The organism is Tenacibaculum sp. AWR4_210, assembly GCF_056160945.1.
Map to the genome: position 1 here is coordinate 1 of NZ_JBSWYF010000005.1, position 56,558 is coordinate 56,558.

Below are 56,558 nucleotides of genomic sequence, written 5' to 3' on the forward strand. Positions count from 1 at the left end.
TAAAACTCGAATCCAAGTACTCCTAAAACGCAATTGCATAGATCAGGAACAGCTACATCAAATTAAACAGCGCCACCAAAAAAGGAGAGAAGTCTCTTTCCTTAACTATGGATATCTCGTGAGACCATTCCTCAATTGAAAACACCTATCACAGTAATCCAATACAAAAGCGTTCCACGAGAAACATCCAAATTAGTCTGCTAAAAAGTATAGCTGAATATAACGTATACAAAACCTCAAAAGAGGGCTTCTTGGCATTCCTAAAATTCAAATCCAAGTACTCCTAAAAATACAATGGCGTTCATCAGGAACAGCTACATTAAATTAAACTATACACTCGGAAAAGGAGAGAAGCCTCTTTCCTTAACTATCGATATCTCGTGAAAACAATCCTCAATTGAAAACACCTGTCATGGTATTCCAGTACGACAGCGCTCCACGAGAAACATCCAAACAAGACTGCTAAAAAGTACGATCCATCAGAAGGGCTACGAATTCTAAAAGAAGTTTATCAGACATTTCAAAACTTCCAAACGAGCCTTTCAGAAATTGAGTCATTTTTAAAACGATAAATCAATTTGACTAGTAGTATCACAAAAGGGAAGTGTTCCTCTTTTCATTTGGCTATTTCATAGCTACTCATCCAACCATTAATAGCTACTCAGAACAGTAAGTACTAAAAAAACGAACCTACACGACCAAACCTGGGCAATAAAAAAACTAAAAAACATTGCTTCCGATCACCATCCTAAAACAGATATACAGACTCCGAATCGGAAATACAACTTCATTAGGAGAACCCGCGTATTATTCAAAAAACAGCATCACTAAAGAAATGCTAAAACAATTTGCGGATTATTGTTCCACGAGGAACATCATAACCTAGCTCAAAAAGAAATTTCCAAGAACAACTAGTCCGACAGTAGGAGGTATGCATAAAGAGATCAATACACCATTTTCAGGAACCGCATCCTATAATGCCTATTACTATATATTTAAATCCCAGCATTGCTTCCCTTCCTTTCCTAAACCATTAAATCATAAAAAGGAGGTCCAAGAAGAAACGTCGAATTTCGAACATTAGTTTAGCTAAAAATATTGGTAAGGTTCCTCGTGGAACCACCAAATTCAAAAAGAGTACTGATCAAACAAAGAATCACAAATAGAAATTCAACAGCTTAAAATAGTCAAGTAGAAAACCTACCCAAAAAAGTAGGGTAGTAGTGCCTCATAAAAACAAAAGCTTTTACTTGTAAAAATACATTTGCTAAACACATTTGCTAATTATGTTCCCCGTGGAACAAGTAATGGTTTCATAAAAATCTCTATAACTAAACCGAAAAAATAACTACTCGATACTTATGCGAAAAAAGCACCTAGAAATCAACCCGATAAAATAGGAGGGGAGTTTTACATCGAACATTAACTAACTCTCAAAACAACAGAGAAAAACTATTACCAAAGAAAAAATGCTCAAACCATTGGCATGGAATGTTCCTCGTGGAACACCTGTTCTTAAAATTCGAAATACCAATTCGAAAAAAACAACCTACTTGACATCCAATTTTTGTCGAAAATCTAGTTATGCTAAGATATTTAGCTCTTATGTTCCACGAGGAACATCAGTAATTCATAAAAATTAAGAAAAACAAAACCAACACAACACAGGGTAAAAAAAAGCAATGTTCCACGGGGAACATCAATACTACCCTAAACTATTGATATGATAGTAGTAACCAGAAAAATTAAAATTTCAGTGGACAACGCCCTTAGTTACTATTTAAAAGAGAAGCACAATATTTGAACAGCCACTTGCAAAATCAATTAGCAATGCAGCTATCAAAAGTCATCTGCAGAAAAAAAATAGAAATCTCTAGTAGGCATAAAATATATCTGCTGGCCGTTAATCTTACTAATCAAAATTTCGTAATATTGTACTAGTAAATTCCTCTTTCAATAGGAAATAAAACCATCATCCTTGGATACTACAAAAAAATATAGTACTGGTGCTGTGCCCTACATAACCTGCATAGATCATACCGTCTCAAACGAATCGTATCAACTAGTATATAACAGCGAATACGACATGCTCGTAACTACACCAGTACCTCAAAACTTGGCTTCATATTATGAAAGCGAAGCTTATATCTCACATACCGATCGTTCTAAAGGTCTGTTTGAAACCACCTATCAAGTGGTAAAAAAATACGCACTCAAAAAAAAACTCAGTCTTATAAATCAGCAAACAGCTGGTCCTAAAAAGATACTAGATATTGGTGCAGGTACCGGCGATTTCTTAAAGGTCTGTAAAGATAACGGTTGGGATGTTACCGGAGTTGAACCTTCAACTGTAGCTCAACAATACGCACAAGAAAAAGGACTGCAACTTCATACGGAACTAGCTGAAGTAGTACAACAAGAATTTGAAGTGATCACCATGTGGCATGTATTAGAACACGTACGTGATTTAGATAGCTATATAGAACAACTTAAAAAATTACTTAGCCCCACAGGCACCTTAGTTATTGCTGTTCCGAACTTTAAAAGTTACGATGCCCAGCATTACAAATCCTTTTGGGCAGCTTTCGATGTTCCCAGACATCTTTGGCATTTTTCTAAAGAAAGTATTAAAAGACTGTTTAAGCCTTATGGCTTCCAGCTACAAGAAACGAAGCCCATGAAATTTGATGCCTATTACGTGAGCTTATTAAGTGAGAAATATAAAACGGGAAGTATGCGACCTATTCGTGCCATGATGCAAGGATTTAAATCGAATTGGCAAGCAAAAAAGACACAGGAATACTCATCGTTGATTTATCTGCTAAAAAAAGTATAAAAACCAACATAAAGCCATTTTAAAGCACTTTTAGCAAGACAAGCTTATTGGTAGATTCAAAACAAAATAAAACCTCTTAAAATTGATTTTTTAAGAGGTTTTTTAATAAGTATATCTTATACTATTTTTAGTATTGATAAGTTTTAATGATTTAAAATATACATACCTAAAACGGTAATAATAAAATATACCGCCAAGGTCATTGCTCCTGCATAATCTTTAGCCAAGCGTTGTCCTATTAATAAAAATATCAACGTCAAAGCCGACAATTGAACTCCGAGCAAGGCCAATGATTTTGCTCCCGTGGTCATAATGTTAAATGCACCAACGAACATGAAGGCCCCTGCGAGTAATTCAATTACCAAAATGATCGCTAACAACAGCGGGACCATATTTCGCAACGGCGAGTTTTTGAAATGACCTTTGATAAACTCTAAATTACCTTTCCAGTCAGAAACCTTGTCGATACCAGATTGTAAAAACGTGACTATTAAAAACAACAATATTAAAAGTGCAGTTGCATTATTTTGAATAAGTTCCATATAATTGATTTTTAGCAAATATAAGAGTTCTTAAAAAAAATGTAACATTTATTAAATTCTGCGTCTAATAGCTGTAAGATTTATCGATCTTAGTAAAAAAAAATTCAATCACTTTAAATACTTTTTATTATGCCAATTCCATACATCGTAGTCACGGTACTCGGAGTGCTCGTCCTATTATCGTCATTTTTCATTATTAAACAGCAAACTGCAGGCGTTATCGAACGTTTTGGACGATTCAGAAGCATACGCCATTCTGGACTTCAATTCAAAATTCCATTAGTAGATAGAATCGCTGGAAAGCTGAGCTTAAAAATTCAACAATTAGATGTTATTGTAGAAACAAAAACCTTGGATGACGTATTTGTGAAGCTCAAAGTTTCTGTGCAGTATAAAGTAATCAAAGAAAAGGTATACGAGGCCTTTTATAAGCTAGATTATCCTCACGATCAAATTACTTCATACGTATTTGACGTAGTACGTGCAGAAGTACCTAAAATGCGCTTAGACGATGTATTTGTAAAGAAAGACGATATTGCCATTGCGGTAAAGTCAGAATTGAATGACGCTATGATGGAATACGGATACGATATCATCAAAACCTTAGTTACAGACATCGATCCAGATGCACAGGTGAAAGAAGCGATGAACCGTATCAACGCCTCTGAACGTGAAAAAGTAGCTGCTCAATACGAGGGAGACGCTCAGCGTATCCTTATCGTAGAGAAAGCGAAAGCAGAAGCAGAAAGCAAACGTTTACAAGGTCAAGGTATTGCTGATCAACGTAGAGAAATTGCACGTGGTTTAGAAGAATCAGTAGAAGTTCTTAATAAAGTAGGAATCAACAGCCAAGAGGCATCAGCACTTATTGTTGTTACCCAGCACTACGATACCTTACAAGCCATTGGAGCGGACACCAATAGTAACCTCATACTACTTCCGAATTCACCTCAGGCCGGAAGTGATATGTTAAACAATATGGTGGCGAGTTTTACCGCCAGTAACCAAATTGGAGAAGCCATGAAAGAAGCCAAAAACAAGAAAAAAGGAAACGATAACTAATCGAAAGCGCTGAGGTCATAGCCTCAGCGTTTTTATTTTAAAACTAGAAAAATGAAAGTAACCACTACCCCGACCTTCCAAGGTCAAGACATTCAAAGCTATCACGGTATTGTTACCGGAGAAACTATTATAGGTGCCAATATTTTTAAAGATTTCTTTGCGGGAATCAGAGATATCGTCGGTGGACGCTCTGGATCCTATGAAAAGGTCCTCAGAGAGGCGAAAGACATCGCCTTAAAGGAAATGCAGCAACGCGCACGAGAAATTGGCGCAAATGCCATTGTAGGCGTAGATTTAGACTATGAAACCGTCGGACCTAATGGCGGTATGCTCATGGTGACTGCTTCAGGAACAGCAGTTACTGTATAAACCAAAAAAAACGAATCCCTAAGGATTCGTTTCTTTATTTTTTCTCTTCTATCTTATCGTCTTCTTCAGATTTGGTAGCATCCTTGAATTCTCGGATACCCGTACCCAATCCTTTCATTAATTCTGGAATTTTTCGACCTCCAAAAAGTAACAATACTAAGGCTACAACTATGGCAATTTGCCAAGGTCCCATTATTCCTAAAAATATAGTAAGTGCCGTCATTTTTAATCTAATTTATTGACAAAGATACAAAATTAACTTCTGTGTTCAATTACTCCACCAATTACTTTTTTATCTTTTAAAACTTCAGGCTTTCCCTTGTAGAAGATTGAACCGCCAAAAGATACCTTAGCGTCTAAGGTTTCTCCAGACTGAACTTCTGCCTTGGCTCCTGACCCAGCACGAACGATATTCATGGCTGAGACATTCACGTTATAGCCGTGGTAATTTGCTCCTAAATCAACGTGTACCGTTTGATTTTTGGCCTCACCCGTAAGTTTCACTACTGCACCCGAGGTACTTTTCACCTTAAGGTGCTTTACTTTCACCACCATGTTGATAAAAGCGCCTTCTTGCGCTTTAATTTCAACCATATTCTGACGTAGGTCAGCTGAAGTAATTAGAGCGCCTTCATTGGCATCAATAACCGCTATATCATTTTTGTAATACAAGGTTATTTTGGCCTTACCCTCCGCACTTGTTTCCGGGAACGTCAATACGATCTTTAAGCGATCATTGTCCGCTTTAAAACGAACCTTTGCTGACTTCTCACCAGTAATCACGGCATAGGTTTTATCAGACTTGACTAATTTTACATCAATTCCGTTATATACTTTCAAGGTTTTAAAACTTCCTAAATCCTTGGTTATCTTGTTCTGAGCTAGTGTTAAAAAACTAACAAACAACAAACTAACTGCCAATACATTTTTCATTTTTCTGTTATTTAGTGTTTCATAATGACATGAAACTCCCTTTAAAAGGGCAAATATCATACCATTACTATAAAGACAAATATTGCAATTTATTGTTACACTTGCACAAATTAATGTGAAATCAATTCGAAATCCAGGTGTTTTCGTTCTAAATCAGTGTGCTTAACTTTTACCACTACTTCATCACCGAGTTGAATTCTCGCCTGGGTTGCCTGTCCAACCACCGCAAACTCCTTCTCTTCAAAAATGTAATAATCGTCTTTCAAATCTTTGATACGCACCATTCCCTCACATTTATTGCTTGAAATTTCAACGTAGATTCCCCATTCTGTAACTCCAGAAACCACTCCTTCAAACTCTTGATCCTTGTGATCTTCCATGTATTTTACTTGCATGTACTTAATAGAATCACGTTCCGCTTTTGAAGCGAGCTCTTCCATTTTCGAAGAATGTTTACAGCGTTCTTCGAAAACCTCCGATTTCGGGCTCTTTCCGCCATCCAAATAATGTTGCAGTAACCTGTGGGTCATAACATCCGGATAACGTCTTATAGGCGATGTAAAATGCGAATAGTAATCAAATGCTAAACCGTAATGACCGATGTTTTGCGTAGTATAGGCAGCCTTACTCATAGAGCGAATGGCTAAAGTTTCCACCATATTGGCCTCTCCCTTCCCATGAACGTCTTTCAACAACTTGTTTAAACTTTCAGAAGTTTTCTCTTTAGTTTCTGTGTTGATTTTATATCCAAATTTGTTCACAATATTCTGAAGCGCTGCCAATTTTTCAACATCAGGTTCGTCGTGTACCCTGTAAACGAATGTTTTATTGGTAGCTCTACCCTTTGCAAAACCGATAAATTCAGCCACTTTTCTATTGGCCAAGAGCATAAATTCTTCAATCAACTTATTGGCGTCTTTAGCCTCTTTGAAAAATACACCTGTCGGGTTTGCATCAGCGTCTAAATGAAATTTTACTTCCACTTTATCAAAAGATATCGCCCCGTCTTTCATACGTTTTTTACGCAAAATTTTCGCTAAGCGATCCATGGTTAAAACTGCATCCACTATAGGTTGCTCCACTTCGTAAGCAGCCCCCGTTAAAGACACCTCTTCCGGCACTGTATTTCCGCCTGACTCAATAATAGCCTGGGCTTCTTCATAGGCAAATCGCTTGTCCGAATAGGTCACCGTTCGTCCGAACCAAGTACCTACTATTTCAGCCTTAGTATTCATTTCAAACACGGCCGAAAAAGTCAGTTTTTCTTCATTTGGTCGCAGTGAACACACGCCATTTGAAAGCATTTCAGGTAACATCGGTACTACTCTATCTACCAAATACACAGAAGTCGCTCTATTGTATGCTTCCACATCCAAAGGCGTATCTTCTTGTACGTAATGAGAAACATCAGCGATGTGGATTCCTATCTCGTAATTCCCATTTTCTAACACGGTAAACGAGAGTGCATCATCAAAATCTTTGGCATCTCGAGGATCGATGGTAAACGTTAAATCACCACGCATATCTCGTCGTTTCCCTACTTCCTCTTCGGTAATTTCTATTGGAAGTTTACGAGCTTCGTTTTCGATGTCCGTCGGAAACTCGTGCGGTAAACCATATTCCAATAAGATCGAATGAATTTCCGTATCGTGTTCACCCGGCTTTCCGAGCACCGTATCAATTTTACCAAAAGGATTTTTCGAATTCTCAGGCCAATCTGTAATTTTGGCCAATACTTTATCGCCGTGTTCGGCTCCGTTAATCTTACTTTTTGGAATAAAAATATCGGCGTACATTTTAGGACTATCTGGCAACACAAAACCAAAAGTTTTATTCAGTTGTAATACACCAACAAACTCCTGTTTAGCACGTTCGATAATCTCTACAACATCTGCCTCTACCTTGTTACTTCTGCGTTTTTTGTATACATAGGCACGAACGAGATCGTCGTGTAACCCCTTACCTAGATTCACAGAAGGTACAAAAATATCCTCCTCAAAATCATCAGACATAAAATATGCGTTCCCATTAGAGGTAACGTCTAACTTACCTATATGATACTTGCGATCCTCATTTATTTTATACTTACCACGCTCTACTTCAATAATTTTTTTACTGGCTGTTAAAGACACCAATTTTTGCAAAATTTGTGTTTTACCGTCCGTATCATTGATCCGTAATTTAGCGGCAATTTGTTTATAGTTGTAGGTTTTATTACTATCCTCGTTAAGTATTTTGAATATTTTTCGGGTCAAATCTTTGATTACTTTTCCCTTTTTTTTGTAGATTTTTTTCTTTCTAGTCATTAATCTTTCGTCTTATAAAATTTTTAGCAAAGTACAAATAAAATTAGGTAAACAGCTATTAAATAAGTGTTATCAATACAATTTTGTACATTACCATACACTTTTGATCACAGTTCTTATGAATAATACTTGGTTTCTCATTATCAATCCGAATGCCGGAAATGGAAAATTTGTACAACATTTTGAAAAAATAAAACTTCTTCTTAAAGAGTTTAATATAAAATACTTATACCAATTTACAGAGGAACCTAAGCAGGAATATCAGTTAGTTCAAAGAGCTATTGCTGAAGGACATAGGAACTTTATGGTCGTTGGCGGCGACGGTACACTTCATCATATTGTCAATGGCATTATGGAACAGCACTACTGTCCTTCCACTCAAATAACCTTGAGTGTCTTACCTCAGGGAACCGGAAATGACTGGGTAAAAACACATAATATTCCACATGAATATCGCGAAGTTTTGGAACTGATGAATACCGGTAGTCGCATACAGCAAGACATTGGTCTTATTGAATTGGAAACTACCAAAGCATACTTTGCCAATGTTGCCGGAATTGGCTATGATGCCTATGTTGTCAAAAAGCTAAAGAAACTAAAACGTTTAGGTCCTATAGCCTATCTAATCAGCGGTTTATGGGGGCTCCTTTTTTACAAAAAAACCCGTATCACAGTCCAGTCAGAAAATCAACATCACGATTTCAAAACCCTGATGACTCTCTTTGGCATATGCCGATATTCTGCTGGCGGCATGCAGCTTACTGCGTACAGTTCATTCGACAATGGATTACTCGATATCAGTCATGTACAATCTTTTAGCGTTTTGGAACTTCTGCTTCATTTACCGCAACTCTACTCCGGACGCATCGTTAAACATCGTAAAGTTCGATCGTTTAAGACTACCAAAATTAAACTCACTCCTAGCGTTCCTGAACAAACCTATCTCCAGGCAGACGGTGAACTCATAGGTAAAGGTCCAGCAGTTGTATCCTTAATCCCAAAGGCTATCAACTTCATTAGCAAGGCCTAATTTGCCAAAAAAAGTTAAAAATATCTTAAAAAAACTGTAACATGTCTTAAAATATATCGTCTTTACTGTATAAAACTCGACGTTATGAAAGACTTACGCAAAATAATTGGGCTCTTTTTAGCTATATTTATCATTGGCATCATCGTTGCCATTGTTAGCATCAACAGTACGTTGAACACTACTAGCACTCCAAAAAATCAAAAAGCGCAAGATTCAATTACTCATATCAAAAAATCGATATAAATATCTCTATATCAACAACTTACACTTATAGTTATTTCTATTGGAATACCCCATCGATACATTCGCTTCTGCACAACGGCTCTTGTCGTAATTTACTTCAAAACTTTCGAAATACGCCACTCTCCGAAAGTACAAAATTACCAACTAACAAAATTCTATTAACCGATATTACTTGTCGAGCCTGCAAAGGTAGATAAGATTTATCAAAATCCAACTACGCATCGAATTTAATTCGAAAAAATTTCAGTATCACTTCGGTACAAACGACTATTCCCACAAGAACATTAAGAAAATCAAAAATACGCTACTCTCCAAAAGCGAGTCCCCCAAAAAAAACGCTTTTTAAGCAATTTTAACGGCATAAGTTCAATTTTAGGAGAAAATGAAATTTAGAAAAAAATATGAGCTGTAATCTTAAATTTTGAAAAAATAAAGTAAAAAAATATAAGAATCTATAAATCAGCAACTTAAAAAAAAGAAGCGACAAAAAATAAATTTTTAGACAAGTCTAAAACTCGAAAGGAGATTCCTACTTCTGGAGAAAGCGCTATTTGCAGGATATATCAGGAATTTATCAAATATAGCATTCTCCAGAAGCGGCTATAATGAATTTGCAAAGTTACGAAAAATAAAACTCCCCTACTCAAAAATCCAAAATTTCTAAAAATACAAGCACTACAACGATTTTGCAAATTTTAGCAGCATCGCGGAAAAATTTTTATGAAAATAAAATTTTAGAAAATCTTACTTCTGGAGAATAACGAATTTCAACAAAACCTATCAACATGGGTAAAATAGCGCATTGTACAAAAGCAACGAATTTAACAACTATTAAAATAGTTGCTATTTCGCGAATTTTCAAATTCTAACAACGATCAGCAGTTCTCCAGAATAATACATTCAAAAAAATTAGCTTATTAACAAATTTTACGCAATTCTCAAGAAACTGTGAATAAACGACCAACTTCTCGACTCTTGCACAGCACGAAATTTCAAAATTCTAACTTATCCACAAGAAATAGTCGATTATCCAGGAGTAGGTGCAGCAATTTGCTTAAAAAACACTTTTGGACAAGCGCATATCAAAAACAAGACGGAGTTATTAACAAAATAAGCGAGTATGCAGGAGTTCCCGCAAAAAAAATCGCAACGGAAAAAAATTTGTACAATATGACTTCTGCAGAATAGCGTATTTAAACAAAATAGCCTTGAAATCGATTTTAAAGAAGTGTCCAGAAGTAAAAACTGAAATTAACAGTTATCAACAGCTAATATCATTATTAAAAAAAATTTTAAAATTTAAAATCCCTTATATATATAATAATAGCGTGTGAATATGTAGTGTAACTTCTGCTCAAATTATTTGCAAATGTGACTTATTAAAAACAATAAACATTTTATTAGCTACCCAAATTGCATGATATCAACGAATAAAATAAGTTATTAACAAAACTCTTAAACTGCTATTCACTAATGAGCATGAATTTCTAATTCGTCCAATACTGTAAATAAATTGTAAATAATTTGTTGATAAATGTTCATTAAAAAATCAAAAAAAAAGTTGTGTAATTGATTTTCGTTCTTGTATTGTAAAATTTCCGTACATGGACAAAAATTTTTTTCAAAACATGCTAGTACTTCTTAACATTTTGATAATACTTGCTAATATACTTAGAACCATAGGCTTAGGGTAAATATCAAAAAAACGGGTGTTAATTACTGTTGATAACCGTTAATAACTGTATTTTTGTGTACTACAACACAATAAAAATCAATAAATTATGACAATTGCAATAGGCAATGACCACGCAGGTACATCGTATAAATTTGAGATCGTTAAGTTATTAGAAGAAATGGGACATACCGTTGTTAATTACGGTACTGATAATGAGGATAGTATGGATTATCCAGACGCTATTCATCCTACGGCAAAAATGGTTTCCGAGGGAAAAGCTTCCATGGGAATTATTTTATGTGGTAGTGGAAATGGTGCACAAATGACCGCCAATAAGCATCAAAATGTTAGAGCTGCTTTGTGCTGGAATAACGAATTAGTGGCCCTTACACGTCAACATAACGATGCTAATGTGCTAACAATTCCAGCAAGATTTGTTTCCTTACAACAAGCTCTTGGATTTGTTAAGATCTTTTTATCGACAGCATTTGAAGGAGGTCGCCATGCCAATAGAGTCGAAAAAATACCAGTTACGTGTTAATGAATTTAGAAGTAAAAAGTTTTAAAAATCTAACAACCAGTGAATTGTATGCGATACTACAGTTGCGTTCTGAAGTTTTCGTGGTAGAACAAAATTGTGTGTACCAGGACATGGATGGCAAAGATCAAGAAGCCCTACATATTATAGGTAGAAAAGCAGGAAAAATTATCGCTTATACGCGCTTATTTGACGCTGGGGCCTATTTTGAAAATCCGAGTATAGGAAGGGTTATTGTGGCCAAAAGTGAGCGTAAATACGGTTATGGTCACGAGTTAATGGCGTATTCGATTAAAGCCGCTCAGGAACACTATGACAAACAAGGTATTACGATTGCCGCACAAACCTATCTTATCAAGTTTTACGAACAACACGGTTTTGCTATCAGTGGTGATGAATTTTTAGAAGATGGGATACCACATATCCCAATGACAAGAAATTAAAAATGGCGCTACAAGCGCCATTTTTTAGGATATATTTTTGTGATAATCAATGAGGTTATCAATGGGTTTTCTAATTATTTCCGCGATGACAAGTCCCTTATCATCAGCTACTTCTTTGAGAATGTTACTGAAATAAAAGGCAATAGAACCAATAAAATAAATCGGAACTGACGGGGCTTTTTTGTAATTTAGAATGTGGAAGTTGAAAAACTTTTTAAAGCCATTTTTCACCAATTTTTTGATATAGGCGTTTTCTTGATGATCAAACATAAATTTGGCAAAACTAGCTAAGTATCTGTTGGGGTTGTCAGCTTTGTACAAATTGTGTTTAATAACATCCGGGGTCAAATCAAATTCTGCAGCAAAGGCACGTCGAATATCTTCGGGCATTTTTTTGTAAAAATAATCACGTACCAATCGTTTACCGTAATAATTTCCACTGGCTTCGTCCATAATGGTATAGCCCAAAGGAGGAGCGATACTGTAAATGTCCTTTCCATCTGAATAGCAACTATTTGCACCGGTTCCTAATATACATACGATGGCCTCTTTGTTTTTTGCAGAAGCGTACACTGCGGCCAACATATCTTCTTCAACCATAACTTCTTTAGCCTGATTGAAATAAGCACTCAAAATATTGTGAAGTGCCATTTTAGGTTTTTCTGTACCACAGCCAGCACCGTAAAAATAGACTTGGTCTATACTTTCTTTATGCGTTTGTAAGGCCTCTGTATTGGCGATTCGGTGATGTAACTCTTCATCGGATACTACATTGGGATTTAGACCCAGCGTTTGGGCTCTGAATACCTCATTTTTATTTTTATCAATGGCAACCCAATCTACCTTGGTTGAACCTCCATCTGCAATTAAAATCATCGTGTATTTTTTTTCAAATATATAAATATGTTTAAAACTAACCGAGTAATCTATAATTGTAGCTGAATTTGATTAGGGCTTTCTCATTATTTTTTGGCGCTATGTAGGTAATAGGTTTTCACTGGGTAATCGAAGGCATTAATTTTAATGGTATCGAGTGGTATAAGCTGTTGAAATTGGGCAGTGATATTCGTAGTAATCGGACTGCGGTCATCACTCAGTATGAGTACTTCTCCTTTTGGTAAAGGGCGTTCTTTAATCCAATAGTCAAATTGATCAAATCGTTCGGAAATTGAGTATACTGATGGTTCTTTCAGTGCAAAAGCTAGTAGTGAGGCATTTCTGTAGGAAGAACCTATTACAGGAATGGAAGAGTGCTTACGGTGTCGTTGAATTTGTTTGGCAATTTGAGGCCATCCGTAATGGTATACGCTATCACGGTCACTGCCTCCAAAAATGGAGGTTAGTGGAACTACACCAAAATGAAAAAGCATGCCAATAACTATTGCACAGGAATAAAGTATATGAATCCAGGTCATTTTTCGTTGGATGAGCTGTTCAATTCCGAGTGGAGCAATAAAAAACAGCCCGAGTATGTTCCAATAATACAGTACATTTGAAAAGAGTGCTAACACGAAAAAACTTGTGGTTGATGTTAAAAAGATGGCCCAAGCTAGTTGAGTATACACAGTTTTGAAGCTGTTTTTTGTTGGGGCTTTTTGAGGCTGTCGATAAAGAAAAACCAGTCCCATCCAAATTATCGGGGAGAGCATGAATAGGCTTCCGATGAGAAAACCAACGTAATTTCCGTTCATATAACTACCCTCTTTTAGAGGTTGTAAGGTTCTTTGTTGGATATTAAAGGCAAAAGAGCCGAATTTGTTTTGTGCATTCCACAAGAAAATAGGGAAGGTTAGGAGTAGCGGTATAAGGATCGCTATATAGCCGCGAAGTTCTTTGAAAAGAGATCTAAATTTAGGCCTACTGAGCAGGAGTATGAGGTAGGCAAGTCCTACAAATACCGCGTTGTATTTAGAAAGCATGGCCAGACCTAGAAAAAAACTACTCGCGTACAAATGTGCGGTATTTCCTTTTTTATCCAACTGGACATCATTCAGAAAAATGCTTAAAAAGTACAGGCTTATACTACTGTTGACAAGCAAGGCGTAGTCGTTCCAGGCAAATGTGGTAAACAAAAAGAACAGCGGACTCCATAAGAGGGACACTAGAATAAGCGCTGGTTGCTGCAGTTTCATTTTTCGAAAGAGTTTCCAAAAGAGTAAAATCAGAAAAACATTTGCCAAGAGCACCGGCAAACGAAGGATGAATAGAGAAGTACCGAAGTGTGAAAAAAGCGCTTGTATCCAGGCCTGGAAACCGGGGTGATCGTGGTAAGACCAATCGGGAAATTGCCCCCATAGCCAATAATATGCTTCATCAGGATTTGGGTATACCGCTACCCAATAATACGTTTTTGCTAAAAGTAATACGCAAGCTGTACCGAAGAGTATTTGTCGATTTTTAAGTGCAGATGACACGGGCTATTTTTAATTTCAAATGTAAGTTACTCAGAAATTTACTAGGTTATGAAAAGGTAATTTTTTAGTGTAAAAAACTTCAAATGAACCGCGTTTTCCTAAGGAGTTTTTTTATAACTTAGCAACTCTTATTTTTATAATCATATAGCAGATTTTATGGCAGCAGATAAAGAAAAAGAAGCGAAATTAAAAGCGCTTCAACTTACACTAGATAAACTAGATAAAACCTACGGTAAAGGAACGGTAATGAAGCTCGGAGACAGTCAGGTTGAAGATGTTGATGCTATTTCATCAGGTTCTCTAGGATTGGATTTGGCCTTGGGAGTAGGAGGGTATCCAAGAGGAAGGATTATTGAAATTTACGGACCAGAATCATCAGGTAAAACTACCTTGACTATACACGCAATTGCAGAGGCTCAAAAAGCCGGCGGTATTGCTGCTTTTATTGATGCAGAGCACGCTTTTGATCGTTTTTACGCGGAAAGTTTAGGAGTAGATGTAGACAACTTAATCATTTCGCAACCCGATCACGGAGAACAGGCCTTGGAAATTGCCGATAATTTAATTCGCTCTGGAGCTATTGATATCGTGGTAGTTGACTCGGTAGCGGCGTTGACTCCGAAATCGGAAATCGAAGGAGAAATGGGAGATTCTAAAATGGGATTACACGCTCGTTTGATGTCTCAGGCCTTACGTAAATTAACAGCGACGATCAGTAAAACGAATTGTACGGTATTTTTCATCAACCAGTTACGTGAAAAAATTGGTGTAATGTTCGGAAACCCTGAAACGACTACAGGAGGTAACGCTCTTAAATTCTACGCTTCGGTTCGTTTAGATATCAGAAGGAGAACGCAAATTAAAGACGGTGATCGTGTAGTTGGTAACAGTACCAAAGTGAAAATCGTTAAAAATAAAGTAGCACCACCTTTCCAAACTGCAGAATTTGATATTATGTACGGAGAAGGAGTTTCTAAAGTCGGAGAAATTTTAGATATTGGGGTCGACTACGGAATCATCAAAAAAAGTGGTTCGTGGTTTAGCTACGGTGATACGAAATTAGGACAGGGTAGAGATGCCGTAAAAGGTATTATTAAAGATAACCCTGAATTGATGGAAGAGCTAGAAAACAAGATTAAAGAAGCTATTGAAAATCAAGAATAAAAGCAATATTTAAATTAGAAGTTCCAACTATTACTATGAAAAGCTGTTGAATACCTATTCAACAGCTTTTTTTTTGTATTTTATCTTGTCAATTTAGGACAAAAGTAAACTGCAATCATCCTCATAACTTTGTAACGTGGAAACAATTGAATATTACAAACAGAAGTTGCAACCGGTGGTTTCCTACATCAGAACGGAATACGCTAATAAGATTTCGGTGGCAGAGTTAGAGGCCTTGGCTCCGTATTCATACAGAAATTTACAACGCGTATTTAAAGCCCTATTTGGTGAAACAATAGGTGCTTTTGTTAGCAGATTAAAGGTCGAAAACGGTGCGAAGAAATTACTGTATTCATCTGAAGGAATTAAAGAAATAGCCCTCACTGTTGGTTATGCTGACGTGGCTAGTTTCAGCAAAGCTTTTAAAAAGTACTACGGAATTTCACCTGCCCGCTATCGAAGTAAAAAAGAAGCAATATTTCTAAGTAACCATAAGAAACAAAAAGCCATGCCTTTTTTTGAGGATACGATTGTTGTTGAACCTGCAAAGACGGTATTTTATACGAGTTTTAGAAGTGATTATTACCACGTAGATCTCGATGAGAAATGGAAGGATTTCATCGCAGAAGCGGAAGAATTACAGTTGCCAGTAAACAGCCTAGAAACACTAGGGATCATATGGGATGAGCCGCTAATTTCTGAGTATATTAGCTATCAGTACGACGCTTGTATTGACATTACGGATTTGCCAGTGTCCAAAGAGAAGTTTCGGATCAAAGAATTACCAGCACAGCGCTATGCCGTGTTTATGCATTCAGGGTCCTACCAACGCATAGATGATACCTACGATAAAATATTTAGTCGTTGGATGTTGACCAGTGATTGGGAAGTGTCAGAACAGCCCTTTGTGGAAAAGTATTTAAAACACGAGGGAAATACTTCGAACATTCACGAATACCAAACAGCAATTTACATTCCTTTAAAAGGCTGATGAAAATCGGTCATAAACAATGAATAAGATGAAATTATTAATACTCCTGTGCAGTATCGTATGTGCAACTAAAGCTTGCAGCCCAAAAGAAACCGCTACTACCGCTAGTCAGCAAAGTACACAGGTACTGTATTACAATGCAAAAGTTTATACGGTAAACAGTGCTATGCCCTGGGCAGAAGCACTGTTGATTGAAGGGAATAGTATCGCCTATGTCGGAACGGAAAAAGAGGCCCGAAAACGGGTAAAGCCAGGTGCCAAATTCGTAAATTTAAAAGGGAAGCTAGTATTACCTGGACTTCACGATGTTCACATGCATCCGATGGAGGTAGGATCGGGAACAACGGATTTTGAATTGTCAGAGACAGAAGTAAATGCAGAAAACTTTTTACAAATCGTGCGGTCAGCAGCTCAAAAGAAACCCCGAAAAAAGTGGATAATTGGTTTTGGACACGCCTTGGGAACGCTTTTGGAAGCTCACCGAAACCCCATTGAAATTTTAGATGAGGCCGTACCCAATCGTCCGGTGGTAATCATGGAACAAACTTCGCATTCTATGTGGGTAAATTCCGAAGCACTGCGCATGGCAGGGATCCACTTAAACACACCGAATCCACAAGGAGGAATCATAGTGAAAGAAGGAGGTAAATTTACTGGAATTCTCATTGATAACGCCGGTGATTTGGTATATCAAAAGGCATTAGAAGACCTTCGCAATCCCGCTGATGAATACGATGGAATGGTAACTTATGTACTTCCTGAACTGGCGAAACACGGCATTACTTCGGTTTGTGATGCACGTACTTATTGGAAGCGAGGTCAACACATGGTTTGGAGAAACTTGGCTGCTGACGGTAAGCTTACAGCCCGATTTAACTTAGGTTTATGGGCGTATCCGACCGCTGAAGATACCGAACAATTGAAGGCGTTGAAAGAGCTCTTTGACGATCGCAGTTATGAGTTTTTAAAAATAAATCAAATAAAATTGTACGTCGACGGTATTACCCACAACACCACCGCAGCCTTGCACACTAATTACCTCGAAGACTATTTTAAATTACCTACCAACAACGGATTGAATTATTTTACGCAAGACCGACTGGAACACTACATAAAAAATTTGGAGTCCGCAGGCTTTGATTTTCACATTCACGCGATTGGGAATCGAGGTATTCACGAAGCTTTAAATGCCGTTGAAAAAGGAGCCACATCGAAAGGAAGGCATCGAATAACACATGTAGAAATGGTAGATAAACGCGATTTACCGCGTTTTAAGCAACTCAATATAACCGCAGATGCTCAGGTAGCCGGTGATTTTACACAACCGCAACACTGGCATGAAAATGCCTACTTGGTTGGTACTAACTTGGCTAAAAACTTAGTTCCTATAAAGAGTTTGTACGAAGCAGGAGCTCGCGTAACGCTCAGCAGCGATTGGAATGTAAGTTCGATGAATCCGTTTATAGGCTTGCACAACGCAGTCACGAGAAGTCCTCAAAACATTTCGTTGGAATCAGCGGTTAAAGCCTATACCTTGCATGCGGCCTATGTGATGCGTCAGGAAAATAAGTTAGGGAGTTTGGAAAAAGGGAAGTTGGCCGACTTTATAGTCTTAGATCGCAATATTTTTGAGGTGGCTGCCTCAACAATTAAACAGACCAAAGTAATCTTGACGGTTTTTAACGGAAATGAAATTTATAAAAGATAACATCTAATGATACCCTTGACCCCAGAAATAGCCCTGTGTGCAATAGAGGAGCAGGACGGAGAAGCGCTGCGAGCACTCATGCGTCGAATTTATCCACCGGCCTACGCACACTATTGGGAAGATGCCGGTCGTAGTTATTTGGACAGCCAATACAATCAGCAACAATTTTTAAAAGATTGTAAACAGGAAAACGCCGGCTATTATTTTTTGTGTCAAGGATCGGAAAAAGTAGGAATTTTTCGTTGGGTAGGAGGGCTTCCATTGGGGGCTATGGAGGGAGCGTTCCTAAAAATCCATCGTTTGTATTTGGCTCCAGAAATTCAGGGGCAAGGAATTGGAAAATTACTAATGCGCTGGGCAGAACAGCTCGCTCGAGAGCAAAAGTATTCCGTACTGTGGTTAGATGTCATGAACAAACAACCCCAAGCATTTGAATTTTACAAGAGCTTGGGGTATCAGTATTATACTCATTGTGAATTGAATTTTGAAAAGTTGCACAAAGACTACCGAACGATGAGCCAATTGTACAAGAGAATTACTTAAACTCCCGTACTTCCAAAACCTCCTTCACCGCGCGCTGTTTCGTCAAGTGTTGTCACTTCTTCCCAAGTAATACGCTCGTGTTTTGCAATGACCATTTGTGCAATGCGCTCTCCATCGTTAATAACGAAAGGTTCGTTGGATAGGTTGACTAAGATTACCCCCACTTCACCGCGGTAGTCAGCATCAACAGTTCCAGGTGCATTTAAAACGGTGATTCCTTTTTTAGCAGCTAGGCCACTTCTCGGACGTACTTGCGCTTCGTAACCCACAGGTAATGCCATGTAAATTCCTGTTTTTACAATGGTTCGTTCCAAAGGGTTTAGCGTAATCGCTTCGTCTATATTGGCTCTTAAATCCATTCCAGCAGAACCGATGGTTTCATAAGATGGAATTTCGTGTTTAGAGCGGTTTATAATGGGTACGTTCATGGTTAAATGTATTTTGTGCCAAATATAATAACCTTAACTTTTAGATAGAACTTTAGAGATTTATTAATTTCGCAGTTCATAATTTGAATTACTAAATGAAAGATATTCGAAATATAGCCGTTATTGGAGGGGGCAGTTGGGCAACCGCTATTGTAAAAATGTTATCTGAAAATTTAGATACCATCGGTTGGTATATGCGCAGTGTGTATGCCATTGAACACATAAAAAGAAACAAACACAATCCGAGTTATTTGAGTTCGGCAGAATTGCATCCAGAACAATTAGACTTGTCGGATGATATCAATGCCATCGTCGAGAAGTACGATGTATTAATTTTTGCTATTCCCTCTGCATTTTTAAGTGCAGAATTGGAAAAACTCACCATTCCACTACACGATAAAATTGTGTTTTCGGCCATCAAAGGAATTATCCCAGAATCTGGGTTGATCGTAGGAGAACACTTCCACAAACACCACGATGTGGCCTTTGAAAATATAGGAGTTATTACAGGACCTTGTCACGCTGAAGAGGTGGCTATGGAACGCTTGTCATACCTAACTTTGGCATGTCAGGACGAAAAGAAAGCAAAAGAGTTGAGCAAAAGCATAGCCGGAAGGTATATACGTACCAAAATTTCCGATGATATTATCGGAACGGAATACGCAGCAATGCTCAAAAATATTTACGCTATTGCGGCGGGTATTGCTCATGGTTTAGGCTATGGTGATAACTTCCAATCCGTATTGATGAGTAATGCGATTCGCGAAATGAAGCGCTTTATTAAAAAAGTGCACAAAATGAAACGAAACATCAATAACTCAGCGTATTTAGGCGATTTATTGGTTACTGGTTACTCCGTGTTTAGTAGAAACAGAATGTTCGGAAACATGATCGGTAAAGGATATACTGTGAAATCTGCTATGTTTGAAATGAGTATGGTTGCTGAAGGGTATTACGCTACAAAAAGTGCCTATGTTATCAAATCAGAGAACGGAGCAAAAACACCTATCATCGACGCTGTCTACAACGTCTTGTACGATAAGAAAGAAGCGAAAGATGAGTTTAAAAAGTTAACAAATAGATTAGATTAGTTGTTTGCATCTATACAAATAATCCTTCTTTAGCATAAAGAAGTCCTCATCAATCGCTTCTAATCTCGTGTGTGTTGTGTAGGTTTTGTATTAAATACTAACGACAAATTTAGGCTAAAATTCTGATTAACAAATTTTTTCGCTCCCTAATATCAAAAGAATTAAAATTAATGTTTTTTTAACAATTGATATTTTTTTTATACTTTTAGTTTAAAATTTAACAATAAATGAAAACTATCCAAGAAGCTGTAGAGATTACGATTAGGAAAACTCCCTTTATCGAAGAGGCATTGAATGAAAAACTCATCAATGTATCCTCATTAGCGCGGGAAATTTTACCAGAGGTTTCTAAGTTACTAAAAAAAGAGGTAAAAGTAGGAGCAGTGATGATGGCAATTAACAGGTTGTCACCAGTAAATGAGCTCAGAATTCGGAAGAATATCAAGAAATTAGCCTTGGATTTAGGAGATGTAATTGTACGTTCAGATCTCTGTGATTTTACGTTTAAAAATACCTCTTCTTTACTAAAGGAAATTGCGAAGATCTTGAGTAAATCAGCGGATAGTAACGATTACTTTTTAACGGTATCACAGGGAATTTTCGAAACGAATATTGTAACGAGTAAAAACTTACAGCCTTTTGTAGAGGAAATTTTTAAAAGTGAGATACTGATCAATAACGTCAATGACTTGGCGTCGATTACCATCAAATTACCTAAGGAAAACCTAGAACAATCAGGGGTGTATTATTTTATACTCAAGCAGTTTGCCTGGGCAAATATCGCTGTTCAAGAAGTCATTTCCACAACACATGAAATGACAATAGTTGTAAAAGAGCAGGATGTCAATGAAACTTTTGCCATTTTAATGGATTTAAAATTGAATTAGAAACCTATGGAAAAGAACGATGCGTACGCGTCTTTGCGAATCAAAGAGTTTAATATATTTCTATTAATTCGCTTTTTATTGGTCTTTGCATGGTCCATGCAGTTTGTCATTATTGAATGGGAAATTTACGCGATGACCAACAGTAAATTGAGCTTAGGTATTATTGGAGCGTGTGAATTTTTACCCGCTTTTTTAATGGCTCCTTTTGCGGGGCATATTGTAGACCAACGAGAAAAAAGAAATTTGTTTGCGCTCATTATCGCATTGTTTTCCATGATAAGTTTTGGATTGTTTTTCTTTACCAGTCCCGAGTTTATGGGAAGCTGGAATAAGGATGCTTTTGTATACGCCATGTATTCCTGTCCTGATTTTTTTGGTACGATCACCAGTGATGTTTTAGGAAATACGGCGAGCTTAACTCCGAAATTCATCGGAGCTTGGACTCAGGACACCGTATTGTATTGTGTGTATGCTTTTGTTTTTTTCGGTGGATTATTGCGCTCCTTTTTCGGTCCAACCATCTTTTCTTTAATCGCATTAATCGTACCTAAAAAGTTGTATCCCAATGCCGCTACCTGGAGCAGTACTACCTGGCAAGTAGCCACAGTATTAGGGCCTGCATTTGCCGGATTAACCATCGCGTTGTTCGGAGTTGCACCTTCATTAAACATCGTATTTGGATTGGTAGTGTTGTCTTTTTTGTTCGTGTTTTTTATCAAAAAGAAACCGATAATGAATCACAAAAAAGGAGAACCTTTTTGGGACAGTCTCAAGGAAGGGGTGACGTTTGTTTTTAAAACTAAGGTGATTCTCGGTGCCATTACTTTGGATATGATTTCGGTGTTGTTTGGTGGAGCCATAGCACTCTTACCCGTATTTGCTAGAGATATTTTACACGTCGGGCCTTCGGGCTTTGGCATATTGAGAGCTGCGCCCGCCGTAGGAGCTTTTATTACCATGTTTGTATCCGCACATATTCCGCTGAGTAAAGATGCCGGGAAAAAGCTGTTAATGGCGATTTTCGGTTTTGGACTGAGTATCATTCTATTTGGAGTTTCCACGTCTTTTTACCTGTCTATTGTTGCGCTGTTCTTGAGCGGTGTTACCGATGGCGTATCGATGGTAATTCGTCAAACGATATTGCAGTTGAAGACTCCCGACCACATGAGGGGGAGAGTGGCTTCTGTAAATTCGATGTTTGTAGGATCGTCAAATGAACTCGGTGCTTTTGAGAGTGGATTGACAGCAAAGTTAATGGGAACAGTGACAGCGGTCGTGTTTGGTGGGTGTATGACCTTATTGACCGTAGGACTTACGGCCTTAAAAAATCCGACGCTGAGAAATCTCGATTTAACCAAAGATATCGAAGAGCACGAACGAGAAGAAAGTACAGAAACTTCCTAGGATACCTTCGTAAATAAATCCCATAAAACAACGCCACAGCTCACAGAAATATTTAACGAGTGTTTGGTACCGTGCTGCGGAATTTCTATGCAATTGTCAGAAAGTGATACGACTTCTTGCTGAACGCCTTTTACTTCGTTTCCAAAAACTACTGCGTAGTGTTGGTTGGGTTCTGGTTGAAACGCATTAAGCATAGTACTGTTTTCTGCTTGTTCTATGCTGAGCACGCGAATGCCTTTTGCCTGCAATTCTTTGACTAGGCTTACCGTATCTTCAGCGTATTCCCAGTTAACAGACTCGGTAGCGCCGAGGGCCGTTTTGTGAATTTCTTTGTTGGGAGGCGTCGCTGTAATCCCGCAGAGATAGATTTTATCGATGAGAAAAGCATCAGAAGTTCTAAACACCGACCCCACGTTATTTAAACTTCTAATATTGTCTAAAATCACCGTGATCGGTGTTTTACTAGATTGCTTAAATTCTTCGACGCTGATACGTCCTAGTTCGTTGTTTTTCAATTTTCTCATATACCAAATCATTTAGCGTTAAAAAGCTGCATTTTAATGAAAACTAGCTTTCTTGAACAGCCTTACTATGTCACTTTTTTCTATCTTCGCAAAACTAATCGAAAAAATCCATAAACTTGGCAAAAACAAAGGCAAAAAAGGTAACCCCATTAATGCAACAATACAATGGAATTAAAGCAAAATATCCAGATGCTATGTTGCTGTTTAGGGTGGGAGATTTTTACGAAACCTTTGGAGAAGACGCAATCAAAGCTTCCGAGGTATTAGGTATTATCTTAACAAAAAGAGGTGCAGGTTCCGAGAGTGAAACTGCTTTGGCAGGATTTCCACATCACTCGCTGAATACTTATTTGCCAAAATTAGTGAAGTCGGGCTTGCGCGTGGCCATTTGCGATCAGTTAGAAGATCCGAAAATGACCAAAAAAATCGTCAAGCGTGGGGTCACCGAATTGGTAACTCCTGGAGTCGCCTTAAATGACGATATTTTACAGTCGAAGTCCAACAATTTCTTGGCGGCTGTACACTTTGGAAAAAAGCTATTAGGAGTGTCATTTTTGGATGTATCTACCGGAGAATTCTTGGTGGCGCAAGGAAATGAGGAGTACGTAGATAAGTTACTGCAAAATTTTGAACCCAGTGAAGTACTGGTACAAAAGCAATTTAAGCAGCGATTTTTAGAACTCTTTACCAATCGCTACTACAGTTTTTATTTGGAAGATTGGGTGTTTCAAAAAGATTATGGCTACGAAACGATTAGCAACCATTTTAAGGTAGCGAACTTAAAAGGATTTGGTGTTGAGGAACTCGAAGAGGGCATCGTGGCAGGAGGTGCTGCTATGTACTACCTTTCAGAAACGCAGCACAATAAAATTGAACACATCCAGTCAATAAGCAGAATTGCTGAAGACCGCTATGTTTGGATGGATCGATTTACCATCAAGAATTTAGAATTGTACGGAGGAAATTCATTGAATTCCGTATCCTTATTGAACATCATTGACAAGACCATTTCACCGATGGGAGGACGTTTGTTAAAGCGTTGGTTGGCCTTGCCATTAAAAGAATTGGACGCGATTAAGAAGCGTCATGAAATGGTGGCCTACTTTGTAGAAAGTGAGGAGTTCTACGATACCGTACAGTACCAATTGAAACAGATTTCAGATATTGAACGCTTGATTTCGAAAGCAGCCACAGGTAAAATTTCTCCTCGAGAAACCGTGCTGTTAAAAAATTCATTGAAAGCGATATTGCCTATTAAGGAAGCTGCAGAACACAGTAAAAATGCTTCCGTTAAACTGATAGGGAAACAGTTGAATGACTGTACTGCTCTGATTGCAAAAATTACGGAGAGCTTGTTGGAAGACGCACCGGTAAATATCAATAAAGGGAATGCAATTGCCGCGGGAGTTTCAGCGGAATTAGACGAATTGCGCAGCATCGCAAATTCCGGTAAGGAATACCTAGATGCCATGTTGGAGCGCGAAAGTGAACGAACGGGAATTCCGAGTTTAAAAATAGCGTATAACAACGTCTTTGGTTACTATATCGAAGTGAGAAATACGCATAAAGACAAAGTACCTGAAGAGTGGATTCGCAAACAAACCTTAGTCAATGCAGAGCGTTATATTACCGAAGAACTCAAAGAGTATGAAGCGAAGATTTTAGGTGCGGAAGAAAAAATTCAAAGCCTTGAAACAAAACTTTTTGCCGAGTTGATTTCGTATTTAATCAGTTTTGTGCAACCCGTACAAGAAAATGCACAGTTGCTGGCACAAATAGATTGCTTGTTGTCTTTTGCTGCGTTGGCAATTGAAAGAGAATACATCCGTCCAGAAGTTGATAAGAGTACAGATATCGAAATAATCAAAGGACGCCATCCGGTAATAGAACAGCAATTACCTATAGGGGATGAATACATCGCCAACGATGTTGTGCTCAATAGAAAGGAGCAACAAATCATCATGATTACCGGACCGAACATGTCTGGTAAGTCGGCTATTTTGCGTCAAACAGCCCTGATCGTATTGCTAGCTCAGATGGGGAGTTATGTCCCTGCTGAAAAGGCCCGAATTGGGTTGGTCGATAAAATATTTACGCGCGTTGGTGCTAGTGATAATATTTCTATGGGAGAATCGACCTTCATGGTAGAAATGAATGAAACCGCTTCGATTTTAAATAATATTTCTGAACGCAGTTTAGTGCTGCTCGATGAAATAGGAAGAGGAACATCTACCTATGATGGAATTTCTATCGCTTGGGCCATTACAGAATACCTACACGAGCACCCTTCCAAGGCAAAAACCTTATTTGCTACCCATTACCACGAATTGAATGAAATGACGACCACCTTTGAGCGTATTAAAAATTTCAACGTATCGGTAAAAGAATTAGAAGACAGTATTATTTTCTTGAGAAAGTTAGTAGCAGGAGGTAGTAATCACAGTTTTGGTATTCACGTTGCAAAGTTGGCGGGGATGCCTCCAGTTGTCATTAAAAGAGCGAATAAGATTCTAAAACAGTTAGAAGAAAACCACGCACATAAAGAAGTTAAAGATACTCTTCAAGCGGTATCTAATGAGGAAATGCAATTGAGTTTTTTCCAATTAGACGATCCGCTATTAGAAGATTTACGCGAGGAGATATTGACTACGGATATCGATACCTTAACTCCGATAGAAGCCTTGATGAAGTTAAATGAAATCAAACGCATGCTCAGCAAAAAATAGCAGCGCTGCTACCGATGACTTCGGGTTAATTGATAAAACATAACGATGGGGGAACACGATATAAGTTTTAAGCGCATCAATAAACTTGCTATACCGGCACTGATTGCTGGAGTGGCAGAACCTTTGTTATCGACAACGGATTTAGCCATTGTAGGTAATATTCCGGTACAAGCCACGGAAAGTATTGCAGCCATAGGTATTGTAGGCGCGTTTTTATCGATGCTTATTTGGGTTTTTGGACAAAGCAGAAGTGCCATATCATCGATCGTATCTCAGTATTTAGGAGCCAATCGCCTGGATGAAATCAAAGACCTTCCTGCTCAGGCCGTCGTGCTGGTTGTGGGCGTGAGTTTGCTTATTTTGGGGCTGAGTTTGCCATTGGCACGGCAAATTTTTCAGTTTTACAACGCAACAGGAGACATTTTAGATTTGGCGGAGTCGTATTACAAAATTCGCGTTTTTGGATTTCCTTTTACCTTGTTTGTCATTGCCGTATTTGGAGTATTTAGAGGCTTGCAAAACACCGTTTATCCTATGGTTATTGCCTTGGTGGGAACAGTGGTAAACATCGTTTTGGATTGGATATTGGTTTATGGAATTGAAGGAGTACTTCAACCCATGAATATCGAAGGAGCAGCTTATGCCAGTGTGATAGCACAGGCCGTAATGGCGGTAATGTCAGCGGTTTTACTCGTAAAAAAAACGAGTATTCGATTGCGATTTCACTTACCGTTTAACAAAGAAATTCCTCGCTTTGTGACCATGATAGGGAATCTTTTTATCAGAACCATTGCCCTCAATGTCGCATTGTATTTTGCTACGTCTTATGCCACAGCTTACGGGAAAGCTTATATTGCAGCCTATACCATTGGTTTAAACCTGTGGTTGATGGGAGCTTTTATGATTGATGGTTACTCCAGTGCTGGAAATATTTTAGCTGGAAAGCTAAAAGGGGCCAAAGCCTTTGATACCTTGTTAATGCTAGGAAGACAATTAATGAAATACGGCTTTGTATTCGGATTGGTGCTGACGGCAATTGGGGGGCTTTTATACGGATACATCGGACGTATTTTTACCCAAGAGACCTCAGTGCTCCAACAATTTGACAGTACGTTTTGGTTGATATTACTCATGCAGCCGATTTGTGCCATCGCTTTTATCTACGACGGAATGTTCAAGGGATTAGGAGAAACCCAATACCTCAGAAATTTACTATTGCTAGCGACCGGATTGGTATTTATTCCTGTACTGTTAGTCTTTGATTATTTAGGATATCAATTGTACGCTATTTGGATGGCCTTTTTTGCGTGGATTATAGCGAGAAGCTTCCCGTTGATTGTCCTTTTCAGACGTAAATTTTCAAAACTAGCCGAAGCGTCATAAGGGTAAAAGAGTCGTTGAAAATTCCTTATTTTTGAGGAATCATAGAAACAAACACACATGACGACGACAAGACCTAATGGTAGTTTATACACAAAAATTGAAGGAAAAATAGCAACAGTTGAGTTCGGACATCCTGCGAGTAATTCTTTTCCCAGTGAATTGTTAAACCGTTTAGCGGCTGAGTTTGATACTTTATCGGTCAACGATGAGGTGGCTGTTATTGTTCTGAAATCAGAAGGAGATCGAGCCTTTTGTGCAGGAGCTTCTTTTGACGAGTTAATGGCAGTAGAAAATTTGGAGCAAGGAAAGATCTTTTTCTCTGGCTTCGCAAAGGTGATCAATGCCATGCGCAGCTGTTCAAAATTAATTGTGGGTCGCGTTCAAGGTAAAACTGTTGGCGGTGGTGTAGGTTTGGCAGCTGCCTGTGATTACGTATTGGCTACAGAGCACGCTGCAATCAAATTATCTGAGTTTACTATCGGAATAGGTCCTTTTGTTATTGCGCCTGCAGTAAAGCGCAAAGTTGGAGTTAGCGGATTGGCAGAACTTACTTTGGATGCTAGCAGTTGGAAAAATGCCTATTGGGCTAAGGACAAAGGACTGTACGCTCGCGTTTTTGAAACGAGCTCAGAGCTAGACAAAGAATTGGAATTCTTTACCGAAAAACTGGCCTCGTACAACCCAGAAGCGTTAACAGAAATGAAAAAGGCACTTTGGATGGGGACAGAACATTGGGAACAACTCCTACTAGAACGTGCTGAAACATCGGGAAAACTAGTACTTTCTGACTTTACCAAAAGTGCCTTAGCAAAATTCAAGAGCTAAAGAGCTTTCTTTTTTTTAAAATATTCGGGCTTCCATACCAGGTTTCCAAAGATGATTTTTAATCTGTGTTTCCAATTTTTACATTGGAGTACCTCTTTGTAAATATTGTAGTATTCTATAAAGTTGATCGTCATTGGATTGTTGGTATGGATGTTCTTTGTTAAACCGTAGCGAACGCTTTCCTCTTCTCGTTGGAAAGTACCAAAGAGTTTGTCCCACAGGATCAGAATCCCTCCGTAATTTTTGTCGAGGTATTTTCTATTGGAACCGTGGTGGACTCTGTGGGTAGAAGGCGTATTGAATACTTCGTCGAGCCAACCGAGTTTGCCTATGCGCTCTGTATGTATCCACGTTTGATATTGCGCAACCAAAACAAGGGCTACAAGCGTTTGAAACGGACTGAACCCTATCAGTACCATCGGAATCAGAAAAAGCCACTCAAATAGCCCCTCAACGATGCTGAGACGCATGGCTATGGTTAAGTTATAGTCTTCAGATGAGTGATGAACGCTGTGACTGGCCCATAAAATTCGGTGCTCGTGTTCTAAGCGATGCATCCAGTAATAGGTAAAATCAGCGGCAATCACTGCCAACACCCATGACCCAATGGTCATTTCTATCGTAAAGAACTGAAGGTATTGCACCGTAGTTAATCCGAGTAAACCCAGGGTACCCACGATGGTTTTTTCCAGTAATTGGTTCATAAAAAAGATGGCAATATTAGCTCCGGTGTCCTTCCATCTGCGCGTTTTTCCCTGGAGCAGATCTCCGATAATTTCGATGCATATCAATCCCATATTGATGATAAAGAAGTATCCGATATAACTGATGATTGGAGCTTCTTCTAACAGATAGCTGAGTTGTGTTAGGTCCATATTACTTGGCTGTTGGAATAAAATAGGAGAACCATAAAAACCAGAGTACATTGAGCAATACCCAAAAGGAAGCTCCACAGGTAAAAAAGCAAAGTATTTCCGGAAGTTTGTAAATACCAATAATTCCTAAGAATCCGAGGTACCAATGCCTATCGAAGGTGTAGTTTTTCATGAGGTTGTATTTTTTTTCAAAACTACGGTCGAGGTCGTTGCTTTTGTTTGTCCGATTAGGACATTTACTCCACGGGGATGTAAATCTCCGTTAATAGTTCTTCTTGAGGAGTATCTTCTTCGTCGTTCAAATAAAATTCTAAGATGGGTGCATCGGCAAATTCTAAAGCAACCTCGGTAAGCCAACAGGCATAGATGCGTTCGTAGGTTTCGTAACAGCTTTCATGGCTTCCTTTGTGAACGAACTTGGCGTATTTCTGGGGGCGGTGAACCTTGAGGGCAAAATGTCCTTTGGTAGTTACTGCTTGTGCGGGGTCAATGATCAAACCAGCGTGATAGCGACAATGTATGGCGTCTGAAATTTCGTCATCGTCTAGTATTTCTGCAACGGGAATGGAATTTTCATCTAGCAATTGTTGTCGATGGGCAAAGGTCAATAACTGATTCCAGGTTTTTTCGATAGCGGCGATGTTTTCGTACGAACCCTGATAGGGAAGGTAGAGTATTGTAAATTCCGGTAGGGTTTCGAGTTCGAAATTGAGTTGTGGCTCGGTGGGCGCTACGGGTATGTGTAAGAGTTCTTTGGTAATATTGAGTTGTAGGGCAGCACTTCTGCGGAAATTCGATGGAGAGCTTCGAAAGTGTTTTTTAAAAGCTTTACTGAAGGCTGCTACATCACTGTATCCAATTTCTAAGGCTATATCTGAAATTTCGTGCTCCGAGTACTTCAGGTATTCCGCTGCTTTTTCCAAGCGCTTTCTCTTGATAAATTGTCCGATGGTTTCGTGTTGCAGTGCTAAAAAAATACGATTGATATTGCGATAAGAGTAATGCGCAATATCTTCAATATCATCCGTACTTACCGGCGATTTAAATCGCGTTTCCAAAAACTGTACGAGCTTTTGATAGCGAGCTAGTTGTGTCTCGTTTTTCATGGAAGTGTTTTTACAAAGGTACGGACTAATACCGGTACTCATTTGTCCAAAAGCGACAGTATATACGCTTGTAAACTGTCCGAAATTGACAAACGCTAAGCGCGCTTCGCTGGGTACTTTTGGCAAAAAAGAAAAAATGACTGGAATTTTAAAAGGGAGCTTAGCACTGATTTGGGTAGTGTTAAGTGGTATTGTTAAAATCGATACCAAACAAATGATGGGCACTTGGATTTTAAAAGGATACGAGGTTCAAGGAAAAGTGTATCCACCAGAAACAGCAGCGCAAAAAGATTTTATCACCTTTTTTACGCAGGGTACTTTTTGTAGTGTTTCGGAAGGAGAAAAAGAGGTTGGGCATTGGAAGTTTAACGAACAAACATCGGTGCTTCGAATGCTCGTTAACGGTAAGGTGCATTTAGAGGGATCGATTGTTCATTTGACAGCGACTACGCTCGTGGTCCATTGGGAAGTTGCCGGTTTAGAAGAGGTAAATGTTCATTACAAAAGGGCGGTCCAATGAGAATACTGTGTTGGTTAGTACTGTTTCAAGTGGGGAGAGTAATGGCTCAGGAGCAGGGGACCCAAGAAACCCAAGCTCTTGAATTATTGACTTTTCGAAAAATGGTCAGTGTAGCTTATGAAGGATATCAAATACGCTATGAGCACTTTAAGAATGTGAAGGAAACTTGGGTGGTTCCTACTGTATTTGCCTTTAGTAGGTATCGAATGCGACCCGAAACCTTAAAAAAAAGAGGGTTTTCTGATCAAGATCGCTGGGTTTTTGATATTGGGTTTTCTGGGTATTGGGTGGCACATCCAACACTATTTATTGGGATGGGCGCTAAGGTTCCCCTCGGATATGAACGAGTCCTGGAATATTCAGGCGTGCGGCGTTCCAAATTTTTGATTGGTTTGGGACTCCAACAGGGAGTACGCTGGGTGGCCTCTGAAGATTGGGGACTTGTATTGGGGGTACACAGTTCACAATACCTGATGAATTCGGAGGTTACCCGAGGGGGAATTCGTTGGGAGTTTGAAGTCGGGATTCAATTCTAAAGGGCTTTTAAGGGGGGAAGTAAAATCTAATTTGTATTTTCGGCGGATAAATTATTCAGAAAATATGGGAGATTTTTTATTCCTCGGTTTGGCGGTTCTTCTCGTGGTTGTGTATTTTTACAACAAATTTAGAAATAGACGCCGATGAGTACAATTAGAATTACTAAGCAATTTAGTTTTGAAACGGGACATGCGCTTTATGGCTATGACGGAAAGTGTAAAAATGTACACGGGCATAGTTATAAGCTTTCTGTAACTGTTGTCGGTACGCCTATTAGCGATACCTCAAATGTAAAGTACGGAATGGTGATTGATTTTGGCGATTTAAAAAAGATCGTTAAAGAAGAAATCGTCGATGTATTTGACCATGCTACAGTGTTTAACAAAAACACACCGCATATTGAATTAGCTAAGGAATTACAAGTTCGAGGTCACCATGTGATCTTGGTCGATTATCAGCCTACAAGTGAGATGATGATCATTGATTTCGCAGCTAAAATCCGTCAGCATTTACCTGAGACGATCCAACTACACTCGTTAAAACTGCAAGAGACAGATACGAGTTATGCGGAATGGTACGCAAGTGACAATTCTTAAAACCCAATAAAAAAGAGCAGTGATTGATTTCATTGCTCTTTTTGATGTTACTTATTATTGAAAGCATTCATGGTATTGGCCATTCCTGCATTGATAAACGAATTGACAGCATTGACGCTTTGCGGAATGCGCTCGATTAAGGCACTTTCTTCCTCGGCACTCCATTGGCCTAAAACAAAGTCTACCTGCCTTCCTTTTGGATAGGCTGCTCCAACACCAAATCGGAAGCGAGGATAGCTTCCAGAATTGCACTTTTCTTGAATGTCTTTAAGGCCGTTGTGTCCGCCGGGGCTTCCTTTCGACTTAAAGCGAATGGTTCCGAAGTCGATGTGAATATCATCGGTGATAATCAACACGTTTTCTAAGGCGATATTTTCTTTCTTCATCCAATACAAAACGGCTTTACCGCTGAGGTTCATATAGGTACTTGGTTTGAGTACAAAAACCGTTTTTCCCTTAACGCGCAGTTGCGCGAGTTCTCCCAGTTTCTCAGACTCAAAAGAGGCGCTGTGTTCTTTGACAAAGGCATCAACGATTTTAAAACCGATATTGTGACGTGTATTGTCGTATTTTTCACCGATATTACCCAAACCGACGATGAGAAATTTTTTCATGGAATGTGGAGTTTTAGTACTGGTATTCCTACCAAAAAATTGCTGAATAAATTTGAAAAATGACATAATATCATAAAAAAAGCGTTACCAAAGTAACGCTTTTAAAATACTCTAAATGAGTTAGTTTATTAACTTTCTGCTTCAGCAGCAGCTTTAGCCGCGTTACGAGACATACGTACTTGAGCTACCACAGTGTTATCTGGGTGTAAGAACGTGTAGTTTTCACTTTTTAATTCAGTAACGTATAACTTGTTACCGATTTCTAATTCAGTGATATCAGCTTCGATAAAATCAGGTAAGTTTGCTGGTAAAGCTTTCACTTTTAATTTACGTAAGTTGTGACGTAAAGCACCACCAATCATAACCCCTTTAGAACTTCCTACTAAACGTACAGGAATTTCCATAGTTACCGCTTTGTCTTCGAATAACTGGTAGAAATCGATGTGTAAGATTTCATCAGAAACTGGGTGAAATTGAATGTCTTGTAAAACAGCGTTGTAAGTTGTTCCTTCAAGTTCAATCGTTGCTGTATATACGTTTGGAGTGTATACTAACGGTTTAAACGCTTTAGCTTCCGCTGAAAAGTGTATAGGTTGATCTCCTCCGTATAATACGCAAGGAACCTTTCCAGCATTACGTAAGGCCTTAGTTGCTACTTTACCTACGCTTTCTCTTTTAGATCCATTGATTGTAATAGACTTCATTACTTGTGTTTTGTTTAAAATTTACATTAAAAATTCATCGCTGATGGATGTGTTGTCTTGGACTTTATGCATCACATCTGCGAATAAAGTGGCGCAAGATACAACTTTTATTTTAGATACGTTCTTTTTTAAAGGAATTGTATCTGAAACAATTAGCTCTGTCAATTGCGAGTTTTGGATGCGTTCGTAAGCTTCCCCTGATAAAATAGGATGCGTACATATAGCACGTACACTCAAGGCTCCGCGCTCCATCATAAGATCGGCAGCTTTTGTTAAGGTTCCACCGGTATCAATCATATCGTCAACTAAAATGACATTTTTGTCTTTTACGTCACCGATGAGTTCCATATGAGAAATGACATTGGCTTTTTTACGCTGTTTGTAACAGATAACGACATCACTGCTTAAAAACTTTGAATAGGCATACGCTCTTTTTGAACCTCCCATATCTGGAGATGCCATAGTCAAGTTGGTCAATTTTAAACTTTCGATATACGGTAAGAAAATAGAAGAAGCGTAGAGGTGGTCTACTGGCTTTTCAAAGAACCCTTGAATTTGATCTGCGTGTAAATCCATGGTCATGATTCTCGTAGCACCTGCCTCCTCTAAGAGTTTTGCTACTAATTTAGCTCCAATGGCAACTCTTGGTTTGTCTTTTCGATCCTGACGTGCCCAACCAAAATAAGGCATCACAGCAGTAATGTGTCTTGCTGAAGCTCTTTTGGCAGCGTCCAACATTAATAACATTTCCATGAGGTTGTCTGCATTTGGAAAAGTAGATCCGATGATAAAAACGCGTCTTCCGCGAACAGATTCTTCAAATGCAGGTTGGAATTCTCCATCACTAAAGCGTGAAATCTTTACTTTACCGAGTTTTGTACCGAATGTTTTAGCGATTTCTTCTGCTAATTCTGTACTTTGAGAACAAGCAAAAATCTTTGGGCTTAATTTATTTGTAAGCATTTACCAAGGTGTATTTAGTTCGTGTTGTTGTTGTTGGCAAAAATAGAAACTATTTTTTAGAGAATTAAAAGATTTTTGTGTTTTAAACATAAAAATTTTATTAGATTTGCACACCCAATAACAAGCCAAAGTGGTGGAATTGGTAGACACGTTGGATTCAAAATCCAATGTTCGCAAGGACGTGTGGGTTCGAGTCCCACCTTTGGTACAGAAAGAGAGATAGTTTTTATAATTATCTCTCTTATTTTTTTATCCTTATTTGACGCATAGCCATGTGCGCTTTTACTTCTGATAGTTTTTAAGTTACCGCAGTTTATTTCGTTACTTCATTCCAATAGGTTAATCAAATATGATTCTTACATATTCTTTATCCTCTAAAATTAAGTCACGCCAACGGTTTAAGTTTTGAAAGGCGTAAGAATTGAGCAAGAAATCTAAGAGTCTGAAATTAGAATTCCCTTATCTAAAATTTGCTTTTTTTGTTCTCCTTAGGTGTCCAATGAATAACATTCATACTTTCTTTTTTAAAGTACATGTATTTTGCAATGAGCTCCTTGTTTTCAGTTGTCCGTTCCTTTTTCAACTTGTCGATCTTCTCAAATACCATATCGCAATTGCTTTCAGCAAATTTGGTAAACTAGTTAACCTGTTCTATGGAATCAAGTATATTGGTATTATCCTTCGGTATCCCTTTTTTTTTATTGTCCTTATGATATAAAGTTTAGGTATTCGTAGTACTGAGCCTGCTTCATTTAAAACGGGTTTTTGTGGTAGTATTTTTTGTCAGTAATGAACGCGATAAGTAGCTTCTTTTTTGAATCATTTTAGTTGAATTTGCCTTGTTTTTTTCAATACTTTTTTGAACTGTTTTTTTTAGACTTGAATGATGATTTGACTTTTTGGACTAAAAAAAGAAGGATTTTTACGTCTTTTAAAAAGTGTTAGTAGTACGTTTTTTTGCAATTTCCGAGGGAGTGATGATTGGCAATTTTCTCGAGAACTTTATTTACATAAAACAACGTGTTTTTATGGTTAATTGATTGTTTTTGAGTTATTTATTGTTTGTGGTGAAATAATGAATTTATAAATTTAAACCTATTATTTATAAATGTAAATCACCCTTGTTTTTCTAGACTCTAAGTATTTGGTAGGTTTGAATCGATCAAAAAAACGAAATAACATGTCAAGTAAATTAAGTGTATCATTTTTACTATTTATACTACCCTTATTTACCTTCAGTCAAAAACTACTACAAGGAACTGTTAAGGATGTTCAAAAGGAACCTATCGCTTTTGCGAATGTATTGGTTCTAGACCATCAAGGTACTTTAATTACGGGAACGGTTACTGATGAAAAAGGAACCTTTGAGTTACGTGTAAAAGACAAAACTACCTTTAAGGTTAAAATAAGCTTTATCGGTTTTGTTGATTGGGAGAAAGACATTCGAGAGGGAGCTGAGTTCCAATTAGGGACTATCCTATTAAAAGAAGCGAGTAATGAATTAGAAACGGTGGTGGTAACGGCAAAAAAGCCAACCATAAAAAGAAAGGTAGACCGACTGGTATTTTCAATCGAAAACAGCATTGTTGCTTCCGGAGGTGATGCCATGGATGTATTGCAAAAAACACCAGGAGTTCGCGTGGATGGCAGTAGTATTGGTTTGATAGGAAAAAGTGCCGTGAGAGTATTGATTAACGGTCGTATTTCTCCATTATCGGGTGAAGATTTGGCAAGCTATTTACGAACCTTAAGTTCCGATGAGATTACTAAGATTGAAGTGATTACTAATCCACCAGCAAAATACGAAGCAGAAGGAAACAGTGGGCTTATCAATATTGTACTAAAAAGAGTAAAACGCGACTACTTGGGAGGAAATGTACGCAGTACCTACAGACAGGCAACCTATGCCAGTGGTTTTCTAGGAAGTGGTATTACCTATCAAAAAGATAAGTTGGCACTCTTTGCGAATGTAAATTCGGGATTAGGAGCTATTGAAGTGAATGAAACCAACAAAATTTATTACGCAAAGCAAACCTGGGATACGGATACAGACATAAAATACCATACCAAATTTCTTTCGGGGAGGGCGGGAATAGATTATGATCTAGGTAAGAATGCCACGATAGGAATTCAATATTTAGGAGCTACTAGCAGGCCCAACAACGATGAAGTCACGAACACAACGCTCTTTAATACGAGTCGTGCCGTTGATTCATTGTTGGCAACCACGGCGGCATCCGCTGTAAAAACCTATTATCACTCAATGAATGCGCATTTTAAAGCTGATTTAGATACGCTGGGGAGGAATGTTAGTATAGATGTAGATTATTTCACGTATCACAACAAGCAGGAGCGTAACAATACAACAGATACTTATAAAAATGGAAGCTTGGTATCAGCTGCTAGAAACCGTTTTAAAAATGCCTCTTTTCAAAATCCAGTGTCTTTTACGGCCCGCTTGGATGTCGCATGGCCTTCTAGTTTTGCGAATTACGATTTCGGTACTAAGATTTCTCACATCAAAAGTAACAGTGATGTAAAAGCTTTTAATTTCAAGAATAATGCTTTTGTAATCGATAACAATCAGTCTAATATTTTCGAATACCGTGAAAATACGCAAGCAGTGTATGCCAGTGCGAGTAAGTCGATAAACAAATGGGATTTTAAAGTGGGGCTTCGTTGGGAGTTTACCCAAACGGAAGGAAATTCGTTAACCTTGAACCGCATCAACAAAAATCACTACAACAAGGTGTTCCCAACGGCTTATATCACACACAATCCAAATGACAACCACTCGTTATCATTGAGCTATGGAAAACGTATTAACAGGCCGAGTTACGGTGATTTAAATCCATTCCGATGGTATTCTAATCCGTTTTCTTATACCGAAGGAAATCCATTTTTACAGCCTTCATTTACCGATAATTTTGAAGTATCACATACCTATAAAAACAATTTAAACACCTCCTTATACGCCTCGATTACTGAAAATGGGCAAGATCAGATTACTTTGACGACTCCCAATTCAACTATTCAGGCAACGGTAAGAAGAAACTTTTTAGAACAGTACGCCTTCGGAGTATCACAGTCGTATACGTTAAAACCTGTCAACTGGATGGAAAGTTATATACAGTACGATCTCAATTACTCAAAAATTAGTTCGCAATTACCCAATACCATTAATGCACAAACCGGATTTAATTTTTACACAGGAATAGACAATTCCTTTCAGTTTAATACCGACAAAACGTTTTTGGGAGAATTTAACCTGTGGTATTCATCACCAGGAGTGAGTGGAGTAGATTATATCACGGAGAGTTACGCTGTCGATTTAGGGTTAAAAGGATTGTTCCTCAACAAAGATTTACAGGTGAAATTGGTAGTGTCTGATGTGTTTAAAACCAATAGAAACACCATTCGAAGTGTCATTAACGGCATTCGACAAGAGTACAGTAATTACTATGATAACAGACAACTAGTACTTTCCGCAACCTACAGGTTTGGAAATAAAAAATTGAGAAGTAAGAGAAAGCAATTCAGTAACGAAGAAGAAAGAAGAAGAGCTAATTAAATTGGATGTATACGTGTCAACTTACAGTAAATGGCCATTAGTAAGGAGACACCTATAGATACGCCTTCGGGCACCAAAGTCCACAAGAAGTCAATGACTTAAAACTTATGACTTTATAAAATCATAAATTAACTAAAATGAAATTACAATCATTAGAAAACGTAGAAGTATTAAACAACGAAACCATTAACGTAATCGCAGGAGGATCGGCACAAGAATCTAAGAAAAAAGATGTGACCTCTACAAGTAAAGACTCTGCGAGTAACGATCACTTTGACGCTATTCAAGCAAGGTAATAGCTGAGGTATAGTAACTTAATTTACAAGGGTAGACGTACGGCGGTATGCTATCGGTACTGAAACCCTTGTAAGTTTAGGATTCCTGTAACCAGGCCTTCGGAAAGGATGCCAATCCATCATTTATCAAAACCAAAACTTATGAAAATGAAATTAACTTCAATGAATAAATTGAATACTGACGACCTACCTGTAATTCTCGGAGGTACATGCAGAGATTCGAAGAAAAAAGATCAACCATCAAAAGTGCGTGATTGCAATTCAGACTTTAAAAAATTACACAAGTAAAAATTACTCTGAAGAACTAAAAGAAGAGGTAAGTAAAAAAGAGCAAGCTAAGGAGTAATATCAAAAACTCATGGGGTAGTTAGTAACTTCTTAGTAACGAGCAGAAAGAAAAACCAATGAATCGAGGAACTGAGGATTCCGCCAAGTATGAGGAGTTATAGGGGGTGATTACCCTGGTGATTACCATTGCCAACAACCAGGTTCCTCGCTATTTAAAAACGATTTAAAAATGTTGACTTACACTAAATGGCCATTAGTAAGGAAACATTTCTAGATAGGCTTTCCAGCCACCGGTCCCTAAGGAGTCTATGACCTAAAACTAGTGACTTATCATCATTAAAATTAACTAAAATGAAATTACAATCATTAGAAACATTAGAAGTATTAAACAACGAAACTATCAACGTAATCTCAGGAGGATCAGCTCAGGAGTCAAAGAAAAAAGACGTTACCTCGACAAGCCAAGATTCAGCGAGTAACGATCACTTTGATAAAATCAAGCGATAGTCAAAAAAATAGCGAAGAAAGTAGCAGCACCCTCGGTGAGGCTATAAGAAAACTAAAAAAACAAAAGACATGAAATTACAATCATTAGAAACCTTAGAAGTATTAAATAACGAAACTATCAACGTAATCTCAGGAGGATCAGCTCAGGAGTCAAAGAAAAAAGACGTTACCTCGACAAGCCAAGATTCAGCGAGTAACGATCACTTTGACAAAATTAAGCGATAGTCAAAAAATAGCGAAGAAAGTAGCAGCACCCTCGGTGAGGCTCTAAAGAAAATTTAAAAAACAAAAGACATGAAATTACAATCATTAGAAACCTTAGAAGTATTAAATAACGAAACTATCAACGTAATCTCAGGAGGATCAGCTCAGGAGTCAAAGAAAAAAGACGTTACCTCGACAAGCCAAGATTCAGCGAGTAACGATCACTTTGACAAAATTAAGCGATAGTCAAAAAATAGCGAAGAAAGTAGCAGCACCCTCGGTGAGGCTCTAAAGAAAATTTAAAAAACAAAAGACATGAAATTACAATCATTAGAAACCTTAGAAGTATTAAATAACGAAACTATCAACGTAATCTCAGGAGGATCAGCTCAGGAGTCAAAAAAGAAAGACGTTACCTCAACAAGCCAAGATTCGGCGAGTAACGATCACTTTGACAAAATTAAGCGATAGTCAAAAAATAGCGAAGAAGAGACACTTTCGGTGTATTCACAAACAAATTTAAAAAACAAAAGACATGAAATTACAATCATTAGAAAACGTAGAAGTATTAAATAACGAAACTATTAACGTAATCACAGGAGGTTCTGCAGAGGAATCAAAAAAGAAAGATGTAACCTCAACGAGTCAAGATTCAGCGAGTAACGATCACTTTGACACTGTAAAGAGATAATAGCAATATTGCTTAGCAAAAGGGCGCCTTTCGGGCGCTCTCCAAAAAAATTACCATAAAAGATGAAACCAATAGATATGAAATTACCAGGATTAAACGAGTTTGAAGTACTCAACAACGAAACCTTAAACGTAATCACAGGAGGAGCTGGACAAGACACTAAAAAGAAGGATGTAAAATCTGAAAAGCAAGATTCAGCTAGCAACGATCACTTCGGTTTAGAACTCGCTCGTTAAACACGGTATGACAGAGAGGATATGTGCATATGCTCTCTTCATTTTCCTTTGCAACCTAAAGAAAAAGTAAGTTACTATGGAATTAAAGTCACTGCAAACATTTGAAGTACTCAACGAGGAAACCGTTCATTTAATTACGGGAGGGGCAAGCCTTGAGGATACTAAAAAAGGAGATGTAACATCGAAGAGTCAGGATTCTAAATCAGATGATGGGACGCCTAAAATTCGCACGGTACAGCGATGAGAAAAAAGTGAAGGGTGTACTGGCCATAGTATTGACCCTTGCACTTAAAATGAAATAAAATCATTAATCACAAAAATATACATTATGAAATTAAAATCATTAAAAAATGAGATAATTCTTAACAGCGAAGAGTTGTATTTTATCTCAGGAGGAACGGCAACAACCGAATCAAAGAAAAACGATATCAACCACAACGACAGTGATCGTTCTGACGGTGGGGGGTGTATTCCGCCATTCAGAAAAAAATAAGTTATGAAGTTACCATCGTTACAGTCATTTGAAGTATTGTCAAAAGAGACGATTCGCATCGTTTCAGGGGGAAGCTTTGATGCACCATCGAAAAAGAGAGATTACACAAGTACCAACAGGTTGGACTCATCGAAAACAGATGCCATGAATTAATCCAACCACTGGAAATTTAAAATTTTAGGACTATGAAATTAACATCATTAAAGCACATAGAAAAAATTAACGAAGAAGATTTAGTATTCGTTAATGGGGGGGCTAGTTTTAGCTATAACCATACACGTGGCCATGACACACTCAGAAACGATTCTCTTAGACAAGACGGAGGAGGAATGGACAAAGAAATCATGTCACTTAAATAATCAAATTACTTCATTATAAACGAATAAATTAAACACTATGAAATTAACAAAATTAGATTCTTTTGAATCATTGAACAGTCAAGAATTACAATACATTGTTGGAGGAGCATTTGCAGCCGTAGAAAGCGAATGTTGGGAAGATTCTACCAGTAGAGATAGTTATAAGAAAGATACTGGAGGATGCAGTAAAAAAAGAGATAAAGAAGCTTTGGCCGTATTGCGCTAATAGGCTTAGTTAGGGATAAAAGGTAATCGCTTGCTGTCATTACTTTTTTAGCCTTTGCATGCAATTTTCGATGTACGTATCGATTCCAAACACTTCCCGTGAACAGCAACAACTGGGTTTCGTTTCTCATATGGTAAAGATCTAGGTATTCACAAACACTAGAGGTACCGAAAAGGAGTTACCGACGACACAGGAATAAAGATCAGATAAACATACTAGTAAACCGCAAGTATTGAGGTCCCCTAGGACCTCGGTAAGGGAAACCTATGCATGGATTACAGGAAATCAAGGCGAAACTAACATATTCGACGGGAAGAAACACAGGTATTAATCAGAAAAAAAAATCAAGATGAAATTAAAGAATTTAGAAAAATTTGAAACCTTAAACGAAGAGCAGTTAAACTTTATTGTCGCTGGAAATGTAGCAGTGGTTCACGATACAAATACACCGGTTAAAAAGGGGCAATTGGGGTGCAATGACACAAAAAATAACGATTCACACATCCAAGATACACCAAGAGTAAGGGTGAGTTAAGAAGGCTCCGTTCAACAGGAGCAAATAGGGGGAGCACAGAAGTGTACTGTTGCTGTACTCAATCACGAATAGTAAGTGGTATAAAAACGACAGGCAAAGCACAGAGAGCAGTACAAATTGCTATGGAAGTAGGGGGAAGAGCTTTGTAAAAAAACGAATAGATCATGAAAATTAAATTGACAGAATTAGAACAGTTATCTAAAGAAGAGACCTTTTACGTCATAGGGGGACAAGTTCATACCGATAAGAAGAAAAAAGGCAAAGCTAAAAAGGCGGAAGGCAAGCGAAAAAAATCAGGACAAAAAGGGAGTAATCGAGTGAGTTCAAACACTACGGATACCACTAAAAATGACACTTTTAAAATTTAAGACATGATTTTAGTACTATCATTCGATCATTATGAGCAAGGTACCGATCCCGTAATAGATTGGCTGCTCTATCACGATGCAAATTTTGTAAAAATTACCATTCAGGACCTGATTCGCAAAGACACGGCTTTTAAAATCGATATCAATAGAGGTAGAATTTTTGTAGAAGGCCAAGACATCACCGATGAAATCAAAGTAGTTTGGTACAGGCGCTTTGAGGCCGATCTCATGATTGATTTGCCCAAAGGGAAACACAGTGAACAGGCATTGTTTGAACTGCGAAATGAGGTAGATGTTGCCGTATCCTTTTTAAAGAAAATCTTATCCGATAAAAAATGGATGCCCTACAACGAAGGAATTAGGTTAGAAAAACCCGAAGTTTCTTTTATGGCAGAACAGCAAGGTGTAAAGACTCCTAAGAGTATAATTACCAATAACAAACAAGATGTTCTTGCTTTTCAAAATGAGGTCGCTGCCGATTTAATTACCAAACCTATTCGACACAGTTCCTACTTTATTGACGGTGAATACACCTATAGTATTTACACCCAGAAAGTAAACAAAGAGAATATAGAAGAGCTTCCTGAAAAGTTTGTTTTAACCCTGTTTCAGGAATGCGTAGATACGGATTTTGAAATTCGTGTTTTTTACCTGGATGGAAAGTTTTATGCTACTGCCATTATCATTACCGAAAAAGAAAGCAATGTCGTAGACGTTAAACTAAACTACGAATCTGAGGCTATCAACTGGGTACCTTACCAGTTACCGGAAGCCTACGAACGAGAACTAGACGCTTTTATGAAGTCTATAAATCTCAATACGGGTTCACTTGATATTATAAAAACGAAAAGTGGTGAATACGTAATGTTAGAAATCAATCCTGTAGGGCAGTTTAGTGCTCCAGGCTACAGATGTAACTATAATCTAGAAGAGAAAATCGCTAAATGGTTGATACAATATGATGAATAAAGAAAAGAAAAAATCTGTATTTACAGAAGCAGAACTAGCCCACCTTCCTATCACGTATAAAAAAATGGAAGGAGAAGTAACCAACAGTATAGGAGAATTGTACGTAGGGAGTTTGTACAGCAAAAGTACCAAGCACTTCAGTAATAACTACATGGTATACAACGCTCATAAACCAATTTCAAATTTTTTAATTGATGATGACTCAATCTAACAGCAACTTTTTAGTACTCTTTAGTTTCTGTAAAGTAATACAGGGTAAAGAAAAAAGCATTATTTGTGATTTTCAGAAAGGAAAGATTAAGTTCATTCCCAATGAAATGGCAGCCGTGATAGGAATGCTCCAGAAAGATACCTTTGAAAAGGTGAAAGAACAGTTCTCAGCAGATGCGGAAATTTTTGATTCGTATGTAGCGTTTTTATTAGAAAAAGGCTTTGCTTTTTTTACAGCGTCAAAAGATAATTTTGTTCCGATAGAAAACAGCTGGTGCAGTCCAGAGGTAATAAACAATGCGATGGTCGAATACGGGTTTGAGCAGTATGATATTCTCGATGTGTTGCAGCAGTTAGACAGGCTATTTGTCAAATTTATCGAATTCCGATTCACAAAGCTTACAGAAGAAGACATTCCGACATTCAAACGCATATTGGACTATTGTACCAGTTCGGTATTGCGCAGTGCAAGAGTATACCTCCCTTACGAATCCAAAGCGATGTCAAAACAAATCCTCGATTTGGTAAAACAGTATCCAGTAATCGATTGTGCCATCTTTTACAATAGTAAGTTTAACAGACTTATAGAAAAAGATGAACACCAAACTTTTTACATAGAGCAAACGCTAGAAGAAATTACCAAAGCCAATGTCAATCGCAAGTTTTTAGTAAATAACATTGAGTATTTCCACGAGGCACAACAGTTTAACCCGTACTACAATAAAAAAGTAGCCATCACGGCTAAAGGAGACCTTAAGAACTGTATTAAAAACAAAGCCGTTTTCGGAAATCTTCACCGACAAAGCATACGAGAAGTGGTTGCTACTGAAGCATTTCAAGAGTTTTGGAAGGTAACCCACGATCAAATCGAAGAGGTGAGAGACAGTGAGTTGAGGTACAACTATGTTATTACGAATGATTTAGAAAAAATTAACGATGGGAACTACAAAATTATCATATAAAAAATTCCCGTATTTCAAACAATTAGAGTCCGCAGATTGTGGACCTACTTGTTTGAGAATGATCGCCAAATATTATGGGAAAAAGGTCGATATTCACAGTTTACGCGAACTGTGCTATATCAATAAAAACGGAGTAAATTTTGCTGATTTAATCAATGCAGCGAATTCTATTGGACTCGATACCGTTCCGGTAAAGCTCTCTGTAAATCAATTGCTTTTTGAGGCTCCAAGGCCCTGTATCTTACACTGGAAAGACAACCACTACGTCGTGTATTTAGGAACGACCAAGAACGATGAAATTATCATCGCAGATCCCGGTTTTGGAAAACTAAAATTGAGCAGAGAAGATTTTTACAAATTTTGGAAACGTGATGCTAACGAAAAAGGAGTAGCACTCTTGTTAGAACCCGGAACTTCCTTTACTACCGAGGAAATTAGAGTGGAAGAAGAGTTTGACAAAGTCAGTTATTTTACAGCCTATTTAAAGCCGTACAAAAAGAAATTCTTGTTGTTGTTAGTGCTGCTCTTACTCATTGCTGGAATCAGTATTTTTTACCCGCTAATCAATGAAAGCTTGGTCGATGACGGAATTAGCAATAACAATATTCGCTTTGTAGTATACCTGCTCCTAGCCCAGCTTATCCTTTATACGAGTACCAACCTACTCGAATTTTTTCAGGGGTGGATCTTTTTAAATGTCAATACGAAGTTGAGCATTCAGTTGATTTCTGATTTTTTGAAGAAATTGATTACCATGCCCTTGTCATTTTTCGATAGCAAGTTGACAACAGATATCATGCTTCGGGTAGATGATCACAGTAGAATTGAAGAATTCTTTTCGAACCATTCACTACAATTTTTAGTATCAATTATTGTCTTTTTGATCTATTCTACACTGTTGTTAAGTTACTCGATTCCCGTCTTTGCATTTTTTGTGGGGGTGTCCGTCATCTCTATAGTATGGGTGTACAAATTTCAAAACCAACGAAAGTACATCGATTACAAACGCTTTGAAATTGAAACGGAAAACAAAAACATACTCTACGAAATAGTCAATGGAATTTCCGATTTAAAAATTAACAATGCTACCAACTACAAAACGGAACAATGGCAAAAAACCGAGCAAAATTTATTCCGATTAAACAAGGCTAATATGTTGCTCGAGTTAAAACAGAGCATTGGGGTTAACTATCTTTCTCAATTGAAAAATACTGCGATTATGGGGTATATAGCCTATTTGGTTATTGACCAGCAGCTAACTTTCGGAGCGCTGTTAAGTATTTCTTTTATCATTGGCCAGCTCACGCTACCTGTCGAAGGCTTTATCGCCTATTTGTACTCGTATCAAGACGCTTCTATTAGCATCGATAGATTGTCGGATGTGTACAGAAAAAAAGACGAAGAGCAAATGTTTGATAAGTATATCAACAGCAGAGAAGAGGAACAACACATTGTAAGTACCAATGCCATTCAGTTTGTCAATGCGAACTACTCGTACCTGGGGCCTAACTCGCCTTCACTATTCGATAGTCTCAATATAGAATTTCCGTTGAATAAGGTAACTGCAATTGTAGGTACGAGCGGTAGTGGTAAAACCACGATCATTAAATTATTGCTTAAGTACTACCAGTTATTAGACGGAGAAATCAGATACAAAGGTGAAAACATCGACGCTATCAAACCTGAAAAATGGAGAGATCTCATCAGTGTGGTTTTTCAGGAAGGATATATTTTTTCCGATTCTGTAGTCGGTAATATAACCTTAGGATCGGAGTATGATGAGGAGCGTTTTTTAAAAGCCATCCAGCTTTCAAATAGTCAAGAATTCATCGATCGATTGCCACAAAAAGAATTGACAAAAATCGGTGAAAACGGCTTGGGCTTAAGCAAGGGGCAGGTGCAGCGCATACTCATTGCCAGAGCCATGTATAAAGATCCCGAGATCATTATTTTAGACGAGGCTACCTCAGCATTAGACGCTGAAAATGAAAAAATTATTCACGACAATCTCCAAGAATTTTTCAAGAATAGGACGGTTATTATTATTGCTCACCGTTTGAGTACGGTAAAAAATGCAGATAAAATCATCGTTTTGAAAAATGGAGAAGTAATCGAAGAAGGATCACATGTCGGATTGGTTGCGGAAAAAGGAAGTTACTTCCATTTGGTAAAAAACCAATTAGAATTAGGTAATTAATACGACGAAACTCAGCAATGGAGTACTAGCACGGTTTGCTACTTGACAACGGCAGTACTCCCCTTACTGGGGTAACCAGACCACCAGAGATAAAGACTGTTATTCACGAGTTCTTTTCAAAAATAGCTGACTGTTTTTTACGAGTATATCCAAAAGGTGAAATTTGTTTTCTGGTTTTAAATAGCGAAGATGGATTTGCTGGCCCTCACAAAATTCGAAAAACAGGGAATGCTGGTGTTCGGGAATACCGAGAGTAGTACAGAGTAAAGATTCATTAAAAAAGGCATTGTCGGTAAACAGAGCAGTAAATTCATCGTAGTTGATGAATTCACGAGCTTTTGCTTTCTTTTTAAATAGCGAGCCTACAAAATTAACCGCATCGAGGAGTATAGGCGTGCTGTTGGCCGTATTTCGATAGGCATTTGGATTTCTTTTTATGTCCTCTGCTATCATCGTGGTGAGGTCGGTATTAAACTCTTTTGCATTGAATTTTTTTACCGATTTTTCATTGGTGATAATTACTTCTTCCAGCTGGTTATTGCGCTCTTTTAATTGCACAACAAAGGAAGCGTTGTATTTTTCTCTATCAATTAAAACGCTTTGTTTTTCGTAGAAATTGGATTCAAAATGCAAGCTATCTCCCAGGTTTGCACGTAGGTAAAAATCGCCCAATACATTGGAAAAGGAAACCTCTTCGGTAGTACCATTGGTAATTTTTACAAAGGGAGCTACTTTTGAAGGTCCGTAAACACGCCCAGTAATTTTTTTTTGAGCATGGCATACGCTGAACACGAGCAGGCAAAAATAGAGACAACAACTTTTCATAGACGATCCTGTTTGGTTGCTCCAAAACTACTTGAATTCTCCAGAGAGAACTGCTATTGAAATGTTAAGGTTTGCCGGATCTAAGGACGAGTTTCCTAAAGTTTGTTAAGAAAACCTACCTCATTCCTTGAATTCTTTGCAGTACCTCTTGTTTTGATATTCCGTTGTAGTAATCGTGGATAAACGGATGTTCAAAACTCTGATGAGGAATAATATGAGGGCGTTTATTACCGAGTTGGGTAACGACATTACAAGGAATGGCAGAGGTATTTTGGTATTCGGCAATTTCATTACTCAACCAACCGAAGTAGACGGTTTCGTGTCCTTCATTTCGGAAATTTTCATAGTAGTTGAGAAAGCTCTTTTCACTCAATGATACCCAAACGCCGTATTCCAAATGGTCGCAGGCATCAGTAACTTCTTGTATCAATACCCCTCGGATAAAAAATTGCTGCGAATCACGAAATTGAATTTTGCAGAAATCGGCATCGATTTGGGCGGCATTTTCTTTGTGTTCTTCAGGTAGATTAAAGTAATGAATAGGAGCATCAAAGGCTAATGCTGGCCATTGCTCGTGGAGTTCCCCGCAGGATGAACAGGTAAATTTAGGTACTTTAGTACTGTTTTTTTTGTTCCAAAACATGTGTAATAGCTTCTTAACTCGAGTTTGTAGGGGGGAACTCAAGAGTGTTTTTTTAATAGTGATTAGCGTAAAGATAATTTTTTTTTAACAAAACTTTATAGGTCGTTGACAATCGGATCGAGGCAGTAGTTTTACCTTTGCAAGTATGTTTGGTAAAAACCAACATAGGGTAGTCATAACAATACTCTTATTGTTACTCGGGTTTCAACTCATAGGAAACTCAACTGCTATACAAGCAGCCGAGGCTACTAATACCCCATTTGAACTTGTTTTTTCAGAAACGGAAGTATTCCCGACGAGTATCCAAAATACGACGGATACTGAGGACGAGCCTTTGTTTGCGGAAGTTGAAGAAGATCTTGAAGAAGAAGAAAATACACAGCCCAAAAAGCTGTTGGCGACGAGCTCATTTTTTTCAGGCACCGATTTTGGGAGCCTTCTCCTTATTTTTGACAGTGGTGATGAGCAGTGGCCTCTAGTGTCAAAAGGGAATCACTTATACCTTTTTTACGAAGTTTTTAGACTGTGATGTACTGAGTTTCCCATACTTGAAGTAGTACCGCTTTTGCCGTACGAATCTGAACTCAATAAACATCAAATACAGAATTAAAAACACGAACAATGAAACACTTAGCATTGTTGCTGGTTGCTTGCGTCTTGTGCGTACGCTGCAATCAACATGAGAAAAAAAAGCACGAACATTCAAAACACCTAGTTACCAACCCGATACTTAAAGATACTGCGATTACAAAAGATTACGTTTGTCAAATTCACGCCATTAGGCATATAGAAATTAGAGCACTAGAAAAAGGATACTTACAAAGCGTTTTTGTAGACGAAGGACAAAAATTACGCAAGGGGCAACCCATGTTTAAAATCATGCCTAGCGTATACCAAGCAGAAGTAGGGAGGGCCAAAGCCGAGGCTTCTATTGCAGATATCGAACTTAAAAACACGCAACTGTTGGCCGACAGTGACGTCGTTTCTCCCAATGAGCTGGCATTGTCAAAAGCTAAATTTAGCAAAGCAAAAGCCGTTTTGAACTTGGCTAAAACACATTTGAAATTCACGGATATTTACGCGCCTTTTCCCGGAATTATGAACCGATTGGAAGCGCGTAAAGGGAGCTTGTTAGACGAAGGTGAATTGCTGACAACGCTATCTGATAATAGTAAAATGTGGGTGTATTTCAATGTTCCAGAAGCGGAGTATCTCGATTTTATGAACTCCGATCAAAGAGAACGACAACGCAACGTATCCTTGCTCATGGCCAACAATCAAGTATTTGATCAGGAAGGGGTGGTAAAAACCATAGAGGGAGAGTTTAACAACGAAACTGGAAACATCGCTTTTAGAGCTACTTTTCCGAATCCAAAAGGCTTGTTGAGGCACGGAGAAACCGGAAGTATCTTGATGAAGATCCCCCTGAATAATGCCTTGCTTATTCCGCAGAAAGCCACCTTTGAAGTACTCGATAAAACCTATGTGTTTGTAGTGAGCAAAGAGGGGACAGTACATCAAAAAGAAGTACAGATTGGCGCCGAGTTGCCACATCTTTTTGTCGTTTCTAAAGGACTGACAACAACCGATCGCATTTTGCTAGACGGCCTTCGCCTCGTGCGCGATGGACAAAAAATAGAACAGCAGTATACCGCACCAGCTAAGGTGCTTACGTCACTGGATTTATACGCTGAGTAATCACCTTAAAACGAAAGAACATGTTTAGTAAATTCATTAAACGTCCCGTATTGGCAATTGTAATTTCAATTGTAACGGTGTTTACAGGATTGTTGTCGATTAATAAATTATCCATTGCACAGTTTCCTCAGATAGCCCCGACAACCGTAAATATATTTATAGCCTATCCAGGAGCAAGTGCTGATGTATTGGTAAAATCGACCTTGATTCCTCTAGAAACTGCCATCAATGGTGTACAAGGAATGCGCTATATCGCTTCCGATGCTACCTCAGCAGGTGAAGGAACGCTGCGCGTAATCTTTGAACCAGGTACGGATCCTAACCAAGCCGTGGTTCGCGTGAAAACCAGAGTGGATCGCGTGATGCCCCTATTGCCAACTTTAGTGCAACGTGAAGGTGTAATTATTACGCCTATTCAACCGAGTATGCTCATGTATGTAAATCTCTTTAGTGAAAACAAGAGCAACGATGAGAAATTCCTGTACAATTATGCCTATACAAAGTTAGTACCCGAATTACAACGTATTAAAGGAATTGCAAGGGCTAAAATTCTGGGAAGTAGAAAATACGCCATGCGCGTTTGGCTAAAACCCGACAGAATGAGAGCTTACAACATCGCTGCTGAAGAAGTGTTGGAAGCCATGCAGGAGCAGAGTATCATTGCGCGCCCCGGTCGACTGGGACGAAGTTCCGGGAAAACAGCACAGTCTTTAGAGTATGTATTGACCTATGAAGGTCGTTATAAAGAGGCCAAGCAGTATGAAGATATTATTATCAAGGCCAACGAAGAAGGGGAACTCGTTAAGCTCAAAGACATCGCCGATGTGGAGTTGGGAAGTGAATTTTTTGATATCTATTCTAACTTAGACGGCAAGCCTTCTGCTTCGTTGGTGTTAAAGCAAACCTTTGGTAGTAATGCAAGTGAGGTTATCGATGCGGTCAAAGATAAACTGCAAGAATTAAAAGGAGATTTTCCACCGGGTATCGATTACAAAATTAGTTATGATGTGTCGAACTTTCTCGATGCTTCCATAGAGCAGGTAATTCACACCCTACGAGATGCTTTTGTACTGGTTGCCATTGTAGTATTCTTGTTTTTGGGGGACTTACGATCGACTTTAATTCCTATTATAGCAGTGCCTGTGTCTTTGATTGGTGCCTTTTTTGTCATGCAGTTTTTTGGACTGTCAATCAATTTAATTACACTCTTTGCACTGGTGTTGGCCATCGGAATTGTGGTCGACGATGCCATTGTGGTGGTCGAGGCTGTCCATGCTAAAATGGAAACAACAGGGCTGTCTCCTTATGAGTCCGTAAAACAGGTAGTAGGTGAAATAGGTGGAGCCATTATCGCCATTACCCTAGTCATGGTATCCGTGTTTATCCCCATTTCATTTATGACAGGTCCGGTAGGAGTTTTTTACCGTCAATTCTCTATTACGATGGCAGGAGCCATTATTATTTCGGCGGTAGTTGCCCTTACCTTAACCCCGGTGCTTTGCGCCATGATTTTAAAAAACAACCACGGAAAGCCACGACGCAAATCACTTGTAAATCGCTTTATTGATGCGTTCAATTCAAAATTTGAAAAGCTTACAGGACGTTATGTTACCTTCCTAAACCACATAGTTAATAGAAGAACAGTGACCTTTGGTATACTCATTGCTTTTTGTATCGGAATTTACACGACCAATGAGGTATTACCAGCTGGGTTTATTCCGAATGAAGACCAAGGAACGATTTATGCGATTATTCAAACACCGCCTGGAGCTACCTTGGAACGCACCAATGCAGTAGCTAAAAAGTTACAAGACCTCTGTGAAGAATTGGACGATGTCGCTTCAGTTTCTTCTCTGGCGGGGTATGAGATTATGACCGAAGGAAGAGGTTCGAATGCCGGGACCTGTTTGATTAATTTAAAACCTTGGTCGCAGCGAAAACACAGTGTTCACGAGGTTATGGAAACTTTGGAAGAGGAGAGTAAGAACCTAGGAGCTATTATTGAATTTTTTGAACCTCCCGCAGTACCTGGATTTGGTTCTTCTGGTGGATTTTCAATGCGTTTGTTAGATAAGACAGACGAAACGGATTACCACGAGTTTGAGAAGATAAACAACGAATTTATGGAGGCACTGGGACAACGTAAGGAGCTTACTGGACTCTTTACTTTTTTCGCAGCCAATTATCCGCAATACAAGCTGGAAATTAATAATAAGGTAGCGATGCAAAAGGGAGTTTCTATCGGAAAAGCCATGGAAAACCTCAACATACTGATAGGGAGTACCTATGAGCAAGGTTTTATCCGTTTTGGACGCTTTTTTAAAGTGTATACCCAAGCGGCACCTGAATACCGCAGATTGCCATCAGATTTAGGAAAGCTCTTTGTAAAAAATGAACTGGGTAAAATGGTTCCGTATTCTTCTTTTATGAAAATTAAAAAGGACTTAGGCCCCAATGAAATTACTCGTTACAACCTGTATAATTCGGCAGCTATTCGCGGGCTACCAGCTCCTGGATATACTAGTGGTGATGCAATACAAGCAATCAAAGAGGTCGCGGCTGAAAAACTGCCCAGAGGTTATGATATTGCTTGGGAAGGGCTGTCGTATGACGAAGCCCAAAGAGGTAGTGAATCGCTGTACATCTTTGCAGTCGTACTCATTTTTGTGTATTTGGTATTGGCGGCTCAATACGAGAGTTTTTTACTACCGCTAGCGGTAATTTTATCCTTACCTGTCGGAATTTTCGGATCCATGTTATTACTGAAACTAATGGGCTTGGCCAATGATGTATACGCTCAAATTGGTTTGATCATGCTCGTCGGATTGCTCGGTAAAAATGCGGTGTTAATCGTTGAATTTGCCGTCCAGCGACGAAGAGAAGGAGCGACCGTAGTCGCCGCTGCGATAGAAGGGGCAAAAATGAGATTTCGCCCTATACTCATGACGTCATTTGCTTTTATTGCCGGATTGATCCCCTTGGTAATTGCTTCTGGAGCAGGAGCCGTAGGAAACCGAACCATAGGTGGTTCAGCCATGGGGGGAATGCTAGTAGGAACCTTTATTGGAGTACTCATCATTCCAGGTTTATATGTAATATTTGGTAAGCTAGCCGAGGGTCGAGGACTCATCAAAGACGAATCTTCAGAACCCATTTCGGAAGAGTTTATGAGAGCTTCAGAAGAGCTGACAAGTACGCAACGTCAATTGAAACAACTCCGTGAATTGTTGGCGAAATTCATCGGTAAAAAACCTCAAAGTAAGTAGATTATGAAAAGAGTAGTGATACGATTATTGGTGGCTTCTATCGCGTTCATCGGAGCTTGTACTCCTGTAAAAAAAGTGAGAGAAGTACGAAGAGAAATGCCGGCGTCCTACGCGGTTCAACAGCAAGACAGTCTGAATTCAGCCAGTATTCCCTGGACTGATTTTTTTGACGATCCCCATTTAAAAGGATTGATAACAGAGGCACTTTCGAACAATCAAGAGCTCAATGTCCTTTGGCAGCGTATATCCATTGCGAAAAATGAAATCAAGGCGCGCAAAGGAGAATACTTGCCTTTTGTAGGGTACCGTGCTGGAGCAGAACTCGAAAAATCGAGCCGATACACTCGAAATGGAGCTGTAGAAGAACAGCTAGAGTTGGAAGGGAAACCATTTCCCGACCCCTTGGGAAACTTGGGGCTTGGACTTGAGGCGAGCTGGGAATTGGATATTTGGAAAAAATTGCGTTCCGCTAAAAAGGCTGCGGTCATGGAGTACTTAGCCACCGTGGAAGGAAGGAATTTTATGATGACACAGCTGGTAGCGGAAATAGCCGAGAATTATTTTGAATTAGTTGCTTTAGACACCAAATTGGAGATTATCAATCAAAACTTACGAATTCAAGGGGCAGCACTTGAGGTTGTTCGTCTGCAAAAGAAGGCAGCGAGAGCCACGAATTTGGCCGTGAAGCGATTTGAAGCGGAAGTACTGAAAAACAAAAGTGAAAAATACGATTTGAAACAGCGTATTGTTGAGGTAGAGAATGCTTTAAACTTTTTGATAGGGCGCAAGCAACAAGTGATTTCTAGAAATACCGATGACTTTTTAAGGAGGAAGTTGCTTCCGGTACACGCGGGCCTACCGGCGAGTTTGTTGCGCAACAGACCTGATGTTCGCAAGGCAGAATACGAATTGGCTGCTGCAAAGCTCAATGTCAAAGTTGCCAGAGCACGTTTTTATCCGAGTTTAGGGTTGAAAGCAGGCGTGGGGCTGCAGGCTTTCAATTCTCAATTTTTGACGCAAACACCAGGAGCACTGGTATATCGATTAGGAGCAGACTTGGTGGGGCCATTAATAAACAGAAATGCTATTAAGGCAGCTTATAGTTCTGCATCTTCCGAACAATTAGCACGTGTGTTTGACTATGAAAAAACACTGCTAAAAGCCTTTTTGGAAGTCGAAAACCAGCTGGCAAAGGTGGAGAATTTAGCGCAGAGTTATCAACTTCAAAGCAAACAGGTACTAGCCTTGACCCAATCGATAGGAATTGCTAATAAATTGTACCAATCAGCGCGCGCTGATTATATGGAAGTACTGCTCACGCAACGAGACGCCTTGGAATCAAAAATGGCGCTGGTTGAAACTAAAAAAGAACAGTTCGTAGCCAGAGTTTCGGTATACAAAGCTCTGGGAGGTGGATGGAAGTAATGGCCATTGAATATAAAATGATGTTTAACTAAAATTTGCAATCATGTCAGTATCAGATTTATTTGAATCACAGGCGCAAAAGAAAAATGTACTACACTTTGCGATACTCGTGAAAATGGCCTTGGTTGACGGGGCTATCAATACCACGGAACGAGAGATGTTAGTGAAGTTTGCGAGAAAACTGAGCATAGCTGAAGATCAGGTAGCGTATATTTTGGAGCATATCGATGCTTATCCGTTACCCAGTGTAGCATTTAAGTTAGAGCGTTTAGAGTATTTGTACGAGTTGTTTCAAATGATTTACAGCGACCATGATATGGATCGTGAGGAAGAAGCGGCAGTGTTTAAGTACGCTATAGGACTTGGGTTTACCGAAGAGGAAGCAGCGAAAGTTATTGCCTGCTCTATCCGAGTTTTTGGAAAAAAAGTACGCTTTGACGAATACTTGTTACTACAAGAAAAGGGATTGAAAGAAAACAATTGATTTTTATTTGTTTTTGGTGGTTGAAGGTGCAGAGAGGTCTAAGGATGTCCTTAGGACTCTCTCACCTTCTTTTGAGATCCCTGAAGAGAAGAACCAAAATCACTTATTTTGAAATAAGAATTATCTATTGTTAAAATACAAACTATAATAATTCTATATTTAGTTTTGTGGTAAATCAATTAAAAGTTTACCAATGAAAAAAACGATTCTTCTAGCAGCAGTAACAGCGTTAGCGGTTTCCTGTTCTTCGGGTCATGATGGTGATCAGAAGGAAAAAGGAGCATGTCCTTTCGGTTTCGATAAGGGACATCAAAAAGAACAAGCCACACGTGGGCAAAAAAATAAGGATTGGTGGCCTAACAAACTCAATTTAGAGGTGTTGGCTCAAAATTCGAATCTGGTAAATCCATTGCAAAAGAACTTTTCTTATAAAGAAGCCTTTGCTAGCTTGGATTATCAGCAGTTGAAAAAAGATTTAACAAAAGTGATGACAACTTCTCAAGATTGGTGGCCTGCCGATTACGGACATTATGGCCCTTTGTTTATCAGAATGTCATGGCACAGTGCAGGTACTTATAGAACAGGAGATGGTAGAGGAGGAACTCGAATGGGGCTGCAGCGTTTTGCACCACAGAATAGCTGGCCCGATAATGGTAATTTGGACAAAGCGAGAAGACTGTTATGGCCAATTAAACAAAAGTACGGACAGAAAATTTCGTGGGCCGATTTAATGATTTTGGCAGGAAACGTCGCTATTGAATCTATGGGCTTACAAACTATAGGGTTTGCTGGAGGTAGAGAAGATGTATGGGTACCACAAGAAGACGTGTATTGGGGATCGGAAAAAGGTTGGTTAGAGAGTAGGCGTTTGAATGAGAAAGGAGAATTGGATTTAGAGCTTGAAAATCCGTTAGCAGCAGTGCAAATGGGATTGATATACGTAAATCCAGAAGGACCGAATGGAAATCCAGACCCTGTTGCTTCGGCAAAAAATATTCGTATTTCTTTCGGAAGAATGGGAATGAATGATGAGGAAACAGTAGCGTTAATTGCCGGTGGACATACCTTTGGTAAAACCCATGGCGCAGGACCTGCAGACAAGGTTGGAGCTTCACCAGAAGCAGCTGGTATAGAAGAACAAGGACTGGGATGGAAAAGCTCGTACAAGTCAGGTAAAGGAAAGGATGCAATTACTTCAGGATTGGAAGTAATATGGACCCCGACACCTACGCGATGGAGTCACGCATTTTTGAATACCTTATTTGATAACGAATGGGAATTGACCAAAAGTCCTGCTGGAGCTCATCAGTGGGTAGCAAAAGATGTAGGAGAGGTATTCCCTGATGCTTTTGATAAAAATAAACGACACCGTCCAACCATGTTGACTTCTGATTTGGCACTGAAGTTTGATCCGGCCTATAAAAAAGTATGTGAGAAATTTTTAAACGAACCTTTGGCTTTTGATAAAGCCTTTGCTAGAGCTTGGTTTAAGTTAACGCACAGAGATATGGGACCTAAAACAACCTATTTGGGGCCCGAAGTACCGAAAGAAGATTTTATTTGGCAAGACCCTATTCCGGTGGCTACTCACAAGAGTATTGATAAAGCTGCGGTAGTACAGTTAAAGAAAGCCTTGCTAAATGCTGGAATTCCTGCCAATCAAATGATCGAAACAGCGTGGGCATCAGCAGCGTCGTATCGAGGATCTGATAGAAGAGGAGGAGCCAATGGAGCGAGAATTCAGTTAGCACCTCAAGTAGATTGGGAAAGTAATAACCCAGCGCAATTGAAAAAGGTATTAGCAGCCTATAAAACGGTACAAGAGAAGTTTAATGCGAATAATGCGAATACGCCTGCATCGATGGCCGATTTGATTGTTCTCGGAGGAACGGCGGCTGTTGAGGCAGCAATAAAAAAAGGAGGCTATGATGTAGCAGTCGGCTTTACACCGGGACGTATGGATGCCTTGCAATCGCAAACCGATGTTGCTTCATTTGCAGTGCTTGAACCTATGGCCGATGGGTTTAGAAATTATCAAAAAAAGAAGTACACCTTAACTACCGAAGAGTTATTGGTAGACAAAGCCCAATTACTGGGATTGACAGCACCAGAAATGACTGTGTTG

General features: G+C 38.6%; 62 protein-coding genes and 1 tRNA gene (1 of these 63 running past the window's edge). 47 read left to right on the top strand and 16 right to left on the bottom strand.

Annotation, left to right across the window (positions count from 1 at the left end; translation table 11 throughout):
• Window positions 1-1,978 precede the first annotated feature (1,978 nt).
• Window positions 1,979-2,836 carry a class I SAM-dependent methyltransferase gene (locus ACXAG7_RS09910; protein ID WP_476666722.1) on the top strand — a complete coding sequence of 286 codons (858 nt, stop codon included), beginning with the start codon at window positions 1,979-1,981 and terminating at the stop codon, window positions 2,834-2,836.
• Window positions 2,837-2,979: 143 nt separating this feature from the next.
• Here the strand turns inward: ACXAG7_RS09910 and ACXAG7_RS09915 are convergent, their stop codons facing one another.
• Complete coding sequence (locus tag ACXAG7_RS09915; RefSeq protein WP_408041770.1) at window positions 2,980-3,378, bottom strand: DoxX family protein; 399 nt, start codon at window positions 3,376-3,378, stop codon at window positions 2,980-2,982.
• Between the two features lie 129 nt (window positions 3,379-3,507).
• Between ACXAG7_RS09915 and ACXAG7_RS09920 the strand changes: the two genes are divergently transcribed.
• Together ACXAG7_RS09920 and ACXAG7_RS09925 are read left to right on the top strand one after the other, a co-directional pair.
• Entirely contained in the window at window positions 3,508-4,440 is a 933-nt protein-coding gene (locus ACXAG7_RS09920; RefSeq protein ID WP_408041769.1) for an SPFH domain-containing protein, read from the top strand.
• Between the two features lie 51 nt (window positions 4,441-4,491).
• Window positions 4,492-4,809 carry a heavy metal-binding domain-containing protein gene (locus ACXAG7_RS09925; protein ID WP_408041768.1) on the top strand — a complete coding sequence of 106 codons (318 nt, stop codon included), beginning with the start codon at window positions 4,492-4,494 and terminating at the stop codon, window positions 4,807-4,809.
• 34 nt (window positions 4,810-4,843) lie between these two features.
• Here ACXAG7_RS09925 and tatA read toward each other — a convergent pair whose 3' ends face one another.
• From tatA to rnr, 3 genes are all read right to left on the bottom strand, one after another.
• The gene (gene tatA, locus ACXAG7_RS09930; protein ID WP_408041767.1) at window positions 4,844-5,032 is read right to left on the bottom strand and encodes a twin-arginine translocase TatA/TatE family subunit; all 189 of its coding nucleotides are present in this window, start codon (window positions 5,030-5,032) and stop codon (window positions 4,844-4,846) included.
• 32 nt (window positions 5,033-5,064) lie between these two features.
• Window positions 5,065-5,742, bottom strand: coding sequence for a GIN domain-containing protein (locus tag ACXAG7_RS09935; protein WP_408041766.1), 678 nt, complete (start codon window positions 5,740-5,742; stop codon window positions 5,065-5,067).
• 110 nt (window positions 5,743-5,852) lie between these two features.
• Window positions 5,853-8,048, bottom strand: coding sequence for a ribonuclease R (gene rnr, locus ACXAG7_RS09940; protein ID WP_476666723.1), 2,196 nt, complete (start codon window positions 8,046-8,048; stop codon window positions 5,853-5,855).
• A 118-nt stretch (window positions 8,049-8,166) separates the two neighbouring features.
• Here rnr and ACXAG7_RS09945 point away from each other — a divergent pair, with 118 nt between their 5' ends.
• From ACXAG7_RS09945 to ACXAG7_RS09960, 4 genes are all read left to right on the top strand, one after another.
• On the top strand, window positions 8,167-9,078 hold the full coding sequence (locus tag ACXAG7_RS09945; protein WP_476666724.1) for a diacylglycerol/lipid kinase family protein: 912 nt from the start codon (window positions 8,167-8,169) through the stop codon (window positions 9,076-9,078).
• A gap of 84 nt (window positions 9,079-9,162) precedes the next feature.
• Window positions 9,163-9,321 (top strand): hypothetical protein, encoded by a 159-nt coding sequence (locus ACXAG7_RS09950; protein ID WP_408045692.1) that lies wholly within the window; start codon window positions 9,163-9,165, stop codon window positions 9,319-9,321.
• A 1,781-nt stretch (window positions 9,322-11,102) separates the two neighbouring features.
• Window positions 11,103-11,537, top strand: a complete 435-nt coding sequence (gene rpiB, locus ACXAG7_RS09955) for a ribose 5-phosphate isomerase B (protein WP_408045691.1) — start codon at window positions 11,103-11,105, stop codon at window positions 11,535-11,537.
• A complete protein-coding gene (locus ACXAG7_RS09960) occupies window positions 11,537-11,977 on the top strand; it encodes a GNAT family N-acetyltransferase (protein ID WP_408045690.1) in 441 nt (146 codons plus the stop codon). The genes rpiB and ACXAG7_RS09960 overlap by 1 nt, the downstream gene beginning before the upstream one ends.
• Window positions 11,978-12,001: 24 nt before the next feature.
• Here ACXAG7_RS09960 and ACXAG7_RS09965 read toward each other — a convergent pair whose 3' ends face one another.
• Complete coding sequence (locus tag ACXAG7_RS09965) at window positions 12,002-12,853, bottom strand: N-acetylglucosamine kinase (RefSeq protein WP_476666725.1); 852 nt, start codon at window positions 12,851-12,853, stop codon at window positions 12,002-12,004.
• 86 nt (window positions 12,854-12,939) lie between these two features.
• Window positions 12,940-14,391 carry an ArnT family glycosyltransferase gene (locus tag ACXAG7_RS09970; RefSeq protein WP_476666726.1) on the bottom strand — a complete coding sequence of 484 codons (1,452 nt, stop codon included), beginning with the start codon at window positions 14,389-14,391 and terminating at the stop codon, window positions 12,940-12,942.
• A gap of 156 nt (window positions 14,392-14,547) precedes the next feature.
• Here ACXAG7_RS09970 and recA point away from each other — a divergent pair, with 156 nt between their 5' ends.
• From recA to ACXAG7_RS09990, 4 genes are all read left to right on the top strand, one after another.
• Window positions 14,548-15,555: a recombinase RecA gene (recA, locus tag ACXAG7_RS09975; RefSeq protein ID WP_408045687.1), complete on the top strand. Its 1,008-nt coding sequence runs from the start codon at window positions 14,548-14,550 to the stop codon at window positions 15,553-15,555.
• 136 nt (window positions 15,556-15,691) lie between these two features.
• Window positions 15,692-16,546: an AraC family transcriptional regulator gene (locus tag ACXAG7_RS09980; RefSeq protein WP_476666727.1), complete on the top strand. Its 855-nt coding sequence runs from the start codon at window positions 15,692-15,694 to the stop codon at window positions 16,544-16,546.
• 28 nt (window positions 16,547-16,574) lie between these two features.
• The gene (locus ACXAG7_RS09985) at window positions 16,575-18,254 is read left to right on the top strand and encodes an amidohydrolase (protein ID WP_476666728.1); all 1,680 of its coding nucleotides are present in this window, start codon (window positions 16,575-16,577) and stop codon (window positions 18,252-18,254) included.
• 6 nt (window positions 18,255-18,260) lie between these two features.
• Window positions 18,261-18,797 carry a GNAT family N-acetyltransferase gene (locus ACXAG7_RS09990; protein WP_476666729.1) on the top strand — a complete coding sequence of 179 codons (537 nt, stop codon included), beginning with the start codon at window positions 18,261-18,263 and terminating at the stop codon, window positions 18,795-18,797.
• On the opposite strand, the gene dut is transcribed toward ACXAG7_RS09990, so the two are convergent.
• Window positions 18,794-19,225, bottom strand: a complete 432-nt coding sequence (dut, locus tag ACXAG7_RS09995) for a dUTP diphosphatase (protein ID WP_408045683.1) — start codon at window positions 19,223-19,225, stop codon at window positions 18,794-18,796. The two genes, ACXAG7_RS09990 and dut, sit on opposite strands and share 4 nt — an antisense overlap.
• Window positions 19,226-19,320: 95 nt before the next feature.
• On the opposite strand from dut, the gene ACXAG7_RS10000 reads away from it, so the two are divergent.
• From ACXAG7_RS10000 to ACXAG7_RS10010, 3 genes are all read left to right on the top strand, one after another.
• Window positions 19,321-20,316: an NAD(P)H-dependent glycerol-3-phosphate dehydrogenase gene (locus tag ACXAG7_RS10000; protein WP_476666730.1), complete on the top strand. Its 996-nt coding sequence runs from the start codon at window positions 19,321-19,323 to the stop codon at window positions 20,314-20,316.
• Window positions 20,317-20,543: 227 nt separating this feature from the next.
• On the top strand, window positions 20,544-21,203 hold the full coding sequence (locus ACXAG7_RS10005) for a hypothetical protein (RefSeq protein ID WP_408045681.1): 660 nt from the start codon (window positions 20,544-20,546) through the stop codon (window positions 21,201-21,203).
• A gap of 6 nt (window positions 21,204-21,209) precedes the next feature.
• The gene (locus ACXAG7_RS10010) at window positions 21,210-22,607 is read left to right on the top strand and encodes an MFS transporter (protein WP_476666731.1); all 1,398 of its coding nucleotides are present in this window, start codon (window positions 21,210-21,212) and stop codon (window positions 22,605-22,607) included.
• Here the strand turns inward: ACXAG7_RS10010 and ACXAG7_RS10015 are convergent.
• Window positions 22,604-23,131 carry an RNA methyltransferase gene (locus ACXAG7_RS10015; protein WP_408045679.1) on the bottom strand — a complete coding sequence of 176 codons (528 nt, stop codon included), beginning with the start codon at window positions 23,129-23,131 and terminating at the stop codon, window positions 22,604-22,606. The genes ACXAG7_RS10010 and ACXAG7_RS10015 overlap by 4 nt on opposite strands.
• A gap of 116 nt (window positions 23,132-23,247) precedes the next feature.
• On the opposite strand from ACXAG7_RS10015, the gene mutS reads away from it, so the two are divergent.
• The 3 genes from mutS to ACXAG7_RS10030 are packed head-to-tail and all read left to right on the top strand — an operon-like array spanning window position 23,248 to window position 28,065.
• Window positions 23,248-25,857 carry a DNA mismatch repair protein MutS gene (gene mutS, locus ACXAG7_RS10020; RefSeq protein WP_476666732.1) on the top strand — a complete coding sequence of 870 codons (2,610 nt, stop codon included), beginning with the start codon at window positions 23,248-23,250 and terminating at the stop codon, window positions 25,855-25,857.
• Between the two features lie 45 nt (window positions 25,858-25,902).
• Window positions 25,903-27,240, top strand: coding sequence for an MATE family efflux transporter (locus tag ACXAG7_RS10025; protein WP_476666733.1), 1,338 nt, complete (start codon window positions 25,903-25,905; stop codon window positions 27,238-27,240).
• 57 nt (window positions 27,241-27,297) lie between these two features.
• Window positions 27,298-28,065, top strand: coding sequence for an enoyl-CoA hydratase/isomerase family protein (locus ACXAG7_RS10030; protein WP_408045676.1), 768 nt, complete (start codon window positions 27,298-27,300; stop codon window positions 28,063-28,065).
• On the opposite strand, the gene ACXAG7_RS10035 is transcribed toward ACXAG7_RS10030, so the two are convergent.
• The 3 genes from ACXAG7_RS10035 to ACXAG7_RS10045 all read right to left on the bottom strand — a co-directional run bounded on the left by ACXAG7_RS10035 (window position 28,062) and on the right by ACXAG7_RS10045 (window position 30,046).
• Window positions 28,062-28,940, bottom strand: a complete 879-nt coding sequence (locus tag ACXAG7_RS10035; protein WP_476666734.1) for a sterol desaturase family protein — start codon at window positions 28,938-28,940, stop codon at window positions 28,062-28,064. The two genes, ACXAG7_RS10030 and ACXAG7_RS10035, sit on opposite strands and share 4 nt — an antisense overlap.
• Window position 28,941: 1 nt before the next feature.
• The gene (locus ACXAG7_RS10040) at window positions 28,942-29,112 is read right to left on the bottom strand and encodes a hypothetical protein (protein WP_408045674.1); all 171 of its coding nucleotides are present in this window, start codon (window positions 29,110-29,112) and stop codon (window positions 28,942-28,944) included.
• A gap of 64 nt (window positions 29,113-29,176) precedes the next feature.
• Window positions 29,177-30,046, bottom strand: a complete 870-nt coding sequence (locus tag ACXAG7_RS10045; protein ID WP_476666735.1) for an AraC family transcriptional regulator — start codon at window positions 30,044-30,046, stop codon at window positions 29,177-29,179.
• Between the two features lie 136 nt (window positions 30,047-30,182).
• Here ACXAG7_RS10045 and ACXAG7_RS10050 point away from each other — a divergent pair, with 136 nt between their 5' ends.
• The 3 genes from ACXAG7_RS10050 (at window position 30,183) to ACXAG7_RS10060 (ending at window position 31,699) form a co-directional block, all read left to right on the top strand.
• Window positions 30,183-30,566, top strand: coding sequence for a lipocalin family protein (locus tag ACXAG7_RS10050; RefSeq protein WP_476666736.1), 384 nt, complete (start codon window positions 30,183-30,185; stop codon window positions 30,564-30,566).
• Complete coding sequence (locus ACXAG7_RS10055; RefSeq protein WP_476666737.1) at window positions 30,563-31,102, top strand: hypothetical protein; 540 nt, start codon at window positions 30,563-30,565, stop codon at window positions 31,100-31,102. The genes ACXAG7_RS10050 and ACXAG7_RS10055 overlap by 4 nt, the downstream gene beginning before the upstream one ends.
• Window positions 31,103-31,246: 144 nt before the next feature.
• Window positions 31,247-31,699, top strand: a complete 453-nt coding sequence (locus ACXAG7_RS10060) for a 6-pyruvoyl trahydropterin synthase family protein (RefSeq protein WP_408045670.1) — start codon at window positions 31,247-31,249, stop codon at window positions 31,697-31,699.
• Window positions 31,700-31,746: 47 nt separating this feature from the next.
• On the opposite strand, the gene pth is transcribed toward ACXAG7_RS10060, so the two are convergent.
• The 3 genes from pth to ACXAG7_RS10075 all read right to left on the bottom strand — a co-directional run bounded on the left by pth (window position 31,747) and on the right by ACXAG7_RS10075 (window position 33,980).
• Complete coding sequence (pth, locus tag ACXAG7_RS10065; RefSeq protein ID WP_408045669.1) at window positions 31,747-32,313, bottom strand: aminoacyl-tRNA hydrolase; 567 nt, start codon at window positions 32,311-32,313, stop codon at window positions 31,747-31,749.
• A gap of 128 nt (window positions 32,314-32,441) precedes the next feature.
• Window positions 32,442-33,017, bottom strand: coding sequence for a 50S ribosomal protein L25/general stress protein Ctc (locus tag ACXAG7_RS10070; protein WP_408045668.1), 576 nt, complete (start codon window positions 33,015-33,017; stop codon window positions 32,442-32,444).
• A gap of 21 nt (window positions 33,018-33,038) precedes the next feature.
• A complete protein-coding gene (locus tag ACXAG7_RS10075) occupies window positions 33,039-33,980 on the bottom strand; it encodes a ribose-phosphate pyrophosphokinase (protein WP_408045667.1) in 942 nt (313 codons plus the stop codon).
• A gap of 124 nt (window positions 33,981-34,104) precedes the next feature.
• Here ACXAG7_RS10075 and ACXAG7_RS10080 point away from each other — a divergent pair.
• The 21 genes from ACXAG7_RS10080 to ACXAG7_RS10180 all read left to right on the top strand — a co-directional run bounded on the left by ACXAG7_RS10080 (window position 34,105) and on the right by ACXAG7_RS10180 (window position 46,092).
• Window positions 34,105-34,188 (top strand) — tRNA-Leu (locus ACXAG7_RS10080).
• Between the two features lie 972 nt (window positions 34,189-35,160).
• Window positions 35,161-37,551: a TonB-dependent receptor gene (locus tag ACXAG7_RS10085; protein WP_476666738.1), complete on the top strand. Its 2,391-nt coding sequence runs from the start codon at window positions 35,161-35,163 to the stop codon at window positions 37,549-37,551.
• A gap of 137 nt (window positions 37,552-37,688) precedes the next feature.
• Window positions 37,689-37,847 carry a hypothetical protein gene (locus tag ACXAG7_RS10090; protein WP_408045665.1) on the top strand — a complete coding sequence of 53 codons (159 nt, stop codon included), beginning with the start codon at window positions 37,689-37,691 and terminating at the stop codon, window positions 37,845-37,847.
• 141 nt (window positions 37,848-37,988) lie between these two features.
• Window positions 37,989-38,135: a hypothetical protein gene (locus ACXAG7_RS10095; RefSeq protein WP_408045664.1), complete on the top strand. Its 147-nt coding sequence runs from the start codon at window positions 37,989-37,991 to the stop codon at window positions 38,133-38,135.
• A gap of 351 nt (window positions 38,136-38,486) precedes the next feature.
• Entirely contained in the window at window positions 38,487-38,642 is a 156-nt protein-coding gene (locus ACXAG7_RS10100; RefSeq protein WP_408045663.1) for a hypothetical protein, read from the top strand.
• Between the two features lie 69 nt (window positions 38,643-38,711).
• A complete protein-coding gene (locus ACXAG7_RS10105) occupies window positions 38,712-38,867 on the top strand; it encodes a hypothetical protein (protein ID WP_408045663.1) in 156 nt (51 codons plus the stop codon).
• 69 nt (window positions 38,868-38,936) lie between these two features.
• A complete protein-coding gene (locus ACXAG7_RS10110) occupies window positions 38,937-39,092 on the top strand; it encodes a hypothetical protein (protein ID WP_408045663.1) in 156 nt (51 codons plus the stop codon).
• Window positions 39,093-39,161: 69 nt separating this feature from the next.
• The gene (locus tag ACXAG7_RS10115; protein ID WP_408045663.1) at window positions 39,162-39,317 is read left to right on the top strand and encodes a hypothetical protein; all 156 of its coding nucleotides are present in this window, start codon (window positions 39,162-39,164) and stop codon (window positions 39,315-39,317) included.
• A 64-nt stretch (window positions 39,318-39,381) separates the two neighbouring features.
• The gene (locus tag ACXAG7_RS10120) at window positions 39,382-39,537 is read left to right on the top strand and encodes a hypothetical protein (protein WP_408045662.1); all 156 of its coding nucleotides are present in this window, start codon (window positions 39,382-39,384) and stop codon (window positions 39,535-39,537) included.
• Window positions 39,538-39,599: 62 nt separating this feature from the next.
• Window positions 39,600-39,773 (top strand): ComC/BlpC family leader-containing pheromone/bacteriocin, encoded by a 174-nt coding sequence (locus ACXAG7_RS10125; protein ID WP_408045661.1) that lies wholly within the window; start codon window positions 39,600-39,602, stop codon window positions 39,771-39,773.
• Between the two features lie 76 nt (window positions 39,774-39,849).
• Entirely contained in the window at window positions 39,850-40,017 is a 168-nt protein-coding gene (locus tag ACXAG7_RS10130; protein ID WP_408045660.1) for a hypothetical protein, read from the top strand.
• A gap of 84 nt (window positions 40,018-40,101) precedes the next feature.
• Complete coding sequence (locus ACXAG7_RS10135; protein WP_408045659.1) at window positions 40,102-40,266, top strand: hypothetical protein; 165 nt, start codon at window positions 40,102-40,104, stop codon at window positions 40,264-40,266.
• Between the two features lie 3 nt (window positions 40,267-40,269).
• On the top strand, window positions 40,270-40,419 hold the full coding sequence (locus tag ACXAG7_RS10140) for a hypothetical protein (RefSeq protein ID WP_408045658.1): 150 nt from the start codon (window positions 40,270-40,272) through the stop codon (window positions 40,417-40,419).
• 32 nt (window positions 40,420-40,451) lie between these two features.
• Window positions 40,452-40,625 (top strand): hypothetical protein, encoded by a 174-nt coding sequence (locus ACXAG7_RS10145; RefSeq protein WP_408045657.1) that lies wholly within the window; start codon window positions 40,452-40,454, stop codon window positions 40,623-40,625.
• Between the two features lie 37 nt (window positions 40,626-40,662).
• A complete protein-coding gene (locus ACXAG7_RS10150) occupies window positions 40,663-40,851 on the top strand; it encodes a hypothetical protein (protein ID WP_408045656.1) in 189 nt (62 codons plus the stop codon).
• A 349-nt stretch (window positions 40,852-41,200) separates the two neighbouring features.
• Window positions 41,201-41,386, top strand: a complete 186-nt coding sequence (locus ACXAG7_RS10155; protein WP_408045655.1) for a hypothetical protein — start codon at window positions 41,201-41,203, stop codon at window positions 41,384-41,386.
• 164 nt (window positions 41,387-41,550) lie between these two features.
• Window positions 41,551-41,754, top strand: coding sequence for a hypothetical protein (locus tag ACXAG7_RS10160; RefSeq protein ID WP_408045654.1), 204 nt, complete (start codon window positions 41,551-41,553; stop codon window positions 41,752-41,754).
• 3 nt (window positions 41,755-41,757) lie between these two features.
• Window positions 41,758-42,723 (top strand): ATP-grasp domain-containing protein, encoded by a 966-nt coding sequence (locus ACXAG7_RS10165; protein ID WP_476666739.1) that lies wholly within the window; start codon window positions 41,758-41,760, stop codon window positions 42,721-42,723.
• Window positions 42,713-42,934 carry a hypothetical protein gene (locus ACXAG7_RS10170; protein WP_408045652.1) on the top strand — a complete coding sequence of 74 codons (222 nt, stop codon included), beginning with the start codon at window positions 42,713-42,715 and terminating at the stop codon, window positions 42,932-42,934. The genes ACXAG7_RS10165 and ACXAG7_RS10170 overlap by 11 nt, the downstream gene beginning before the upstream one ends.
• Complete coding sequence (locus tag ACXAG7_RS10175; RefSeq protein WP_476666740.1) at window positions 42,918-43,895, top strand: SPASM domain-containing protein; 978 nt, start codon at window positions 42,918-42,920, stop codon at window positions 43,893-43,895. Before ACXAG7_RS10170 ends, ACXAG7_RS10175 begins: the two co-directional genes overlap by 17 nt.
• Window positions 43,870-46,092 (top strand): peptidase domain-containing ABC transporter, encoded by a 2,223-nt coding sequence (locus ACXAG7_RS10180; protein WP_476666741.1) that lies wholly within the window; start codon window positions 43,870-43,872, stop codon window positions 46,090-46,092. Before ACXAG7_RS10175 ends, ACXAG7_RS10180 begins: the two co-directional genes overlap by 26 nt.
• A 99-nt stretch (window positions 46,093-46,191) precedes the next feature.
• On the opposite strand, the gene ACXAG7_RS10185 is transcribed toward ACXAG7_RS10180, so the two are convergent.
• Window positions 46,192-46,917 carry a hypothetical protein gene (locus ACXAG7_RS10185; protein WP_476666742.1) on the bottom strand — a complete coding sequence of 242 codons (726 nt, stop codon included), beginning with the start codon at window positions 46,915-46,917 and terminating at the stop codon, window positions 46,192-46,194.
• Between the two features lie 115 nt (window positions 46,918-47,032).
• Window positions 47,033-47,560: a DUF2199 domain-containing protein gene (locus tag ACXAG7_RS10190; protein ID WP_408045648.1), complete on the bottom strand. Its 528-nt coding sequence runs from the start codon at window positions 47,558-47,560 to the stop codon at window positions 47,033-47,035.
• A gap of 145 nt (window positions 47,561-47,705) precedes the next feature.
• Here ACXAG7_RS10190 and ACXAG7_RS10195 point away from each other — a divergent pair, with 145 nt between their 5' ends.
• The 6 genes from ACXAG7_RS10195 to katG all read left to right on the top strand — a co-directional run.
• Entirely contained in the window at window positions 47,706-48,089 is a 384-nt protein-coding gene (locus tag ACXAG7_RS10195; RefSeq protein WP_408045647.1) for a hypothetical protein, read from the top strand.
• Window positions 48,090-48,181: 92 nt separating this feature from the next.
• The gene (locus tag ACXAG7_RS10200) at window positions 48,182-49,258 is read left to right on the top strand and encodes an efflux RND transporter periplasmic adaptor subunit (RefSeq protein ID WP_408045646.1); all 1,077 of its coding nucleotides are present in this window, start codon (window positions 48,182-48,184) and stop codon (window positions 49,256-49,258) included.
• Window positions 49,259-49,278: 20 nt separating this feature from the next.
• Window positions 49,279-52,524, top strand: coding sequence for an efflux RND transporter permease subunit (locus ACXAG7_RS10205; protein WP_476666743.1), 3,246 nt, complete (start codon window positions 49,279-49,281; stop codon window positions 52,522-52,524).
• 3 nt (window positions 52,525-52,527) lie between these two features.
• Complete coding sequence (locus ACXAG7_RS10210; RefSeq protein WP_476666744.1) at window positions 52,528-53,949, top strand: TolC family protein; 1,422 nt, start codon at window positions 52,528-52,530, stop codon at window positions 53,947-53,949.
• Between the two features lie 43 nt (window positions 53,950-53,992).
• Window positions 53,993-54,433 (top strand): TerB family tellurite resistance protein, encoded by a 441-nt coding sequence (locus ACXAG7_RS10215; RefSeq protein ID WP_476666745.1) that lies wholly within the window; start codon window positions 53,993-53,995, stop codon window positions 54,431-54,433.
• A 193-nt stretch (window positions 54,434-54,626) separates the two neighbouring features.
• On the top strand, window positions 54,627-56,558 hold the 5' portion of the coding sequence (gene katG, locus ACXAG7_RS10220) for a catalase/peroxidase HPI (protein ID WP_476666746.1). The gene runs 348 nt beyond the window's last position; only the first 1,932 of its 2,280 coding nucleotides appear in the window; the start codon lies at window positions 54,627-54,629; its stop codon lies off the right edge, out of view.

Coding starts and splice junctions, on each gene's coding strand:
- ACXAG7_RS09915 (WP_408041770.1), bottom strand. CDS start 3,378: ATGGAACTTATTCAAAATAATGCAACTGCACTTTTAATATTGTTGTTT.
- ACXAG7_RS09920 (WP_408041769.1), top strand. CDS start 3,508: ATGCCAATTCCATACATCGTAGTCACGGTACTCGGAGTGCTCGTCCTA.
- ACXAG7_RS09925 (WP_408041768.1), top strand. CDS start 4,492: ATGAAAGTAACCACTACCCCGACCTTCCAAGGTCAAGACATTCAAAGC.
- tatA (WP_408041767.1), bottom strand. CDS start 5,032: ATGACGGCACTTACTATATTTTTAGGAATAATGGGACCTTGGCAAATT.
- ACXAG7_RS09935 (WP_408041766.1), bottom strand. CDS start 5,742: ATGAAAAATGTATTGGCAGTTAGTTTGTTGTTTGTTAGTTTTTTAACA.
- rnr (WP_476666723.1), bottom strand. CDS start 8,048: ATGACTAGAAAGAAAAAAATCTACAAAAAAAAGGGAAAAGTAATCAAA.
- ACXAG7_RS09945 (WP_476666724.1), top strand. CDS start 8,167: ATGAATAATACTTGGTTTCTCATTATCAATCCGAATGCCGGAAATGGA.
- ACXAG7_RS09950 (WP_408045692.1), top strand. CDS start 9,163: ATGAAAGACTTACGCAAAATAATTGGGCTCTTTTTAGCTATATTTATC.
- rpiB (WP_408045691.1), top strand. CDS start 11,103: ATGACAATTGCAATAGGCAATGACCACGCAGGTACATCGTATAAATTT.
- ACXAG7_RS09960 (WP_408045690.1), top strand. CDS start 11,537: ATGAATTTAGAAGTAAAAAGTTTTAAAAATCTAACAACCAGTGAATTG.
- ACXAG7_RS09965 (WP_476666725.1), bottom strand. CDS start 12,853: ATGATTTTAATTGCAGATGGAGGTTCAACCAAGGTAGATTGGGTTGCC.
- recA (WP_408045687.1), top strand. CDS start 14,548: ATGGCAGCAGATAAAGAAAAAGAAGCGAAATTAAAAGCGCTTCAACTT.
- ACXAG7_RS09985 (WP_476666728.1), top strand. CDS start 16,575: ATGAAATTATTAATACTCCTGTGCAGTATCGTATGTGCAACTAAAGCT.
- ACXAG7_RS09990 (WP_476666729.1), top strand. CDS start 18,261: ATGATACCCTTGACCCCAGAAATAGCCCTGTGTGCAATAGAGGAGCAG.
- dut (WP_408045683.1), bottom strand. CDS start 19,225: ATGAACGTACCCATTATAAACCGCTCTAAACACGAAATTCCATCTTAT.
- ACXAG7_RS10000 (WP_476666730.1), top strand. CDS start 19,321: ATGAAAGATATTCGAAATATAGCCGTTATTGGAGGGGGCAGTTGGGCA.
- ACXAG7_RS10005 (WP_408045681.1), top strand. CDS start 20,544: ATGAAAACTATCCAAGAAGCTGTAGAGATTACGATTAGGAAAACTCCC.
- ACXAG7_RS10010 (WP_476666731.1), top strand. CDS start 21,210: ATGGAAAAGAACGATGCGTACGCGTCTTTGCGAATCAAAGAGTTTAAT.
- ACXAG7_RS10015 (WP_408045679.1), bottom strand. CDS start 23,131: ATGAGAAAATTGAAAAACAACGAACTAGGACGTATCAGCGTCGAAGAA.
- ACXAG7_RS10025 (WP_476666733.1), top strand. CDS start 25,903: ATGGGGGAACACGATATAAGTTTTAAGCGCATCAATAAACTTGCTATA.
- ACXAG7_RS10030 (WP_408045676.1), top strand. CDS start 27,298: ATGACGACGACAAGACCTAATGGTAGTTTATACACAAAAATTGAAGGA.
- ACXAG7_RS10035 (WP_476666734.1), bottom strand. CDS start 28,940: ATGGACCTAACACAACTCAGCTATCTGTTAGAAGAAGCTCCAATCATC.
- ACXAG7_RS10040 (WP_408045674.1), bottom strand. CDS start 29,112: ATGAAAAACTACACCTTCGATAGGCATTGGTACCTCGGATTCTTAGGA.
- ACXAG7_RS10045 (WP_476666735.1), bottom strand. CDS start 30,046: ATGAAAAACGAGACACAACTAGCTCGCTATCAAAAGCTCGTACAGTTT.
- ACXAG7_RS10050 (WP_476666736.1), top strand. CDS start 30,183: ATGACTGGAATTTTAAAAGGGAGCTTAGCACTGATTTGGGTAGTGTTA.
- ACXAG7_RS10055 (WP_476666737.1), top strand. CDS start 30,563: ATGAGAATACTGTGTTGGTTAGTACTGTTTCAAGTGGGGAGAGTAATG.
- ACXAG7_RS10060 (WP_408045670.1), top strand. CDS start 31,247: ATGAGTACAATTAGAATTACTAAGCAATTTAGTTTTGAAACGGGACAT.
- pth (WP_408045669.1), bottom strand. CDS start 32,313: ATGAAAAAATTTCTCATCGTCGGTTTGGGTAATATCGGTGAAAAATAC.
- ACXAG7_RS10070 (WP_408045668.1), bottom strand. CDS start 33,017: ATGAAGTCTATTACAATCAATGGATCTAAAAGAGAAAGCGTAGGTAAA.
- ACXAG7_RS10075 (WP_408045667.1), bottom strand. CDS start 33,980: ATGCTTACAAATAAATTAAGCCCAAAGATTTTTGCTTGTTCTCAAAGT.
- ACXAG7_RS10085 (WP_476666738.1), top strand. CDS start 35,161: ATGTCAAGTAAATTAAGTGTATCATTTTTACTATTTATACTACCCTTA.
- ACXAG7_RS10090 (WP_408045665.1), top strand. CDS start 37,689: ATGAAATTACAATCATTAGAAAACGTAGAAGTATTAAACAACGAAACC.
- ACXAG7_RS10095 (WP_408045664.1), top strand. CDS start 37,989: ATGAAAATGAAATTAACTTCAATGAATAAATTGAATACTGACGACCTA.
- ACXAG7_RS10100 (WP_408045663.1), top strand. CDS start 38,487: ATGAAATTACAATCATTAGAAACATTAGAAGTATTAAACAACGAAACT.
- ACXAG7_RS10105 (WP_408045663.1), top strand. CDS start 38,712: ATGAAATTACAATCATTAGAAACCTTAGAAGTATTAAATAACGAAACT.
- ACXAG7_RS10110 (WP_408045663.1), top strand. CDS start 38,937: ATGAAATTACAATCATTAGAAACCTTAGAAGTATTAAATAACGAAACT.
- ACXAG7_RS10115 (WP_408045663.1), top strand. CDS start 39,162: ATGAAATTACAATCATTAGAAACCTTAGAAGTATTAAATAACGAAACT.
- ACXAG7_RS10120 (WP_408045662.1), top strand. CDS start 39,382: ATGAAATTACAATCATTAGAAAACGTAGAAGTATTAAATAACGAAACT.
- ACXAG7_RS10125 (WP_408045661.1), top strand. CDS start 39,600: ATGAAACCAATAGATATGAAATTACCAGGATTAAACGAGTTTGAAGTA.
- ACXAG7_RS10130 (WP_408045660.1), top strand. CDS start 39,850: ATGGAATTAAAGTCACTGCAAACATTTGAAGTACTCAACGAGGAAACC.
- ACXAG7_RS10135 (WP_408045659.1), top strand. CDS start 40,102: ATGAAATTAAAATCATTAAAAAATGAGATAATTCTTAACAGCGAAGAG.
- ACXAG7_RS10140 (WP_408045658.1), top strand. CDS start 40,270: ATGAAGTTACCATCGTTACAGTCATTTGAAGTATTGTCAAAAGAGACG.
- ACXAG7_RS10145 (WP_408045657.1), top strand. CDS start 40,452: ATGAAATTAACATCATTAAAGCACATAGAAAAAATTAACGAAGAAGAT.
- ACXAG7_RS10150 (WP_408045656.1), top strand. CDS start 40,663: ATGAAATTAACAAAATTAGATTCTTTTGAATCATTGAACAGTCAAGAA.
- ACXAG7_RS10155 (WP_408045655.1), top strand. CDS start 41,201: ATGAAATTAAAGAATTTAGAAAAATTTGAAACCTTAAACGAAGAGCAG.
- ACXAG7_RS10160 (WP_408045654.1), top strand. CDS start 41,551: ATGAAAATTAAATTGACAGAATTAGAACAGTTATCTAAAGAAGAGACC.
- ACXAG7_RS10165 (WP_476666739.1), top strand. CDS start 41,758: ATGATTTTAGTACTATCATTCGATCATTATGAGCAAGGTACCGATCCC.
- ACXAG7_RS10170 (WP_408045652.1), top strand. CDS start 42,713: ATGATGAATAAAGAAAAGAAAAAATCTGTATTTACAGAAGCAGAACTA.
- ACXAG7_RS10175 (WP_476666740.1), top strand. CDS start 42,918: ATGATGACTCAATCTAACAGCAACTTTTTAGTACTCTTTAGTTTCTGT.
- ACXAG7_RS10180 (WP_476666741.1), top strand. CDS start 43,870: ATGGGAACTACAAAATTATCATATAAAAAATTCCCGTATTTCAAACAA.
- ACXAG7_RS10185 (WP_476666742.1), bottom strand. CDS start 46,917: ATGAAAAGTTGTTGTCTCTATTTTTGCCTGCTCGTGTTCAGCGTATGC.
- ACXAG7_RS10190 (WP_408045648.1), bottom strand. CDS start 47,560: ATGTTTTGGAACAAAAAAAACAGTACTAAAGTACCTAAATTTACCTGT.
- ACXAG7_RS10195 (WP_408045647.1), top strand. CDS start 47,706: ATGTTTGGTAAAAACCAACATAGGGTAGTCATAACAATACTCTTATTG.
- ACXAG7_RS10200 (WP_408045646.1), top strand. CDS start 48,182: ATGAAACACTTAGCATTGTTGCTGGTTGCTTGCGTCTTGTGCGTACGC.
- ACXAG7_RS10205 (WP_476666743.1), top strand. CDS start 49,279: ATGTTTAGTAAATTCATTAAACGTCCCGTATTGGCAATTGTAATTTCA.
- ACXAG7_RS10210 (WP_476666744.1), top strand. CDS start 52,528: ATGAAAAGAGTAGTGATACGATTATTGGTGGCTTCTATCGCGTTCATC.
- ACXAG7_RS10215 (WP_476666745.1), top strand. CDS start 53,993: ATGTCAGTATCAGATTTATTTGAATCACAGGCGCAAAAGAAAAATGTA.